At 71.8% G+C, this 55889-nt stretch carries 52 protein-coding genes and 3 pseudogenes (1 of these 55 running past the window's edge); 32 read left to right on the top strand and 23 right to left on the bottom strand.

Annotation, left to right across the window (positions count from 1 at the left end; all coding sequences use genetic code 11):
* Positions 1-109: 109 nt before the first annotated feature.
* Positions 110-607 carry a nucleoside deaminase gene (locus ACWD4B_RS12680; protein ID WP_451420761.1) on the top strand — a complete coding sequence of 166 codons (498 nt, stop codon included), beginning with the start codon at positions 110-112 and terminating at the stop codon, positions 605-607.
* Positions 608-710: 103 nt separating this feature from the next.
* Positions 711-1202 (top strand): annotated as a pseudogene (locus ACWD4B_RS12685) (MFS transporter); the annotation flags it as partial.
* Positions 1203-1359: 157 nt separating this feature from the next.
* On the opposite strand, the gene ACWD4B_RS12690 reads toward ACWD4B_RS12685, so the two are convergent.
* From ACWD4B_RS12690 to ACWD4B_RS12700, 3 genes are read right to left on the bottom strand one after another with little or no spacing between them, the layout of a single operon-like run.
* Positions 1360-2922: a multicopper oxidase family protein gene (locus tag ACWD4B_RS12690; RefSeq protein ID WP_451420762.1), complete on the bottom strand. Its 1563-nt coding sequence runs from the start codon at positions 2920-2922 to the stop codon at positions 1360-1362.
* The gene (locus ACWD4B_RS12695; RefSeq protein ID WP_451420763.1) at positions 2919-3329 is read right to left on the bottom strand and encodes a hypothetical protein; all 411 of its coding nucleotides are present in this window, start codon (positions 3327-3329) and stop codon (positions 2919-2921) included. Before ACWD4B_RS12695 ends, ACWD4B_RS12690 begins: the two co-directional genes overlap by 4 nt.
* On the bottom strand, positions 3326-3661 hold the full coding sequence (locus ACWD4B_RS12700) for a darcynin family protein (protein ID WP_451420764.1): 336 nt from the start codon (positions 3659-3661) through the stop codon (positions 3326-3328). Before ACWD4B_RS12700 ends, ACWD4B_RS12695 begins: the two co-directional genes overlap by 4 nt.
* Before the next feature lie 105 nt (positions 3662-3766).
* On the opposite strand from ACWD4B_RS12700, the gene ACWD4B_RS12705 reads away from it, so the two are divergent.
* Complete coding sequence (locus tag ACWD4B_RS12705; RefSeq protein ID WP_451420765.1) at positions 3767-4492, top strand: TetR/AcrR family transcriptional regulator; 726 nt, start codon at positions 3767-3769, stop codon at positions 4490-4492.
* Between the two features lie 132 nt (positions 4493-4624).
* The gene (locus ACWD4B_RS12710; RefSeq protein WP_451420824.1) at positions 4625-4951 is read left to right on the top strand and encodes a hypothetical protein; all 327 of its coding nucleotides are present in this window, start codon (positions 4625-4627) and stop codon (positions 4949-4951) included.
* Between the two features lie 16 nt (positions 4952-4967).
* Here the strand turns inward: ACWD4B_RS12710 and ACWD4B_RS12715 are convergent, their stop codons facing one another.
* Positions 4968-5933, bottom strand: coding sequence for a helix-turn-helix transcriptional regulator (locus tag ACWD4B_RS12715; RefSeq protein ID WP_451420766.1), 966 nt, complete (start codon positions 5931-5933; stop codon positions 4968-4970).
* 94 nt (positions 5934-6027) lie between these two features.
* Between ACWD4B_RS12715 and ACWD4B_RS12720 the strand changes: the two genes are divergently transcribed.
* From ACWD4B_RS12720 to ACWD4B_RS12760, 9 genes are all read left to right on the top strand, one after another.
* Complete coding sequence (locus ACWD4B_RS12720) at positions 6028-6747, top strand: NADPH-dependent F420 reductase (protein ID WP_451420767.1); 720 nt, start codon at positions 6028-6030, stop codon at positions 6745-6747.
* A 2-nt stretch (positions 6748-6749) separates the two neighbouring features.
* Positions 6750-7145: a VOC family protein gene (locus ACWD4B_RS12725; protein WP_451420768.1), complete on the top strand. Its 396-nt coding sequence runs from the start codon at positions 6750-6752 to the stop codon at positions 7143-7145.
* A gap of 36 nt (positions 7146-7181) precedes the next feature.
* Positions 7182-8090, top strand: a complete 909-nt coding sequence (locus ACWD4B_RS12730; RefSeq protein WP_451420769.1) for a LysR family transcriptional regulator — start codon at positions 7182-7184, stop codon at positions 8088-8090.
* Between the two features lie 163 nt (positions 8091-8253).
* The gene (locus ACWD4B_RS12735; RefSeq protein ID WP_451420770.1) at positions 8254-9447 is read left to right on the top strand and encodes a CaiB/BaiF CoA transferase family protein; all 1194 of its coding nucleotides are present in this window, start codon (positions 8254-8256) and stop codon (positions 9445-9447) included.
* Complete coding sequence (locus ACWD4B_RS12740) at positions 9444-10208, top strand: crotonase/enoyl-CoA hydratase family protein (protein WP_451420771.1); 765 nt, start codon at positions 9444-9446, stop codon at positions 10206-10208. The genes ACWD4B_RS12735 and ACWD4B_RS12740 overlap by 4 nt, the downstream gene beginning before the upstream one ends.
* A complete protein-coding gene (locus tag ACWD4B_RS12745) occupies positions 10205-10972 on the top strand; it encodes an acetoacetate decarboxylase (protein ID WP_451420772.1) in 768 nt (255 codons plus the stop codon). The genes ACWD4B_RS12740 and ACWD4B_RS12745 overlap by 4 nt, the downstream gene beginning before the upstream one ends.
* The gene (locus ACWD4B_RS12750) at positions 10969-11919 is read left to right on the top strand and encodes a 3-hydroxyacyl-CoA dehydrogenase NAD-binding domain-containing protein (RefSeq protein ID WP_451420773.1); all 951 of its coding nucleotides are present in this window, start codon (positions 10969-10971) and stop codon (positions 11917-11919) included. Before ACWD4B_RS12745 ends, ACWD4B_RS12750 begins: the two co-directional genes overlap by 4 nt.
* Positions 11920-11940: 21 nt before the next feature.
* The gene (locus ACWD4B_RS12755; RefSeq protein WP_451420774.1) at positions 11941-13125 is read left to right on the top strand and encodes an acyl-CoA dehydrogenase family protein; all 1185 of its coding nucleotides are present in this window, start codon (positions 11941-11943) and stop codon (positions 13123-13125) included.
* Positions 13126-13166: 41 nt separating this feature from the next.
* Positions 13167-14279: an FAD-dependent oxidoreductase gene (locus tag ACWD4B_RS12760; RefSeq protein WP_451420775.1), complete on the top strand. Its 1113-nt coding sequence runs from the start codon at positions 13167-13169 to the stop codon at positions 14277-14279.
* Between the two features lie 170 nt (positions 14280-14449).
* Here the strand turns inward: ACWD4B_RS12760 and ACWD4B_RS12765 are convergent, their stop codons facing one another.
* The 4 genes from ACWD4B_RS12765 to ACWD4B_RS12780 all read right to left on the bottom strand — a co-directional run bounded on the left by ACWD4B_RS12765 (position 14450) and on the right by ACWD4B_RS12780 (position 20080).
* Positions 14450-15553, bottom strand: coding sequence for an alpha-hydroxy acid oxidase (locus tag ACWD4B_RS12765; protein WP_451420776.1), 1104 nt, complete (start codon positions 15551-15553; stop codon positions 14450-14452).
* 73 nt (positions 15554-15626) lie between these two features.
* Positions 15627-17390 (bottom strand): hydroxysqualene dehydroxylase, encoded by a 1764-nt coding sequence (locus ACWD4B_RS12770; protein ID WP_451420777.1) that lies wholly within the window; start codon positions 17388-17390, stop codon positions 15627-15629.
* 104 nt (positions 17391-17494) lie between these two features.
* A complete protein-coding gene (locus tag ACWD4B_RS12775; protein WP_451420778.1) occupies positions 17495-18877 on the bottom strand; it encodes a S10 family serine carboxypeptidase-like protein in 1383 nt (460 codons plus the stop codon).
* Positions 18878-18880: 3 nt separating this feature from the next.
* Entirely contained in the window at positions 18881-20080 is a 1200-nt protein-coding gene (locus ACWD4B_RS12780) for a phosphatidylserine decarboxylase (protein WP_451420779.1), read from the bottom strand.
* 332 nt (positions 20081-20412) lie between these two features.
* Between ACWD4B_RS12780 and ACWD4B_RS12785 the strand changes: the two genes are divergently transcribed.
* Positions 20413-21384 carry a glycerophosphodiester phosphodiesterase family protein gene (locus ACWD4B_RS12785; RefSeq protein ID WP_451420780.1) on the top strand — a complete coding sequence of 324 codons (972 nt, stop codon included), beginning with the start codon at positions 20413-20415 and terminating at the stop codon, positions 21382-21384.
* Positions 21385-21433: 49 nt separating this feature from the next.
* Positions 21434-22159: an MgtC/SapB family protein gene (locus tag ACWD4B_RS12790; protein WP_451420781.1), complete on the top strand. Its 726-nt coding sequence runs from the start codon at positions 21434-21436 to the stop codon at positions 22157-22159.
* Positions 22160-22172: 13 nt separating this feature from the next.
* On the opposite strand, the gene ACWD4B_RS12795 is transcribed toward ACWD4B_RS12790, so the two are convergent.
* The 3 genes from ACWD4B_RS12795 to ACWD4B_RS12805 are packed head-to-tail and all read right to left on the bottom strand — an operon-like array spanning position 22173 to position 24992.
* Positions 22173-23399, bottom strand: coding sequence for a cytochrome P450 (locus ACWD4B_RS12795; RefSeq protein ID WP_451420782.1), 1227 nt, complete (start codon positions 23397-23399; stop codon positions 22173-22175).
* 20 nt (positions 23400-23419) lie between these two features.
* Positions 23420-24787, bottom strand: coding sequence for an NAD(P)/FAD-dependent oxidoreductase (locus ACWD4B_RS12800; RefSeq protein ID WP_451420783.1), 1368 nt, complete (start codon positions 24785-24787; stop codon positions 23420-23422).
* On the bottom strand, positions 24777-24992 hold the full coding sequence (locus tag ACWD4B_RS12805) for a ferredoxin (RefSeq protein ID WP_451420784.1): 216 nt from the start codon (positions 24990-24992) through the stop codon (positions 24777-24779). Before ACWD4B_RS12805 ends, ACWD4B_RS12800 begins: the two co-directional genes overlap by 11 nt.
* Before the next feature lie 183 nt (positions 24993-25175).
* On the opposite strand from ACWD4B_RS12805, the gene ACWD4B_RS12810 reads away from it, so the two are divergent.
* Positions 25176-25745 (top strand): 2'-5' RNA ligase family protein, encoded by a 570-nt coding sequence (locus ACWD4B_RS12810; protein WP_451420785.1) that lies wholly within the window; start codon positions 25176-25178, stop codon positions 25743-25745.
* A 2-nt stretch (positions 25746-25747) separates the two neighbouring features.
* On the opposite strand, the pseudogene ACWD4B_RS12815 reads toward ACWD4B_RS12810, so the two are convergent.
* Positions 25748-25903, bottom strand: a pseudogene (locus ACWD4B_RS12815) (AraC family transcriptional regulator); the annotation flags it as partial.
* On the opposite strand from ACWD4B_RS12815, the pseudogene ACWD4B_RS12820 reads away from it, so the two are divergent.
* Positions 25902-26105, top strand: a pseudogene (locus ACWD4B_RS12820) (zinc-binding dehydrogenase); the annotation flags it as partial. The pseudogenes ACWD4B_RS12815 and ACWD4B_RS12820 sit on opposite strands and share 2 nt — an antisense overlap.
* 239 nt (positions 26106-26344) lie before the next feature.
* Here ACWD4B_RS12820 and ACWD4B_RS12825 read toward each other — a convergent pair.
* Both ACWD4B_RS12825 and ACWD4B_RS12830 read right to left on the bottom strand, forming a co-directional pair.
* A complete protein-coding gene (locus tag ACWD4B_RS12825) occupies positions 26345-27328 on the bottom strand; it encodes a hypothetical protein (protein WP_451420786.1) in 984 nt (327 codons plus the stop codon).
* A 198-nt stretch (positions 27329-27526) separates the two neighbouring features.
* Entirely contained in the window at positions 27527-28576 is a 1050-nt protein-coding gene (locus ACWD4B_RS12830; RefSeq protein WP_451420787.1) for an Lrp/AsnC family transcriptional regulator, read from the bottom strand.
* Between the two features lie 133 nt (positions 28577-28709).
* Between ACWD4B_RS12830 and ACWD4B_RS12835 the strand changes: the two genes are divergently transcribed.
* The gene (locus tag ACWD4B_RS12835) at positions 28710-30251 is read left to right on the top strand and encodes an MFS transporter (protein ID WP_451420788.1); all 1542 of its coding nucleotides are present in this window, start codon (positions 28710-28712) and stop codon (positions 30249-30251) included.
* A 749-nt stretch (positions 30252-31000) separates the two neighbouring features.
* Here the strand turns inward: ACWD4B_RS12835 and ACWD4B_RS12840 are convergent.
* From ACWD4B_RS12840 to ACWD4B_RS12870, 7 genes are all read right to left on the bottom strand, one after another.
* Positions 31001-31627: a LysE family translocator gene (locus ACWD4B_RS12840; protein WP_451420789.1), complete on the bottom strand. Its 627-nt coding sequence runs from the start codon at positions 31625-31627 to the stop codon at positions 31001-31003.
* Positions 31624-32112 (bottom strand): Lrp/AsnC family transcriptional regulator, encoded by a 489-nt coding sequence (locus ACWD4B_RS12845; RefSeq protein ID WP_451420790.1) that lies wholly within the window; start codon positions 32110-32112, stop codon positions 31624-31626. The genes ACWD4B_RS12840 and ACWD4B_RS12845 overlap by 4 nt, the downstream gene beginning before the upstream one ends.
* 188 nt (positions 32113-32300) lie before the next feature.
* Positions 32301-33593, bottom strand: a complete 1293-nt coding sequence (locus ACWD4B_RS12850; RefSeq protein WP_451420791.1) for an MFS transporter — start codon at positions 33591-33593, stop codon at positions 32301-32303.
* Positions 33590-34873 (bottom strand): ATP-grasp domain-containing protein, encoded by a 1284-nt coding sequence (locus ACWD4B_RS12855; RefSeq protein WP_451420792.1) that lies wholly within the window; start codon positions 34871-34873, stop codon positions 33590-33592. Before ACWD4B_RS12855 ends, ACWD4B_RS12850 begins: the two co-directional genes overlap by 4 nt.
* Before the next feature lie 95 nt (positions 34874-34968).
* Positions 34969-35799, bottom strand: a complete 831-nt coding sequence (gene ddaH, locus ACWD4B_RS12860) for a dimethylargininase (RefSeq protein WP_451420793.1) — start codon at positions 35797-35799, stop codon at positions 34969-34971.
* 65 nt (positions 35800-35864) lie between these two features.
* Positions 35865-37193, bottom strand: a complete 1329-nt coding sequence (locus ACWD4B_RS12865; RefSeq protein WP_451420794.1) for a hypothetical protein — start codon at positions 37191-37193, stop codon at positions 35865-35867.
* Between the two features lie 322 nt (positions 37194-37515).
* Entirely contained in the window at positions 37516-38517 is a 1002-nt protein-coding gene (locus ACWD4B_RS12870) for a LuxR C-terminal-related transcriptional regulator (RefSeq protein ID WP_451420795.1), read from the bottom strand.
* A gap of 511 nt (positions 38518-39028) precedes the next feature.
* On the opposite strand from ACWD4B_RS12870, the gene ACWD4B_RS12875 reads away from it, so the two are divergent.
* The 14 genes from ACWD4B_RS12875 to ACWD4B_RS12940 all read left to right on the top strand — a co-directional run bounded on the left by ACWD4B_RS12875 (position 39029) and on the right by ACWD4B_RS12940 (position 54032).
* Positions 39029-40330: an ATP-grasp domain-containing protein gene (locus ACWD4B_RS12875; RefSeq protein WP_451420796.1), complete on the top strand. Its 1302-nt coding sequence runs from the start codon at positions 39029-39031 to the stop codon at positions 40328-40330.
* The gene (locus ACWD4B_RS12880) at positions 40320-41588 is read left to right on the top strand and encodes a glutamate-5-semialdehyde dehydrogenase (RefSeq protein WP_451420797.1); all 1269 of its coding nucleotides are present in this window, start codon (positions 40320-40322) and stop codon (positions 41586-41588) included. The genes ACWD4B_RS12875 and ACWD4B_RS12880 overlap by 11 nt, the downstream gene beginning before the upstream one ends.
* Positions 41589-41660: 72 nt before the next feature.
* Positions 41661-41951 (top strand): acyl carrier protein, encoded by a 291-nt coding sequence (locus ACWD4B_RS12885; protein ID WP_451420798.1) that lies wholly within the window; start codon positions 41661-41663, stop codon positions 41949-41951.
* Positions 41948-43138 carry a hypothetical protein gene (locus ACWD4B_RS12890; RefSeq protein WP_451420799.1) on the top strand — a complete coding sequence of 397 codons (1191 nt, stop codon included), beginning with the start codon at positions 41948-41950 and terminating at the stop codon, positions 43136-43138. Before ACWD4B_RS12885 ends, ACWD4B_RS12890 begins: the two co-directional genes overlap by 4 nt.
* Complete coding sequence (locus ACWD4B_RS12895) at positions 43135-44673, top strand: class I adenylate-forming enzyme family protein (protein ID WP_451420800.1); 1539 nt, start codon at positions 43135-43137, stop codon at positions 44671-44673. Before ACWD4B_RS12890 ends, ACWD4B_RS12895 begins: the two co-directional genes overlap by 4 nt.
* Complete coding sequence (locus ACWD4B_RS12900) at positions 44670-45965, top strand: type III PLP-dependent enzyme (RefSeq protein WP_451420801.1); 1296 nt, start codon at positions 44670-44672, stop codon at positions 45963-45965. The genes ACWD4B_RS12895 and ACWD4B_RS12900 overlap by 4 nt, the downstream gene beginning before the upstream one ends.
* Before the next feature lie 12 nt (positions 45966-45977).
* The gene (locus ACWD4B_RS12905) at positions 45978-46238 is read left to right on the top strand and encodes an acyl carrier protein (RefSeq protein ID WP_451420802.1); all 261 of its coding nucleotides are present in this window, start codon (positions 45978-45980) and stop codon (positions 46236-46238) included.
* Positions 46235-47401, top strand: coding sequence for an acyl-CoA dehydrogenase family protein (locus ACWD4B_RS12910; RefSeq protein ID WP_451420803.1), 1167 nt, complete (start codon positions 46235-46237; stop codon positions 47399-47401). Before ACWD4B_RS12905 ends, ACWD4B_RS12910 begins: the two co-directional genes overlap by 4 nt.
* Positions 47394-48554 carry an acyl-CoA dehydrogenase family protein gene (locus tag ACWD4B_RS12915; RefSeq protein WP_451420804.1) on the top strand — a complete coding sequence of 387 codons (1161 nt, stop codon included), beginning with the start codon at positions 47394-47396 and terminating at the stop codon, positions 48552-48554. Before ACWD4B_RS12910 ends, ACWD4B_RS12915 begins: the two co-directional genes overlap by 8 nt.
* The gene (locus tag ACWD4B_RS12920) at positions 48548-49237 is read left to right on the top strand and encodes a 4'-phosphopantetheinyl transferase family protein (RefSeq protein ID WP_451420805.1); all 690 of its coding nucleotides are present in this window, start codon (positions 48548-48550) and stop codon (positions 49235-49237) included. Before ACWD4B_RS12915 ends, ACWD4B_RS12920 begins: the two co-directional genes overlap by 7 nt.
* A complete protein-coding gene (locus tag ACWD4B_RS12925) occupies positions 49234-50166 on the top strand; it encodes a hypothetical protein (RefSeq protein WP_451420806.1) in 933 nt (310 codons plus the stop codon). Before ACWD4B_RS12920 ends, ACWD4B_RS12925 begins: the two co-directional genes overlap by 4 nt.
* Positions 50163-51758, top strand: a complete 1596-nt coding sequence (locus tag ACWD4B_RS12930; RefSeq protein ID WP_451420807.1) for an AMP-binding protein — start codon at positions 50163-50165, stop codon at positions 51756-51758. The genes ACWD4B_RS12925 and ACWD4B_RS12930 overlap by 4 nt, the downstream gene beginning before the upstream one ends.
* Positions 51755-53110 carry a lysine N(6)-hydroxylase/L-ornithine N(5)-oxygenase family protein gene (locus tag ACWD4B_RS12935; protein ID WP_451420808.1) on the top strand — a complete coding sequence of 452 codons (1356 nt, stop codon included), beginning with the start codon at positions 51755-51757 and terminating at the stop codon, positions 53108-53110. The genes ACWD4B_RS12930 and ACWD4B_RS12935 overlap by 4 nt, the downstream gene beginning before the upstream one ends.
* Position 53111: 1 nt before the next feature.
* Positions 53112-54032, top strand: coding sequence for an EamA/RhaT family transporter (locus tag ACWD4B_RS12940; RefSeq protein WP_451420809.1), 921 nt, complete (start codon positions 53112-53114; stop codon positions 54030-54032).
* Between the two features lie 545 nt (positions 54033-54577).
* On the opposite strand, the gene ACWD4B_RS12945 is transcribed toward ACWD4B_RS12940, so the two are convergent.
* The gene (locus ACWD4B_RS12945) at positions 54578-54916 is read right to left on the bottom strand and encodes a hypothetical protein (RefSeq protein WP_451420810.1); all 339 of its coding nucleotides are present in this window, start codon (positions 54914-54916) and stop codon (positions 54578-54580) included.
* A gap of 145 nt (positions 54917-55061) precedes the next feature.
* A protein-coding gene (locus ACWD4B_RS12950) for a restriction endonuclease (RefSeq protein WP_451420811.1) crosses the window boundary here: on the bottom strand, positions 55062-55889 show its 3' portion. It continues 759 nt past the right edge of the window; only the last 828 of its 1587 coding nucleotides appear in the window; the start codon falls outside the window, past its right edge — the gene reads right to left on this strand; it ends in the stop codon at positions 55062-55064.

Below are 55889 nucleotides of genomic sequence, written 5' to 3' on the forward strand. Positions count from 1 at the left end.
CGCGCCCACGCGGCGGAGCCGCATATGTCAACAGCCCCGCGCCCCTTACGGGGCGCGGGGCCCCGCCCTCCCTTTCATCCCCTTCCCGCTTCGCCAGAAAGGCCCCTTCATGGATTTCGTCCAGCGCACCATCGACCTCGCCCGGCAGAACGTCGCCGAGGGCGGCCGCCCGTTCGCGACCGTCATCGTCAAGGACGGCGAGATCCTCGCCGAGAGCCCCAACAAGGTCGCCCAGACCGGCGACCCCACCGCCCACGCGGAGATCCTCGCCATCCGCGAGGCCTGCACCAAGCTCGGCACCGAGCACCTGACCGGCACCACCGTCTACGTGCTCGCCCACCCCTGCCCGATGTGCCTGGGCTCGCTCTACTACTGCTCCCCGGACGAGGTCGTCTTCCTCACCACCCGCGACGCCTACGAGCCGCACTACATCGACGACCGCAAGTACTTCGAACTGGGCACCTTCTACGAAGAGTTCGCCAAGCCGTGGCAGGACCGCCGGCTGCCCATGCACTACGAGCCGTGTGACGAGGCCGTCGAGGTCTACCGGTTCTGGCAGGAGCGCAACGGCGGCGAACGCCGCGTCGCCGGCACCCCCACTGCCTGAGTCCGCTGTGCCGGGGCGGTGCACCGCCCCGGGCCGGTGCACCGCCGCTTTCCCTGTTGTCTCCCGTACCCCGTCCCCGGCCGATCTTCCCCAAGGTGATTCCGTGTCCGAGCTGTCCCCGAGGCAGCAGCTGCTGGTCCTTGCCGTCTGCTGCTCGGCCCTGTTCCTCGTCAGCCTCGACAACACCGCCTTGAACACCGCGCTGCCGGCCGTCCAGCACGACTTCGGTGCCTCGACCGCCGGGCTGCAGTGGACCGTTGACACCTACCTCGTCATGCTCTTCTCGCTGCTGCTGCTCGCCGGTTCGGCCGGTGACCGCATAGGCCGCCGCCGCGTTTTCCGCGCAGGGCTCGCCCTGTTCACGGCCGCCTCCCTGCTGTGCTCCCTCGCCCCCACCCTCGGCCGGCTGATCGCCTTCCGCGCTCTGCAGGCCGTCGGCGGCTGCATGCTCACCCCGGTCGCCATGGCGATCATCACCAACGTCTTCACCGACCGCCGCGAACGCGCCCGCGCCATCGGCGTCTGGAGCGCGGTCCAGGGCATCACCATGGCCGTCGGTCCGCTGCTCGGCGGCCTGCTGGTCGGCACCGTCGGATAGCGCTACCCGGCACGGCGGCAATGGCGGACCCGTGCAGACCACCGCACCAGGGAACGCACCGGAACCGGCCGGGTATTGACCGAACATCGTTCGTGATCAGCAACGTCCGCACTGGCAAAAGCCATGGACGTCACGGGCGGTTCAGCGATCTCCTCTAGACGACCCGGAAGTTGGCCATCATCGCCATGTCCTCGTGTTCGAGGTTGTGGCAGTGCAGCATGTAGCGCCCCTTGTACCCGGCGAACCGCGCGAGGACCTCCACCACCTCATAGGGGCGGACGTCCACAGTGTCCTTCCAGCCGGCGTCCCCGGCGGCCGGTGGCCTGCCGCCCCGGGCGACGACCTGGAACTGGGCCAGGTGCACGTGGACGGGGTGGTGGAAGTCGCTGCTGAATCGCCACCTTTCCACGCTCCCCAGCCGTGGGGACGCCAGCACGGTGTCGGTGCTGAACGGTCGGCCGTTGATGGTCCACATCTGCCGGTTGCCACCGGTGTTCGTCCGGCGGAAGTCGAAGGCGCGCACCGGCATCTTCCCGCTCGGCGTGAGCTTCTCGAAGGAGGCGGCCAGGCGGGCGGGTATGCGGCTGTCGTCCTTCTCCTTGCGGACGATGCGGAAGCGCATGACGTCGCGCATGCCGCCCTCGGCTGCCGTGTTGCGCAGGGTGATCCGGCTGCCGACGGGGTGGTCCGCGAAGTCGATGACGACGTCGCACCGTTCGCCGGGAGCCATGTCGATCGTGTGGAGCGGCTGGGGTGCGGCCAGCAGGCCGCCGTCGCTGCCGATCCGGACGAACTGCCCGTACCCGCCACCGTCTCCTGCTGCTGCGGCCAGCTGGAGCCGGTATCGGCGGGCGTTGGAGGCGTTGAGGAGGCGGAAGCGGTAACGGGTGGCGGACACCTCCAGGACGGGCCAGGGGGCGCCGTTGACGAGTTGGACGTCGCCGAGCACGCCGTCGGGGAAGGTGTCGTGGCCGTGACCCTGGGCGGGGTAGCGGAAGGAACCGTCTTCCTCGAAGGAGCGGTCGCACAGCATCAGCGGGATGTCGCGCCGGCCGCCGGGCAGCGGGAGCCGGTCCTCTTCCGCGTCTCCGACCAGGAAGAACCCGGCCAGGCCGCGCCAGACCTGCGGGGCGCTGAAGTCCATGCGGTGGTCGTGGTACCACAGCGTCGCGGCCCGCTGCGGCAACGGGTACGCGTAGGTGCGGTAGCCGACGGTCGTCCGCCCGGAGTGAGCGGTCTTCATGCCCTCGTGCGCTTGCCCGGGTGAGCAACGGGCGGGCAGGAGCAGGTCGGTGGGGTAGCCGTCGGAATCCGGCGGCGTGATGCCACCGTGCAGATGCGTGACGGTGGGGACGGTCAGGCTGTTGCGCACCCGGAGCACGGTCCTGCGCCCGGAGCGAGCGGTGAAGGTCGGGCCGGGGAAGATCCCGTCGTACCCCCACACCGTGGTCTTCCGGCCGGGCAGGATGCCTACGCGCCCCTCGCGCTGCTCGACCTCGTAGACGTCCGTGCCGTGCTCGCTGCGCACCGGCCGGGCCACCGGCGGCACCGGCAGCGGAACACCGAACGGTTCGGGCAGCGGCCCCGCGCTGGCCAGGACGCGTCCGGTCGACGCCCCCGTCAGCCGGGACCAGCCGGCCGCGCCCACCGTCATGGCCGCCCCGGCACCGGCGGCCAGCCCGAGGAATCCGCGCCGGCTCGCATGACGGACGCTCACGCGGGCACCTCCGCAGGGAGCCCGGTCCGGCAGGTGAACGCCCAGTACGTCAGGGCCGTTGCGCAGCCGAAGACCGCCATCCCCAGCGGCATGTGCCCGGCCAGCACCCGCGCCTCGCCCAACGCCCGTTGCACACCGACCAGTCCGACCAGCAGTGCACTCGCGGCGACGAGCCGGCCGGGCCCGCGCAGCCGGCGCCACACCACCGCCGCGAGCACGGTCTGCAGGATCGTGAGCCCGCTCAGGACACCGGCGTTGGCCGCGTGCCAGGCCAGCAGGTCGAGATCCCCGGTGACGAACAGGCCGGCCAGGGCCGCCTGCGCGAGCGTGTCCAGGAGCACCAGCACGGCCGTGGCCCGCAGCATCGTCATCGGCCACCGCCGCTCGTATCCGGCGTGTGCGGTCACCGGGACGGCCCGGCCTGCTCGTACGCCCGGAACCCGTCCTCGACGCCCAGGAGGACGTCGTCGAAGGCGAGATGGCCCTCGCTGATGACGGGTGTGTCGCGCAGGGCCTCGACGAGGAAGTAGTACGCGCCCAGGTCCTCGGTCTCCAGCACGACGAAGTCCGAGAACCGCCCGTTGAACGCCTCGGCGTCGAAGAACCGGGCCGTCACCCGGTCCGCGTAGGCGGCGAAGACCGGTTCCAGATGTGCCGCTCGCATCGCGTTGCGCTCTTGCCGCGACAGCGCGAGCCACCGCGGAGTGACCGTGTAGGTGAGGACGATGCCGTACTTCATGGAGCTCCCCCGAAGAGATTGCCAACATTGCTAACACTGTTAACTTTCGGGAGCAGCTAAAGTTACAGGCGTTAACTTTGTCAAGGGGAAGGCAGGCGGGCGACCGTGCCGAGTACTCCGGGAACCTCCACGGGCGGGCGCCGTCACCGCGTCCGCGAAGAGGCGCTGGCCGAGATCCTGCGCACCGGCCGGCGGCTGCTGGTCGAGGAAGGGCCGGCCGCCGTCACCCTGCGGGCCATCGCCCGCGAGATGGGCATGACGGCCCCCGGCCTCTACCGCTACTACGCCGCCCACCGGGACCTGGTCCAGGCGCTGGCCTCGTCCCTCTACGACGAACTGGCCACTGCCCTGGCGACGGCCCGCGACCGCCACCCGGCCTCCGAACCGGGACGGCAACTGGCGGAAACCTGCCAGGAACTGCGCCGCTGGGCACTCGCCCATCCCCAGGAGTTCGGGCTGCTCTTCGCCAAGCCGCTCACGGACGCCGACACCACGCCCGGGACCGTCGCGCACGATTCCGGCTGGCGCTTCGGCGGCGTCCTCCTCGGCCTGATGGTCCAGCTGTGGCGGCGCGGCGGCGTCCGGCCGCCCACCGGCCTGGACCCGGCCTGGACCGCCCAGTTGGAGGAGGTCCGCGAGCACCTCGACGGCGAACCCGTGCCGCTGGAGGTCGTCTACGTCTTCGTCTCCTGCTGGGCCCGCCTGTACGGAGCCGTGGCGGTCGAGGTCTTCGGCCATCTCGACTTCGCCCTGACCGACCCCCGGCCGCTCTTCGACCACACCGTCCGCGAGGTCCTGGCGGCACTGGGCGAGCCGTCGGCCGGACGGTAGTTCACGCGGGTCCGTCACCCTGCTTGGGCCCATGCGGCCTGCGCGGAAACCTCGTTGTCGATCCAGGGGCGCCGCCCTACGATCGCTGGCATGTCGTTGCGTATGCGTATGCGTCAAGCGCTGCCGGAAGCGATGCGCGCCCGGGACAAGGTCACGGTGAGGGTCCTGCGTGCGACCCTCGCCGCGCTGGACAACGCCGAGGCGGTGCCCGTGGACGCATCGGAGCTGCGCGGCTCGGCCCTTGAGCACTCACCGGTCGGTGCCGGCGCCACCGAGGCGGTGCGGCGTGAGCTGAGCGAGCGCAGCGTTGCGGACATCGTGCGGGCCGAGGCGAAGGAACGGCTCGACGTTGCAGCCGAGTTGACGGCTCCCGTGCACGCCGACCGTGCCACGGAGCTTCGTGCAGAGGCCGCCGTGCTGTTCCGGTTCCTCGCCGGCGCCGGTGCCGGCGCCGCATAGGGCGCGGCAGGCTGGTTCATCGCGTCGCGTTGAAGGCCCGCCGGGCGGCGGCTCGGAGGTGCTCGACGACGTCGGGGTCGGCGTCGAGGGCGTAGTCGGCGTCGAGGCCGGCGAGGGTCTGGGCGATGCGGGGGAGGTAATCGTCGGAGGCGTCGACGCGGCAGGTGCGCTCGTCGACGGGCTTCAGGCGGGTGGCCAGGCCCGGCGCGCGGGCGCGGATGCGGTCGGCGGGGGCGTGGACGGTGGCGATGGCCCGGTAGCGGGTGGGGGCGGCCGAGAGGCGGGCCGCGACGTAGGCGGCGGGGTCGTCGCCGGGGACCGCGCGGGGCGGGACGCGGCGGCCGGTGGGTGTGACGTCGGTGATGCGGTCGAGGCGGAACAGGCGCCAGTCGTCCTTGTCGGAGTCGTGGGCGAGGAGGTACCAGAGGTTGCCGGAGGCGACCAGGTGGCAGGGTTCGGCCCGGCGGCGGGTGGCGGTGCCGTGGCGGGCGGTGTAGTCGAAGGCGATGATCTCGTGGTCGCGGCAGGCGACGGCGAGGCCGGCCAGGAGCGCGGGGTCGGCGCGCGGTCCCCGTGTCTCCCAGGCGATACCGGCGAGGGAGCTCTGCAGGGCGGCGACCTGGCCGCGCAGGCGGCGGGGGAGGACCTGTTCGAGCTTGGCCAGGGCTTGTAGGGCGCTCTCCTCGATGCCGGACAGCCCGCTGCCTGCGGCGGCGGTGCGCAGGACGACGGCGATGGCGACGGCCTCGTCGTCGTCGAGGAGCAGGGGCGGCAGGTCGGCGCCGGGAGCGAGGCGGTAGCCGCCGGCGTGGCCGCGGGCGCTGTCGACGGGGTAGCCGAGCTCGCGCAGCCGGTCGATGTCGCGGCGGACGGTGCGCACGGTCACGGAGAGGCGTTCGGCGAGGTCGGCGCCGGACCACTCCCGCCGGGTCTGCAGCAGGGACAGCAACCGCAGCATGCGGGCGGTCATGTCGCTCGTCATGAATTCCATGATGCCCGTGTCAAAGGACACAGGTTGTCCTCAAATCCTCTTAGCGTGGGTTCTGTCCGCACGGAACAAACCAGGAGGAATCCCCATGAAGATTGCCGTTCTCGGCACCGGTGGCGGTGCCCGCGCCCACATCGCCAAGCTGCTCGAACTCGGCCACGAGGTGGTCGTCGGCACCCGTGACCCGCAGGCCACGCTGGCCCGCACCGAGCCCGACATGATGGGCAACGCGCCGTTCGGCCGGTTCCTGGCCGAGCACCCCGGCATCACGCTGCTGACCTTCGGCGAGGCCGCGGCCGCCGCCGACGGCCTGGTCATCAGCGGCATCGACGGCCACAACGCGGTGGCGGCCCTGTCCGCCATCGCCGACGAGCTGGCGGGCAAGGCGCTGATCGACTACGCCGTGCCGTTCGTCTACCAGCACGAGCCGGAGCACCCCTGGCCCACCCCGTGGGGGATCATGCCGAAGCTGGAGCCGGTGGACACCGACAGCCTCGGCGAGCAGATCCAGCGCGCCCTGCCCCGCACCAAGGTCGTGAAGTCCTTCGTCACCCAGGAGCAGACCACCGTCGTCGACCCGGCCGGTGTCGGCGGCGGCGACCACACCATGTTCGTCGCGGGCGAGGACGCCGGCGCCAAGCAGCAGGCCACCGACCTGCTGAAGTCCTACGGCTGGACCGACGTCCTCGACCTCGGCCCGCTCGTGTGCGCCCGCGGCATGGAGATGTACGCGCACATGCACTCCGCCATCGGCTTCGGCCTGGGCCAGCAGTTCGGCGGCCACTTCGGCATCAAGGTCGTCCGCTGACCATGACGACGAGGACCGACGGGCCCCTGAACGGGACGGTCATGTGCCACGCGATGTGGGCCCGTGACGGCCGCGCACTGGCCGACTTCTACGCCACCGCCCTGGGCGCCGCCGTCACCGAGACCTACCCCGACGAGCACGGCAACGAGGCCGCCTGCGGCTTCTACGCGGGCGGGGCGATGTACCTCTTCTACGCCTCCCCCTCCCACCGGGCCCCCAACTGGCCCGAGGACGACCTGCCGTTCCACATGGACTTCTCCTTCCCCGACGTCGCCGAGGCGGAGAAGCGGCTGCTGGAGATGGGCGCCACCAGGCCCGCCCACCAGCCCGGCGGCAAGCACTGGACCGTCCTCCTCGACCCCTCCGGCCAGCCCTTCTGCATCCACGGCACCCACTGATCCCCACCCCCCGACCGCCCCCGATAGGGTCCGGCAGTGGAGATCTTTCACCTGCGCTACTTCGTGGCGGTCGCCGAGAACCTCAGCTTCTCCCGCGCCGCGCGTCAACTGCACATGGCCACCTCGCCGTTGAGTCAGCGGATACGGGACCTGGAACGCGAACTCGACCAGCGGCTGTTCGACCGGGATTCGCACCATGTGGCGCTGACCCGCGCCGGCGCGGCGCTGCTGCCGGTCGCGAAGGACGTCCTCGGCCGGTTCGACGACCTTCCCTGGCAGCTGCGCCGGGCCCTGGGGCCCGAGCGGCGGGCGGCGTACGTGGGGGTGGTGCCGGCCCTGCATCCGCAGCTGCGGGAGCGGCTCGGGCGGCTCGAAGCGCGCTGCGCCGAGGAATTCGACGTCAAGCGCTGGCCCGGGAACAGCGGGAACCTCCTGAACGCCGTGCAGCGCGGCGACCTCGCCATGGCACTGGTGCATCTGCCCGTGCACGCCGAGGGGATCGAGGTGCTGGAGCTGCTGCACGAGCCGCTGGGCGCGCTGCTGCCGGCCGCCGCGTTCGGCGGCCGGAGCTCGGTGTCGTTGAGCGAGCTCACCGACTACACGTATGTGACGTCCGCGCCCGGCACGCTTCCCACATATTTCGACCAGCTCAAGGTGCGCCTGAAAGCCGCGGGAATTCACAAGGAGATCAACCTCAATATCGGGGATTATGCGAGCGTGCGCGAAATAGTGGCGAACGGTTCGGTCTTCGGAATGACGCTGCTGAGTGCGGAGGGCCGGGAGGGCGAGAACGCTGCGAGCGTCGTCCTGCCGTTCCGGGACTTCTCGCCCTCGCTGGCGACCGGGCTGGTCTGGCGCCGGGACCGGGCCGAGCCGGACGGTGACCTGCACGGTCTGGTGCGGGAGGCGGGGACCGTGTTCTCCGCTCCCGCCGATCCCTGTTGAGCGATCCGAGCGATCCCTGGCCCCGATAACGGCGTGACCACTGCGGTCACGCCGTTTTTCGTGCATCGGTGTCACTGATCGCTTGGGTTTCCCCACTGCCCCGGACTAGCGTTTTCCATGCGACCCGGGGAACCCCGGGAATTCTCCTGGAAAAGGAGTGGTGATGGAATCCGCAGCAGAAACAGGCACATCCGGCGGCCCGTTGGCCGGAGTGCGCGTCATCGACATGGCCACGGTGGTGATGGGCCCGTACGCCGCGCAGATCCTCGGCGACCTCGGCGCCGACGTCATCAAGATCGAGTCCCCGAACGACACCGTGCGCGTCGGCGCGTTGCACCGCACGCCCGGCATGACGCCCCTGAACCTCAACGTCAACCGCAACAAGCGCAGCGTGACGCTCGACCTCAAGGACGAGGGCGAGCACGCCCAGGCCCTTGAGCTGATCGGCACCGCCGACATTCTGATCACCAACATGCGCATCGACGCCCTGCGCCGCCTGGGCATGGACCACGACAGCCTCGCCGCGGGCAACCCCCGCCTCGTCTACGCCCATGCGCAGGGCTTCCGTTCGGACTCCGACCGGGCCCGGCTGGCCGCGTACGACGAGACGGTGCAGGCGGCCTCCGGGCTGCTCGATCTGGCGGAGCGCGCCGGCGACGTGGGGGCGCCGGTCGTGCTGCCGAGCATCTTCGGCGACAAGGTCGCCGCGCTGACGATCGTGTACGCGGCGCTCGCCGCCCTCGTCCACCAGCGTGCGACCGGCCGCGGACAGCACATCGAAGTGCCCATGGTGGACACGCTGTTGGCGTTCAACCTGGTCGAGCACCTCCAGGGCCGCACCTTCGAGCCGCCGATGGGCCCGACCGGCTTCCCGCTGTCGATGAACAAGGGGCACCGGGCCCGTCCGACCAAGGACGGCCTGGCGATGGTCATCCCGTACAGCCCGCAGAACTTCCGCGACCTGTTCGCCGCGGCGGGACGCCCCGACCTCGCCGAGGACCCGCGCGTCAACGGCGAATTCATCGACTCCGCGCGCGACGGGGAGGCACTGGCCGCACTGCTGGAGACCGTGACGCCGCAGTTGACCACGGCGCAGTGGGCGGAGGTGTGCACCAAGCACAGCATTCCCTTCGGCCCCGTGCTGCGGCTCGACGAGGCCGCCGAGGACCCGTACGTCCAGGGAGGCCACCTGCTGGACGTCGCCGAACACCCCAGTGAGGGCGCCTACCGGGTGGTCGGCATCCCGCTCGCGTTCTCCGCCACCCCGGCCTCGGTGCGCCGCCACGCACCCCTGCCCGGCCAGCACACCGCCGAGGTGCTCGGCGAACTCGCCCGCGGTGTCGAGGCGCGGCGATGAACAGCACCGTCCGCACGGACACCGTCGGCAACGTCCTCGTCGTCACGATCGACCGCCCGCAGGCCCGCAACGCCGTGAACGCCGAGGTCGCCCAAGGCATCGCCGCCGCCGTCGACCGCCTGGAGAACGACCCCGCTCTGCGGGTGGGTGTCCTCACCGGCGCGGGTGGCACCTTCTGCGCGGGCATGGACCTCAAGGCCGCCGCCCGCGGCGAACAGGTGACCGTCCCCGGCAAGGGCTTCGCCGGGCTCACCGAGGCCCGTACCGCCAAGCCGATCGTCGCGGCCGTCGAGGGCCACGCCCTGGGCGGCGGCTTCGAACTCGCCCTGGCCTGCGACCTGGTGGTCGCCGCCGAGGGCGCCCGCTTCGCCCTCCCCGAGGTCAAGCGCGGACTGATCGCCGGCGGCGGGGGAGTCGTACGGCTCCCCAAGCGCATCCCGCACCACTTGGCCATGGAACTCCTCCTCACCGGCCGCACGGTCACCGCCGAACGCGTCCGCGACCTCGGCGTCGTGAACCGCATCGCCCCCGACGGCCAAGCCCTTCCGGCAGCCCTGGAGCTCGCCGAGGAGATCGCGGCCAACGCGCCGCTGGCCCTGGCCGCGGTCAAGAGGACCGTCCAACAGGCCGACGGCGCACCGGAGTCGGAGGCGTTCGCCGCGCAGGCCGCCGAGATCGGCGCACTGCTGCGCTCGGCCGACTTCGCCGAAGGGGTCCGCGCCTTCGCCGAGAAGCGCGCGCCGGAGTGGAGCGGACGATGAACCGCGCACAGATCCTGCGGACCCTCGACACACCCGTCACAGCGCCCGCGTACGCCCCCGCCGCCGTCCGCTTCACCGACCGCGAATACCTCAGCATCGTCTACCGCACCGACCCCGAGGCGCTGCGGGCCGTGGTGCCCGAGCCGCTGACCGTCGACGCCGGCGAACCGCTGGTGCGGTTCGAGGTCATGAAGATGGGCGACGTCACGAGCTACGGCCCGTACGTCGAGGCCGGACAGGCGATCCCCGTGCGGTACGGGGACGAGCGCGGCGAGTACCTGCACGCCATGTACCTGGACAGCTTCGCGGCCACCGCCGCGGGCCGCGAAGTGAGCGCCTACCCGAAGGCGATGGGCACACCGGCCCTGTACACCGACCACGCCGCACTCGTCGGGACGCTGGACTACGGGAGCGTGCGGGTGGCCACCGCCACGATGGGCTACAAGCACCACCCGCTCGACCCGGAGCTCGCCCGCGAGCAGATCGCCGTGCCCACGTACATGCTCAAGACCGTTCCGGACTACGACGGTTCGCCGCGCGTCTGCGAGCTCGTCCGCACGCAGATCACCGACCTCGTGGTCAAGGAGGCCCACACCGGGCCCGCGCGGCTCCAGCTCTTCGCGCACGTGCTGGCGCCGCTGGCGGACCTGCCGGTGCGCGAGGTCGTCTCGGCGAGCCACATCGTCACGGATCTCACGCTGGACCGGGCCGTACCCGTCCACGACTACCTGCACGACCACCCGACCGAGGGGGACCCGTCATGACCGACACCGCTCCCTGCAGGACCGCTGCTGTCGTCGGCGCCGGCACCATCGGCCTCGCGTGGGCCGCACTGTTCGCCTCGTACGGAATCGAGGTGACCGTCACCGACCCGCGCGACGACCTGGACGCGGCCGTGGACGAGGCACTGCCGATGCTCGCCGCCGGCCTGCCCGGCAACGACGCGGCGGAGCTGCGCGACCGTATCCGCACCACCCACGACCTGGCCGAGGCCGTGGCAGGAGCGCAGCTCGTCCAGGAGAACGGCCCGGAGCAACTGGACTTCAAGCAGCGGCTGTTCGCCGACATCGCCCGGCACGCCCCGGCCGACGCGCTGCTGGCCACCTCCAGCTCCGGCATCGTCGCCACCCGGATCGCGGAGCGGCTGCCGGACGACGCCGCCGCACGGCTGCTGGTCGCGCACCCCTTCAACCCGCCGCACCTCGTCCCGCTCGTGGAGATCGTGCCGGGCGAGCGCACCGCGGAGAAGACAGTGGAGGAGGCCATCGCCTTCTACCAGGCACTGGGCAAGGCGCCGGTGCGGCTGCACAAGGAACTCCCCGGGTTCGCGGCCAACCGGTTGCAGAGCGCGGTCCTCCAGGAGGCGATCCACCTCGTCCTGAGCGGCGTGGTCGACGCCGGGGAACTCGACACGGTGATGAAGGCGTCCCTGGGCGGCCGTTACGCCGCCGTCGGCCCCTTCGAGAGCTTCCACCTCGGCGGCGGCCCCGGCGGCATCCGGCACATGATGCAGCATCTCGGACCCGGCCTCGCCGAGGGCTGGCAGCGCCTCGGCCGCCCGGAGCTGGACGCCGACGCCGTCGCCACGCTCGTCGGCCAGACGGAGGCCGCGTACGGGAGCGGCCCCGAGGCGTACCGGCAGAGGGCCGTGCTCCGCGACCGCAAACAGCTCGCACTGAACGCGGCGCTGCGCCAGGCCGACCACAGCTGATTTTCACGTAAGGAGTCACCGATGCCCAAGCCCGCCAACCCCACCCCTGATTTCTTCGGATACGCCGACCTGCTCAGCGATGCCGAAAGGGCCGAACTGGCCGCCATCCGCGATTACCTGGAAAGCGAGATCAAGCCGCTGGCCGACTCCGCCTGGGAGCGGGCGGAATTCCCCTTCGAGGTCATCGAGAAGATGGCCAAGCTCCGCCTGGCCGGATACGCCTACCCCGAGTACGGTGACGGCCGCAGCCGCAGCGAACTGTTCTCCGGCTTCCTCAACCTGGAACTCAACCGCGTCGACCCGTCGTTGGCGGTCTTCTCCGGAGTCCACACCGGACTGGCCATGGGCAGCATCTACGGCGGCGGCAGCCAGGAACAGCGCGACCGCTGGCTGCCGGACATGGCCGCGATGAAGAAGATCGGCGCCTTCGCCCTGACCGAGCCCGACGGCGGCTCCGACGTCGCGGGCGGTATGCGCACCACCGCCCGGCGCGAGGGCGACACGTGGGTCCTCAACGGCGCCAAGCGGTGGATCGGCAACGGCACCTTCGCCGATCTCGTCGTGGTCTGGGCCCGTGACACGGCCGACGGCAACGTCAAGGGGTTCGTGGTGGAGAAGGGTGCGCCCGGTTTCACCGCCACCAAGATCGAAGGCAAGATCGCGCTGCGGACCGTGCAGAACGCCGACATCACCCTCGACGAGGTACGGGTCCCCGAGGCCGACCGCCTGCAGCGGGTCGACAGCTTCCGTGACACCGCCGCCGTCCTGGCACGCACGCGCGGCGGAGTGGCCTGGCAGGCGCTGGCGGTCGCGGTACGCGCCTACGAACTCGCCCGCGAATACGCGGCGACCCGCGTGCAGTTCGGCAAGCCCATCGCATCCTTCCAGCTGATCCAGGACCTGCTGGTGAAGATGCTCGGCAATATCACCGCGATGTTCGGCATGGTCGTCCGCCTCAACCAGCTCGCCGCGGCCGGCCGTGACAGCGCCGAACAGGCGGCTCTTGCCAAGGCGTTCACCACCACGCGCATGCGGGAATGCGTCGCCTGGGCCCGTGAACTCTTCGGCGGCAACGGCATCGTTCTCGAGTACGAGATCGCCAAGTTCTTCGCCGACGCCGAGGCGGTCTACTCGTTCGAGGGCACCCGGGAGATGAACACCCTCATCGTCGGCAAGTCGATCACCGGGCACAGCGCTTTTGCGTGACAGATGGTATCAACTCTCTACTGTCTCCAAGGGGGTTGACCATGCGTGTTCTGATCATCGGAGCCGGACTGGCAGGACCGTGCCTCGCGCACGGCCTGCGCCGGCACGGCCATGACGTACAGCTCTTCGAGCGGGACCCCGCCGTCGACGCCCGTGCGCAGGGGTACCGGATCCACATCAACGACGACGGGGACGCGGCGCTGCGCAGGTGGCTTCCCGCCGAGGCGTACGAGCAGGCCGTCGCCACGTCCTGCATACCCGGCGGCGGGGTCAGCATGGCCGGGCCCGACCTGCGGGACGTCACCGGGATCGAACTCCCCCCGGGTGCCGCGGGTATCACCGTCGACCGGCTCACGCTGCGTCGGATCATGCTGCGGGACTTGACGGACTCGACCCGGTTCGGCGCCGGATTCTCCCGCTACGAACTGCCGGCCGACGGAACCGTGCGGGTCTTCCTCACCGACGGATCCACCGCCGAGGGCGACCTGCTGGTCGCCACCGACGGGGCCAACTCCGGCGTCCGGCGCCAACTGCTGCCCGACTTCCGGGTGACCGCGCAGGACAGTCGACTGATCTACGGCCGCACGCCGTTGACTGCCCGGGCGCGGGAGCTGACACCGCGGCCGGCGCTCGAAGGCTTCCTGGGCGTCAACGGTCCGGACGGCCGCCGCCTCGCGCTGGCCGCACAGCGGTTCCGCCGCAGCCCGGCCGACTTCGGGCTGCCGGCGGCCGACGACTACGTCATGTGGGGCCTGGAGGCCCCGTCCCGTGTCTGCGGCCCCGGATTCTTCGGGCTCGGTGCCGCGGACCTGCTGGAGCTGGCGGCAACGGCCGTCGCGGACTGGGACCCCTCGCTGAGCGCGCTGATCCGGCTGGGGGACCTCGGGTACGTCGTACCCGCGGGCATCCAGACCTCCGAACGCCCGAAATCGTGGCCGCCAGTGCCGGTGACCCTGGTCGGTGACGCGGCGCACCCGATGCCCCCGGCCGGAACCAGTGCCGGCGTCGCGATCCACGATGCGGGCCTGCTCGCTTCCCACTTGGTTTCGGGCGCACCCCTGCTCGATGCCGTCCGTTCGTACGAGACGGACATGCTCGACCACGGCTTCGCCGCGGTTGCCGCTGCCACGCGGAACCGTGCGGGTGACTTCTAATCGCTGCGTGGGAAGTGCAGTGCGTCGACTGCGGGCTCGCCTGGGGGCACCTCCTGGGGGCACCCCCAGCGGTAGCTGGGGGAGGTAGCTGGGGGATGGTCGCGCCCACGCGGCGGAGCCGCATGTGTGACTGCCCCGCGCCCCTTTGGGGCGCGACTGCGCACCGCACTTCACCAAGCCCGCTCGGGCCGCAGCAGGCTCGCGTCCACGGATGCGAGGTCGGGGCGGCCGCAGAGGGCCATGGCGGTCTCCAACTCGGTGGCGAGGATCGACAGCACGTCCCGTGCGCCCTCGGCTCCCGAGACGGCCATGCCCCACAGCACGGGCCGCCCCACGAGGACCGCCCGGGCGCCCAGGGCCAGGGCGACCAGTACGTCGGAGCCGCGGCGGATGCCCCCGTCGACCAGGACCTCGCAGCGTCCCGCGACGGCGGAGACCACCTCGGGGAGTGCGTCGAGGCCGGTGACGGAGCCGTCCAGCTGGCGGCCGCCGTGGTTGGACACCACGATCCCGGCGATCCCCGACTCGGCTGCGCGCGCCGCGTCCTCGGCGGTCAGCACGCCCTTCAGGACGATCGGGAGCCGGGTCAGCGAGCGCAGCCAGGCCAGATCGTCCCAGGTGAGGGCGGGGTCGATGAGCCGTCCCACCCGCGCGGCCAGCTCGGCCGCGGAGCCGTCGGCGGGGCCCTGGGGGAAGTTCGCCGGTGCCAGACCCGGCGGCAGGGCGAAGGCGTTGCGCAGGTCCCGTGTCCGGCGCGCCTGGACGGGGACGTCCACGGTGACGACGATCGCCCGGTACCCGGCCGCCTCGGCCCTCTTGACCAGGTCCTCGCTGATCGCACGGTCCCGGAAGACGTACAGCTGCATCCACAACGGCCCCGTCGCCGCCCGCGCGACGTCCTCCAGCCGCGTGGTGGCGAACGTGCTGACCACCATCAGCGCGCCCGCCGCTCCCGCGCCGCGGGCGCAGGCCGGCTCGGCCTCGGGCGAGACCAGCCCGTGGAAGGCCGTGGGGGCGACCCCGACGGGCAGGGCGACCGGGGAGCCGAGCAGCGTGGTGCGCATGTCGCAGCGCGAGACGTCGACGAGGACGCGCGGGCGCAGCCGGTGGCGCCGGTAGCCGGCCAGGTTCTCGCGCAGGGTCGTCTCGTCGCCGCTGCCGCCGTCGACGTAGTCCCACGCCGAGGGCTCGACCAACGGCCGCGCCGCGGCACGGTAGTCGTCCAGCGTGATCAAGTTCCGGTCCCCGGAGCCGGGGGAGGCGTTCACCGACACGGCGATCACCTCACCAGGCCCCGCCGACCGCGGACAAGCCCGCATCCGGCCAGCCTCCCGGGGGGGGGGCGGGTCACCCCACGTCGAAGGCGTTCCGCAGTCCCAGCCGCCACCGCAGGCGGTCCCGCTGCTTGAACCCCTCCAGCTCCTGCGGCCGGTACAGCGGCGTCACCGTGCACCGTTCCGCTCCCGAACCGGCCTTGTCCAGCAGGGCGTTGACGGCCTGGCGGGCGGAGGCGTTGGCGCCCTCCATCGTCGCCAGGTCGATGTCGACGCGGACGTAGTCGCCGGAGAGGAAGAAGTTGGGGATGGCGGTACGGGAGGTCGGGCGGTTGGGCCAGGTGCCGACGGGGTGGATGAGCAGCTGTTCGTCGTTGGTGGCCCGGCCGCCGCCGAGCCGGACGGCCGGGTCCAGGAACCACGACTGCAGGACGGAGTCCTTGAGGACCTCGCGGCCCGTGTCGTCGAGGCCCGCCTTCAGCTGGGCCCACACCTCCTTGGCCACCTCCTCGCGGGTGCACTGCTTGGCCGTCTTGCCATAGAGGATGCCCGGCTTGTCCCACTCGGAGATGTCACAGGAGAGGCAGTCGGCCGTCGTGCCGTCACCGAAGTCGCGCCGGAAGTCGTGGCCGGACCAGAACTGGGCCTGGGAGATGGAAGTGATCGACCACGGCGAATCGATGTGGTTGATGTGGCCGTGGACGATCGGGGTGGGCTCGGAGAGATAGAACTGGATGCCCGTCATCCAGTCCGTGCGCAGGCTGTCGCAGCGGGCCAGCTGCGGATCCGCCGCCCGCACGCCGGCGTTCCAGGTCGTCCTGGCGTGCTCGACGGGCATCGCGGAGACGAACCAGTCGGCCTCGGCCGTGTGCCGGGTGCCGTCCGTGTCCTCCAGGACGGCGCCGGTGATCCGCCCGCCCTCCAGCTGCAGGTCCTTCACCGCCCATCCGGTGTGGAACTCCACGCCCAGGGAACGGAGATACGTCACCCACGGGCCGATCCACGCCTCGTTGGTGGGTGCGTTCAGGAGCCGGTCGATGGGGCCGTCCGCACCCAGGCCCAGGCCGTTGAGGACGAACGCCTCGCCGAGGGTCGCCACCGTCCTGGTGCTCGCCACCTCGGCCTTGGTCGCCACGATGTTGCGGGTCAGGCCGATGCACAGCAGCCGCTGATAGTCGGCGGACATGCGCGCCGCCCGGGTGAACTCCCACCACGGCACGTTCTCCCAGTCCTGCGTCCGGCGCTCCTCGCAGCTGGTGAGCCAGACCAGGAACCGTTCCGCGAAGTACACGACCTCGTGGGCGGGCACGCGGAAGGAGGTCTCGAAGAAGCCCACGAGCGTCCGCCGCAGATCGTCCAGGGTGAGCGGGGACGGCCTGCGGCTGCCGCCGGGGATGGGGAGGCGGATGTCCTCGCGCCCGGTGCGGGCGACCAGCGTCTCGCTCGGCGCGATCAGGTTGTCCCAGCAGCCGTTCGGGTTGCCGGGGAAGGGTATGCGGCGCAGGGTGTCCGGCAGGTTGTGGTAGATGCCCGGTATGAAGCGGAAGCCGTGTTCCCCGGGCAGGGGTCTGCGGCCGCCGGCGGCGGTGCCGGGTACGTCCATGCTGCGCGCCTTGCCGCCCAAGGCGTCCTTGCGCTCGTACACCGTCACCGTGAAGCCCCGCTCGGCGAGTTCGTGCGCTGCCGTCAGCCCGGCGACGCCGCCCCCGAGCACGGCGACGGACCGGCCGCCGGCGGCGCGGCCCGCGGCCCGCGCCGTCCCGCCCAGCGCCGCCGTGGCGGCCACGGCCGTCGCACCGCCGATGAAACCTCTGCGGGTACTGCCCGTACGTTCCACAGCTCCAGCAACTCCCTGCCGCAAGTGAAGGGTTGGATGGTGCGCTGGAGCATAGGGGTGACTCACGTGCCTCGGTAGAGCGCCTGCGGAACGTGCGGTCCGAACTACTTGATCGGGTGCAGCGGGTCGTAGCCGGGGAAGGGGCGCTCGAAGAGCCAGTTGTAGAGCATCTCCCGGCAGATCTGCGGCTGGAACGCCGGCACCTGGTGTCCGGAGCCGGGCACGGCGACCTGCGTCAGGTTCCCGTGGCGGCGGACGAATCCCTTCGGGTTTCCCTGCGCCTGCGTCCAGATGAGGCGGGGAGCGTTGCGCCACTCCGCGTGCTCGTGGCTGCCCTTCTGCTTCATGAGGCCGTCCAGGATCTCCTCGGTGCTCCGGTATCCGCAGGCGGTGTCGAAGTTCCCGGTGTAGAGGACGGCCTTGTAGCCCTTTTCGAGGATCTCGGCGTACAGCCCGGACGCGTCCGCCATGTTGTCGTTCACCAGCGCGTCGGCCACCGCGCCGTCGTTGTCGGCGCATTGCCATGTGACGTCCGTGGGAACGTGCAGGGACTTCTTCACGTTCTCGCTGTCCAGGTAGGCGCGCAGCGCCCCCATGGGTATGTCGTCCCAGCGCCGTACGTCGTAGAGGTCGAAGTTCCCTCCGTACGCCAGGGTCCTGGTCACCAGGGCGTTGCCGAGCCGGGTGGCCTTCGGCATGTCGCCTGCGGCGAGGGCGGCCCGGACATCGGCGAAAGACGCGTCCAGGGCTTCCTTCTCGCTGATGCCCAGGAACCCGGCCGTATAGGCGTAGTCGATCAGAACGCGGAGCGACAGCTCGGGCTTGATCCAGCCGTTGCCGACCGATATCCCTTTCAGGTTGATGTGCTGTCCGCCCTTGTGCCGGCGGTTCTGTTTGTCGATCTCCAGGGCGATGGCCGGTACGTACTTGCCGGCGTAGCTCTCTCCGCAGACGTACAGCGGGCATTGCGCGTACTGCGGGTGCAGGACGAAGAACTCCTGCAGGCCCTTGCAGAACATCCGGGCGAGGGCGCCCTCGTCGTGGACCAACTCGCCCCGGGCGTCGGAGTAGCTGTATCCGGTGCCGATGGGCTGGTCCCAGTAGACGACGTGCGCCTCCTGGTTCCAGGTGGTGTCGGTCACCGATACCGTCCCGGCGGCGTCGTCACCGATGGACAGCGGCCCGTTCTCCAGGAACAGGCCCAGCAGGGAGGAGGCGCCGGGGCCGCCGTTGAGCCAGATCAGCAGCGGCGTGCGGCTGATCAGCTCCTGCTGGTCGTGCACCGATACATGGGGGCTGCAGGTCTGGCTCTCGAAGAACCAGTAGAAGAGGTGGTTCTTCTTTCCCGGATGTTCCGTGCTGTCGATGTGCACGTGTCCGGCGTAGGAGCGGACCTTCTGCGTGAAGTCGATGCTCAGGGTGCCGGGGATGTTCGCGGGGATCGAGGCGACGAGGTCCGAGGGTCCGGAGGATTCTGTTGAGGACATGGCCTACCTTTCGCGTCGCTGGGGCCGCGTGCGGTAGGTGTGGTCGAAGAGCTTGGCCCCCCGCTGCGGGTCCTCCAGGAGCCCGATGCGCTGCCCCTGGAGCAATTGCAGAGCCGGGAACGTGTCCTTCTGGAACAGCAGGATGTTCAGCGACCCGCCGTACTTGAAGTTCCCGATCCTCTCGCCCTTTTCCACCGGGACCGGATCGGTGACGTTCTGGAACTTCTTCCGGAAGTTCACGGAGGCGATCGAGTTGAGGCCGACGGGCACCTGCGCGACGTACGTCTCGTGCGGATGGCCGTGGGCATCCGGGTACACCGTCCTGAAGATGAGGTATCCCCGGCGGAACCGGTCGAATTCGCTGTAGTCGTAGCCGTATCCGACATCCCCGTTGTTGAGCAGGTCGGGGAAGTCCCGGAACCCGTAGTAGAGACCGCCGATCCCCGGGTTGGCCTCCACCACCTCACCTGCCACCGGGGAGTGGTACCAGTGGTAGCTGTCGGGCATCAGGATGCACGACACCGCCGTGCCGCCGATGAAGTGACCGGCGTACTTGGAGTCGTGGAGCAACTGCGCGACGTTCATGGACACCGTCTTGACCGGTATCCGTGTGAGCTCGGTCAGCCGGTCGACGATCATGTTGATGACGCAGTCGGCCGGGGCGGCCACGACGCTGTTGTCTTCCTGGTCGGCGACCGGCCGCCTGCCCTCCTTGAGTTCCCGGACGAAGAACTCGTTGAAGGTCGACCAGTCCTTGACCTTGTAGTCGTCCATGCGCTTCGACCCGAGCTGGTCGATCCACCGGTCGATGAGCGCCTTCGCCGACGGACCCGAATCGTCCATCTGCAAGCCCTGCAGGTGCGTGAAGTCGGCGGTCATGTCGTACCCCGTACGGACGGACATGAAGTACTTGCCGGCCGGGTTGTCGTAGCTGAGCCAGCTGAACTTCTCGATGTACTTCAGCCCGTCGTCGACGCCGGGGCGCCAGTTGTACCAGTCCGTGAAGAAGTCGCACAGGTCCTGGATGGTTTTGTTCCGCCAGTCGTACTGCACCGGCGGCGGTGTGTTCTTCGGGTTCCGCTTCGCTCCCTTGACCGCCTTGTCGTACATGGTCCGGAAGTCTTGGTAGTCGCCGTCGTACCACCCCCTGATTTTGTCGAGGAACTCATCGAGGGTCTTGGAGAAATGGATGTCGTCCTGCATTGCTTGCCCGCCCCCTCCGCTTCGGTGGATGTCGAACCCGGGCAAGACTGGTCCGGACCCCGACTTCCGCGAAAGGGAGACGCTGGGCACGAATGCGTTCCCTGCCATGATGCTGCTGCGTCGACTTCCTCATCACCAGACGGCATACGTCACACACGCACCACGAGAGCTCCGCATCGCCGTCCCACGGGTCCCACAGGCAACTTCGCCCCATCGCGTGGCGGCGGGTGCCCGAAGCTGATGCGGTCCACAATGACTTGGACCGCTCGCGAGACCCGGCCGGCACTTGCGAAGGCCTCGGCGAGTGTGAAGTCCCCGACCAGGAGCTGACCATGAAGCTGATGATGAAGTCCCGCCGGCTTTCGCTCTGCGCCACAGCCGTGGCCCTGACCTGTGCCGTGCCCGCGCTGACGGGCATCACCTCGCCCTCGACCCGCCCGGCCGGCAACGGCGCGGTACACGCGCGCTCCGGACCGGCGATCATCGCGCACCGTGCGGGGACGGGCGATGCGCCCGAGAACACCTTGGAAGCCGTCGAACGGTCCCTGGCGGCAGGTGTGGACGGTGAGTGGCTGAGCGTCCAGGCGACCGAGGACGGGGTGCCGGTGCTCTACCGCCCCACCGATCTGTCCGCGCTGACCGACGGATCCGGGGCAGTGGCCGACAAGACCCTCGACGAGCTGGCCGGGCTGAACGCCGGCTACAACTTCAAGGGCCCGGACGGTTCGTACCCCTACCGCTCGCACCCCGTCCCGATCCCCACGCTCCAGGCCGCGCTGGACGCGATCCCGCAGGACAAGCAGGTCTATCTCGACCTGAAGCAGACCCCGGCACGGCACGTCGTCGACGCCGTCACGCGCGTGCTGAACGAGCAGAGGGCATGGGGGAGAGTGAAGTTCTATTCCACGGATGCGGAAGTGACCCGGCTGCTGGCCGCCGTGCCGGGGGCGCAGGTCGCCGAGTCCAGGGACGCGACCCGCCAGCGCCTGGCCGAAGTCGCCCTTGAGCACGCCTGCAAGAGCACACCGAACCCTGCCGCCTCATGGGCCGGATTCGAGTTCAAGCGGCAGATGACACTCCAGGAGAAGTTCACGCTCGGCACCGGCGACTCCCCGGTCACCGCGCAGCTGTGGACCCGCGAGTCCGTCGCCTGCTTCCGCTCCGCGCCCGGCAGCGGGCGCCGACTGCCGATCGTGATGTTCGCGGTCAACACCCCCGCCGACCTGGCCGGTGCCACAAAGCTCGGCGCCAGCGCCGTTCTGGTCGACTCCCCGCGCACCATGACGGCGGCCGCCCCTCGCTGAAGCCGCCGGGCGGCCGTAGCGCGTGGAGGTTTCAGTCGTTTGAGCCGGTATGGCAGTTTTGGCAGAGGTGGTCGAGCCGGTCGGTGAAGGCTGGGTGCAGGTCGTCGAGTTCCTGGAGGCGCTGCTGCTCTCGGGAGTCATCGGGATCGAACGGCAGCTGCGGCACAAGGCGGCCGGGCTGCGGACCTACACCACGGTCGGCAGTGCGGCAGCCGTGTTCATGCTGGTGGGCAAGTACGGGTTCACCGACGTGCTGCACCTCGGCACGGTGGTGCTCGACCCGTCCCGGGTCGCGGCCCAGATCGTGTCCGGGCTGGGTTTCATCGGAGCGGGCGTCATCTTCGTGCACCGCGGCTCGGTGCAGGGGCTGACGACGGCGGCGACGATCTGGCTGACCGCGGCGGTGGGGGCGGCCGCCGCTGCCGGTCTGCCCCTGCTGGCCACGCTGGCCGTCGCGGCGTACCTCGCCATCTCCTACGTCCTGCGGCCTGCGCTGGCCCTCCTCCCGTCCCCGGGAGGAGGGACGGCCGGGTACCGCATCGCCTACCTCCAGGGGCGGGGCCTGCTGCGGGAGCTGCTGGACCGGTGCACGCAGGCCGGCTTCTCCGTGCACGAAGTGCGCACCCTCTCCGGCCCCGTCGGGCGCGATTCCGAGCAGGTGGTGGAGATCGCGCTGGTGGTGCAGGGGCGCGGCGACGCCGGTGCGCTCACGGCCCGGCTGGCGGCGGTCGCCGGAGTGCTGGTGTGCCGTCGCACGGAGCCGGACGGGGAGTGAGAGCGGCCGTGGCTCAGCGCCCCTCCTGCCCGATGGGCAGGTGGCGCGGGCCGCGCAGTACGGGACTGTGGCGGTACTCCGGCGGATCCTCCAACAGCCGCAGACCGCCGGGGCCGTCGAGGCGGTCGAGGAGCGTCGTCAGGGCGATCTGCGTCTCCAGGCGGGCCAGCGGCGCACCGAAGCAGTTGTGGATGCCGCTGCCGAAGCCGAAGTGCACGTTGTCCCGGCGGGCGGGGTCGAAGCGGTCGGGTTCGGCGAAGCGCAGAGGGTCGCGGTTGCCGGAGGCCAGGACGAGGACCAGTGGGGAGCCCTTGGGGAGGGTGACCCCGCCGACCTCGATGTCGGCGAGCGGGGTGCGCTGCGGCAGGAACTGCACGGGGGGTTCGTAGCGCAGCAGTTCCTCCACGGCACTCGGCATCAAGTCCGGTTGCGTACGCAGCCGTTCGAGCGCTTCGGGGTTGCGGAGCAGGGTGAGTATGCCGTTGGTGATGAGATTGACGGTGGTCTCGTGTCCGGCGATCAGGAGCAGGACGCCGGTGACCATCAGCTCCTCCTGGGTGAGCCGTCCGTCGGGGCCGTCGTCGTTGGCGAGGGCGGAGAGCATGTCGTCGGCGGGATGGGCACGCCGCTTCTCGGCGAGCTCGCCGAGGTACAGGCCCATCGCCATCCGGGCCTCCTGGGCCGCGCGCCGGCGCGGTCCCGGGTCCTCTCCGGGGGTGAAGTCGAGTCCGCTGACGACCGTGTCGGCCCAGATGTGGACCTTGGGGATGTCCTCGGCCGGTACGCCGAGCAGGTCGCAGATGACGGTGACGGGGAGCGGGAAGGCGAAGTCGTCGACGAGGTCGAAGCGTTCCTTGTCCCGGAGGCCGTCCGCCAGTTGCCCGGCGATGCGGGTGATGTCGCCGTGCAGGGAGTCGATCCTGCCGGGGGAGTGGGGCGGGCCGAAGGGCCGCATGGCCAGACGGCGGAGGCGGTCGTGCTCGGGGTCGTCGCGCCTGATGAAGGCGGGCGGCAGTCCTTCCTCGGGCAGGAGGTCGGGGTCGGGCTCGGTGCGGTTGCGCTCGTCGGAGCTGACGCGCGGGTCGTGGAGCAGCGCCGTGATCTCGTTGTACGTGCCCACCAGGTACTTGCCGTCCTCCTGCCGTGCCACGCCGTGCTCGCGGAGTTCGGCGTAGAGGGGGTAGGGGTCGGCGCGGTTCGCGTAGTCGGTGATCCGGCGGAAGAGGGTCTCGGAGGACATCGGGCGGGCTCCTGGTGTCGTCAGCCTGCGGGCCGGATGAGGGTCAGGCGGCGGTCCGGCAGATGGCCGGTGAGGGCCACGGTCGGGCCGTGGGTGAGGACCCTGGGGTCCGGGACGTCGGAGGGGACGGGCGTGCGATCCGTGAGGTGGTCGGCGGCGCCGGGGCCGGGCGGGAACGGGGCCGCGGTCTCGATGAGACGCTCGTAGTGCTCCAGCCACTTGGCCCGGTTGACGGTCACCGCGGCGGTGATACGGCCCCGGTAGCCGTAGACCGCGACCAGGCGGCGCTCGTCCGGCGAGCCCTGGGCGAGGACCACCTGGTCGGAGAAGGTCGGCACGCCGACGGACTTGATGTTGAGGCCGAACTGGCTGGACCAGAAGGTCGGTACCGCCAGGTGGGGCCGCCGGCGCGGGCCGGGGCTGATCATGTTGTGGGCCGCCACCTCGGCCTGGGCGACGGCGTTGCCCCAGTGCTCCAGGGCGATCAGCTGGTACTCGAAGAGCGGGTGGGGGAAACGGGCCACGTCACCGGCGACGAAGACGTCGTCGGTGACGATGCCGTACATGTTGAAGACGCGGCAGCCCGCGTCGCAGGCCACGCCCCGGGGACCGGCCGCGAGGCCGGAGTCGGCCAGCCACTCGGTGTTGCGGACCGCGCCCAGGCAGACCACGGCGACGTCGGCCTCGATCCGGCTCCCGTCGGAGAGTTCGGCACCGGTGAGGCGGCCGTTGCCGCCCTTCAGCGCGGTCACGGTGACTCCGCAGCGCAGGTCGACGCCGTGCGCGCGCTGCAGCTTCGTGGCCCAGTCGCCGACCGTCCCGCCCAGTGCACCGATCAGGGGCGCCCGGCCACGCTCGGCGACGGTCACCTCCAGGCCGCGTTCCCGGCACGCCGAGGCGACTTCCGAACCGGTGAACCCGGCCCCGATGACCAGGACACGGCCGGGCCCGGCGTCCAGGGCCGCGGCGAGGCGGGCGGAGTCGTCGCTCGTGCGGACCGTGAACACCCCCTCCAGTGCGCCCTCTTCGGGGTTCGGCCAGGGCCGGGCCCGGGTGCCGGTGGTGATCAGCAGCCGGTCGAAGGGCAGATGCTCGCCGTCGGCCAGCAGCACGTTCTTTCCGATGGGATCGAGCCCGGTGGCGGCCACGCCGAGCTTCCACGTCGCGTCCAGTGTGCGGCGGCCGGGCAGCCCGCACTGCTCGGCACCCGCCCTGCCGAGCAGCACCTGCTTGGACAGCGGCGGCCGGTCGTAGGGGGGATGCGGCTCGTCCCCGACCAGGGTCAGCTCGCCCTCGAACCCCTCTTCGCGGAGCGTCTCGGCCGCGCGCAGCCCGGCCAGGGACGCTCCGACGATCACGATCCGCCCGTCACGCATCTCACCGGACACCGGCGCCGTCTCCCGCCTGTTCGCCGACCATGATGGCCTGCACCGGGCAGGCCGCCGCGGCCCGCAGCACCCGCTCGTCCTGGCCCTCCGGCACCGTGGGCACGTACAACAGGGATTCCTCGCCGTGCAGTTCGAACACCTGCGGGGCGAGGAACACGCACTGGGCGTACCCCTGGCACCGATTGAGATCGACCACGATCTGCATCCCGGACCGCTCCTCCTGGCGCGACGCCGTTCCCCACCCTCCCTTCCTACGCCCGCCCGGGCGACGGCGCCGGTGGTGCTGCTCCGTTCGGGGGGGGCATGCCCACGCGGCGGAGCCGCATAGATAACCGCCCCGCGCCCCTTCGGGGGCGCGAAGCCCGGGCGCGGCCCGGATCATGGCGGTGTGGACGGGTACCCGATGGACGTGCTCGAAGCGGCGCCGACGCCCCGGACCGCGGTGGCGTGGCTGCCGCCGGAGGGGCTCTGGCCGGTGATCCAGGACATCCGGTGGGAGCACGACCCGCAGGTGCGGCGCTGGCCGCCGCACGTGAACCTGCTGTTCGGCTTCGTACCCGAGGAGGAGTTCGCGCAGGCCGTGCCGCTGCTCTCCGCCGCCGCGGCGGAGAGCGCGGCGTTCACGGCACGGCTGGCCGGCGTGCGGTACTTCCGGCACCGGCACTTCGCGACGGTCTGGCTCGACCCGGCCGCGGCCGGGCCGGCGCCGTGGGTCCGGCTCCACCGGGAGCTGGGACGACGGTTCCCGCTCTGCCATGGCCGGTTCACCCCGCACCTGTCCCTCGGCCGCACGCAGGACCCCGAAAACCTGGCCGCCGAGTGCGCCGCCCGGCTCGGCACGCTGTCGGCCGCGGTCGAGGACGTCGTCCTGCTCTCCCGGCGCGGCGAGGAACCCATGCGGCCCCGGGCCGTGATCGCGCTGGGCACGGGCAACGTCCACCGGCTGCCGACGGATTGACGTCAGCCGACGGCGGGGCGGAAGGTGCGGCGGTACGCCTGGGGGCTCACGCCGATGGCCGCGTGGAGGTGCCGGCGCAGCGAGGCGCCGGTGCCGAGGCCGGAGCGGTGGGCGACCAGGTCGACGGGCCAGTCGGTGGTCTCCAGGCAGTGGCGGGCCGAAGCGGCCGGAATCCGGGCGGTGTTCATGCTCGTCGAGCCCGACCGGCAGGGCCTGCACGAGATCACCGAGCTGGTCGGGAGCGGCCGCCTGCGCGTGATCGTCGACGCCGTGTTCCCCCTGGAGGACGCCGCCGAGGCCCACCGGCTGGGCGAGACGGGCCGCACCACCGGAAAGATCGTCCTGTCCGTGGCGCCCTGACCCTGGCCCAGGGGGTGTCCGGCGGATCTTCGCGCCCCGTCAGGGGCGCGGGGACGCGCCCGCAGTCGACGCGGTGCGCCCCGGGGCTTCGCCCCGGCCCCTGGGGCAGTGCGTCGGCTGCGGGTCGGCTGTGGCTGGTCGCGCCCACGCGGCGGAGCCGCATGTGTCAACGGCCCCGCGCCCCTGACGGGGCGCCTTGGTGCCGCGTGACCAAGATCCGCCGGACAGGCCCTACTGGCCTACTGGCCTGTGTCGCCCCGGAGTTCGTCGCGCCGGGCACGCAGCGCGCTCAGCGACTCCTCCGCGATCTCCGTCAGGGCGACGGGGCACAGCAGGTGCTCCAGCGGGGCGTCCCGGCCCTCCCTGAGGCCCTGTTCGTAGAGGGCGCGCCCGCCGGGGCTGGTCAGCATGATGCCGACCTCCACCGCGGCCGGGCCGCTGCCGGGCGGCTGCACATGCGCGCCGTGCGTGCACGACGCGTCGGCGAAGTGCGGCAGCGTCTCCTCCAGTGCCGAGACGAGCTCGTCGAGCAGGGATGCGTCGTCCACGAAGTCGGAGACGGCGTACCAGGTGACCGCCATGACGATCAGCAGACATCCGGGCCGGTCCGCCGGGCCGGCGGTCCGCAGGTCGAACGCCACGGAGGAGATCTCCTCGCCGACGTCCGTCCCCGGCTCCGGGTAGCCGTGCAGAATCGCCGACAACGTGTCGATGCTGCCCCGGTCTATCAGGGGCAGGCGGGGCGGGATGCCGGTGACCGATCCGGGATCGACGACGTCCAGCGCGATCCGGGCGAATCCGGCCACGTTGCGCGGGCAGAGCCACTGCTCCCGGGAGTGGTCCTCGTCCCAGTCGGCACTCTCGTCGGCGAGTTGGTACGGGAACTCGGCGAGGTCCAGGTCGTAGTCGGCGTCGTGCTCCTGGTACGGGTGCCCGTCGTGGTCGCAGGGCCGGTCGCGCAGCGCGCGGTCGGCGGCCTCCAGCGCCGCCTTGACGTGCGGCGCGACGTCGTCGTCCTCTCCCCAGGCGACGTAAGGCGCCATCAGCACCAGCCCGATCGTCCACGCGAGGGCCGACTCCCCGCCGGGGTCGGCGGACAGCCGCGCGGCGCAGTCGAGGACCGCCCGGTCGTACGCGTCGTTGTGCAGGTCGTCGTAGTCCTCGTGGATCTCGCTCCAGGAGTCGGCGAGTTCGTCGAGGGGAGGTGTGGTGCCGGTGATCATCGGGAGAGCCTACGCGCCCTGAAGGGGCGCGGGGAACTGCGCGACCAGCCGAAGACGGCCTGCAGTCGACGCACCGCCCTTGGGGGTTGCCTCCCAGTGGTAGCTGGGGGGAAGCGCCGTACGTCAGCTGCAGGCGCGTTGCGGCTGGTCGCGCAGTTCCCCGCGCCCCTGACGGGACGCCGTGGTGGCGCGGTGGCGTCACCGGGCCGGCGGCTCCCAGAGCCGGGCGCCGTCGGTGAGCAGGCCGGCCCGCTTGACGTGCCGGAGGACCGGGACGATCTCCAGCTGCTGGACGGTCCTCAGCGCGCCGATGCGTTCGGTCACATAGGTGTAGAGCGCACGGCGGTCGCGGCAGACGATCGTGCCCACCAGGTTGGTGGTGCCGGTGGCCGCGGCCACCCAGGGGATCTCGGGGTGCCGGGCGAGGGCACGGCCCGCCTCGTCCAGATTGTGCGGGGCCACCGTGGCGAACAGGGCGGCCTGGACGGCCAGTCCGAAGTGCACGGGGAGGATCTCGACGTCGAAGTAGAGGACGCCGGCCTCCCGCAGGTGTTCCAGCCGGCGGCGGACGGTGGACTCCGACCGGCCGGTCGCCCGGGCGAGTTCGGGGTAGCCGGTGCGGCCGTCCCGGGCGAGGAGGTCCAGCAGGACGCGGTCGGCGGCATCGAGCCGGATCTCCTCGTCCCCGGCGGGCTGCGGGCGTTCCAGCTCCCGGACCTCCTCCTCGGTCAGGCCGCCGACGCCCAGCCACCGGCTGGGGGTCGCGGTGGTGTAGATGTGCAACAGGCTCTGCGCGGTGACACCGGTGACGTGCTGGGTGCGGGGCAGCTTCTGGAACAGGAGGGCGTCGCGTTCGTCCGCACTGAAGGAGCGGACCACGCAGGCCACTTCGGACCCGCCGGAGTGGATCTTCACCCAGCCGGTGTCCGGGCGGCGGGCCAGCGCGTCGGCGATCGGCACGGCGGCGCCCGGGGCGCACTGGATGCGCAGCCAGTTCTCCGACATGCCCAGCCGGTCGGTGACCGGGAGCCCGATGACACGGAGCAGCCGTTCACCGTGCAGCCGCCGGTAGCGGCGGACGACCGTCTGGTCGGTGACGCCCAGGACGGCCGCAAGGCGGCTGAACGAGGCCCGGCCGTCGAGGGACAGGGCGTGGATCAGCCGGCGGTCCAGCGCGTCCAGCTGCTCCCCGGGGGCGGGAGCGGGGGCGGAGGCGGAGCCGGTGTCGGCCGTGGCCATGGTCTTCATATTTCCATCATGACAGAGGTGTCCATCATGGAAATCCGTCAGGACCTGCCTGCTGGGTTCGGGATCCAGTCGCGGCGTGTGAGGTTGGCCGGACTTTCCTTCGGTTCGGTCAAGAGATTTCAGGAGTGCTCTGATGCGCAAGTGGCTGCCGCTCGCTGCGGTGTGCCTGGGGACCTTCATGCTGCTGGTGGACGTCACCATCGTCGTGGTGGCACTCCCCGACATGGCCGGAAGTCTGCACACGTCGTTCTCCGACCTCCAGTGGGTCATGGACATCTACGCCCTGGCCCTGGCCGCGCTGCTGCTGGGGCTGGGGTCGCTCGCCGACCGGATCGGCCACCGCCGGGTGTACGTGGCCGGGGTGGCGGTCTTCGCCCTGGCCTCGCTGGCCTGCGGCCTGGCCACCGACCCGGCGGTGCTGATCGCCTTCCGCGGCGTCCAGGGCGTGGGCGGCGCGGCCATGCTGGCCACCACGACCGCCCTGGTGTCCCGCCTCTACCACGGCCGGGACCGCGGGGTGGCGTTCGGCGTCTGGGGCGCGGTCAGCGGTGCCGCGTCGGCGGCCGGACCGATCCTGGGCGGACTGCTGACCGAGTACCTGGACTGGCGCTGGATCTTCTTCGTCAACCTGCCCATCAGCGTGCTCGCCATCGTCATGACCCTGCGCTACGTGCAGGCGCCGGCCGACGGCGCCGCCCGGGGCCCGGGCCGGGGCATGGACCTGCCGGGCATGGCCGCCTTCACCGTGGCGGCCGGTGCCGTCACCTACGCACTGATCAAGGGCACCGACTACGGGTGGACCTCCGGCGCCACCCTGGGCCTGTTCGGCCTGGGCGCCCTGGCCCTGCTGGTCTTCCTGCTGATCGAGCCGCGCCGGGCGCAGCCCATGCTGGACCTCGCCCTGTTCCGGCGGGGTTCGTTCACCGGCCTCATGATCACCGCGGTGCTGCTGTCGGTCGCGGCGTTCTCCTACCTCGCCTACACCTCGCTCTGGCTGCAGTCCGTGCGGGGCATGGGCCCGGTGACGGCCGGCCTGGCGTGCCTGCCGATGAGCGTCGCGTCCTTCGTCGTCGCCTCGCTCGGCGGGCGCTTCCTGCACGGCGTCTCGCCGCGGTTCGTCCTGGGCGTGGGCATGCTGCTGATCGGCGGCGGTGCGCTGCTGATGACCGTCATCGACGCCGGCTCCACCTGGACGGTGCTGGTGGCCGGTTTCGCGGTGACCGGTGCCGGGGTCGGTCTCAGCACCCCGGCGCTCGCGTCCACGGCCATGGCGGCGGTGCCGCCGCAGCGCGCCGGCATGGCCAGCGGCGCGGTCAACACCGCACGCCAGCTCGGCAACGCCCTGGGCATCGCGGTGCTGGGCGTGGTCTTCCACGCCGGCCTCTCCAGGGCCGTGCGGGACCACGGGGGCGGCGTCTCCGCGGACGCGCTCGCCGGCGGCCAGGCCGGCCCGTTGATCGCGCACACCGCGCCCGGACAGCGGGGCGCGGTGCAGGAGCTGGTCCACGCCGCGTTCGCCGACGGCCTGCGGGACGTCTTCTGGGTCTCCGGGGTGCTGGGCGTGCTCGGCGGGCTCGTGGCCCTGGCGCTGGTCCGCCGGCCGGCGGCTCCTGCGCGGCCGCCGCGGGCGGCGGCGCAGCGGGGTGACGCTCCATCAGCTGTGGGTGCTGCCTGAGTGGTTGACGCTTCGGCTTCGGCGGGTGCGGTGGGGAGTGGTGCCGCACTCGCGATGCCGGTGGTCGGACGGGCCGGTGGGCGGGCAGAGTGGTGACGATGCCCGTGGGGAAGGAACTGTGAAGCCGTGCGAAGACATCGACCGCCCGCCGGGCCGTACTCGCGGCCGGCACCGCGTTCCTGACCGCCACCGGCCGACAGTCGTTGCGGCCCCGTATGCCGCAACTCCACCGGTACAGACCCCTGTTACGTAACGCTACAGTCAACTCGGCACACTGGCACGGTTGTCGGCCGGCCGCCTCGTGACCGTGGCCCTGGTGGTCACGGCCGACTGCGGCACGGGGAGCCCCGGCGACGCCCCCGCGCGTGAGTAGCAGGTCGGTCTTGGACTCCGTGGCCGGGCAGGCCCGGCAGGAGGGTGTCGGCCCGGCTCGGGCCGTACGCGTCTTCCGGGGGCCGGATCGAGGCGAACGAGATCGTCCAGCGAGGGCTGTTCCGCCAGTGGGAGGCGGCCCCGGCCACGGTGCCAGCGCGCCGTCCCGATCTGAACGAGGTCCGCAAAGAGATCAACCGCATCAACGATGCGCTGGTGCGGGCCGTCGCCGAGTCGGGGCCGGAGCGTTCGAGGCCGCTGTGCGCGGCCGGGCTCGCGACCTCCTCCGTTCACGTGCGGCACGAGTGGCGGCTGGGCCACCTGCACGCCGTGACCCTGGCCCGTTCCGCTGCGGTCCGTCTACGGGTGACGCGCGGTCAGGCGACTCCTGCGACGTCCCGAGCGACGAAGGTGGCGGCGAGGGCGACGAACAGTACCGCAGACAGGGCGGTGACCAGGCTCTGGCCACGGGCGCCGAGGCGGCGGCCGGAGCGTGCGACAGCCAGGGCGAAGACGGCCTCCAGGCCGGAAGCGACGAGGAACCAGGTGGCGGTGAACAGGGCGAGGCCGTGCCAGCCCCCCAGGTGCTGGGCCTGGAGCATCGTGGGTGTGCCGGTGGCGAGCCAGAAGGTCCAGGTGAGTGGGTTGGCGAGGTTGGCGGTGACGCCCTTCCAGAACGCCCACGACTCGCTCACGGCGGGAACAGTCTCGCCCCGCCACAGGCAACGGGCGTCGCGGGCGGCGGCTATCGCGAGGTAGAGGAAGCAGGCGGCTCCGGCCAGGCCCACCCAGAAGGAGGCTTGGGCGATGGCCGTGATGATCCAGGCGAACGCCAGGGCGGGCAGCAGCAGGATGAGGTCGGCGGTGGCGGAGCCGAGGATGACACGCAGCGCAGCCGGAAAGCCGCGGGTGGCGGCGACCTGGAGGATGGTGACGAAGATCGGGCCGACCGACAGCGCAGCGCCCGCCCCGAGCAGGACGCCGAGCCAGAGCACCTGGATCATGCGGGGTTCTCCTTGTTTCCGGGCTGCTGCGGGGCGGTGAGGTGGGCGCTGGCGGTGGGTTCCTTGATGGTCTCCAGGGCGATGGAGGTCACCGTCCGGGTGACGCCGGGGATGGCCCGGATGCGGGCCAGCAGCCGGCGCAGGGACTGGGGGGTAGCGGTGCGGATCTTCAGCACGTAGCTGTCCTCGCCGTCCACGTCGTGGCATTCGAGGATCTGCGGCTCGTCGTGGACGAACCTCTCGAAGGGTTGCTGTTCGTTCTCGTCGGCGTGGGTGCCCACGCGCATGTGCGCGACGAGGTCCTGTTCGAGGGCGCGGGGGTCGATGAGCGTGGTGTAGCCGCGGATCACGCCGTCGCGCTCCATACGCCTGATCCGGGAGTAGACGGAGGGGCCGGTGAGCCCCACGGCCTTGCCGATGGCCGCGTGGGTCGCCCGCCCGTCCGCCTGGAGGATTCTGAGGATCTGTACATCGATGTCATCCAACTCTGAAGCCATCGTATCGTTCAACTCACCCTGCCAAGTCCTAAAGTTTGTTAGCTCAGAGGTTATGTAGAGATCGATTCGTTGGCAAGGTTGTTTTCGAGGGGGAGGGGGCCGGGGGTGCACAACGCGAACACCCCTTCGGCGCGCTTGTGCGCCGAAGGGGTGTCGGGGGGAGAGAAGGGATCGGGTCAGGCTTTACGCCGGCTGGAGGTGCCGGCGTTGAGATGGCGCCGGACCGGATCGACGAAGGCCAGGACGCCGACTGCGGCGACCAGGACTGACGAACCGATCATCACGGCCTGCACGCCCACAGCGTCGGCGAAGAAGCCCGCCACGATCGGCGGCGCGAGGCTGCCGGTGGCCTGCGTCGCCCGCCAGCGCGCCATCGCCGTGCCGTGCTGCTCCGGCGGAGTGCCGCGGAGCAGGGCCACCCGGCAGGCAGGGCCGAACAGCGACGCACCGCATCCCCACAGGAACGAGCCGATGATGCACACGGTCAGGCTCGCCGTGGCGACGTACAGCACCTCGCTGACGGCCACGGCCAGCACTGTCACCGCCAGCACGTTGCGCAGGCTGAGCAGGGACTCGGCCCGGGTGAGGACGAGGCTCGTGGTGATCAGACCGACGCCGTAGAGGCCCTGGGTGAGAGCGAAGGTGGAGACCGACGCCTTGAGGACCTCCTTGATGTACAGCAGCTCCAGAACGCTGTAACAGCCGTAGGAGATCCACACGATGAGCGTCAGCCCCAGCACGGCGGTCGTCGCGTCGAGCTGCCCGAAGCGGTGCAGTCCCCGCCGGTTGTTCGCCGCTCCGGCCGCTGCCGCTTCCCCGGCCGTCTCCTCGGGCGCCCTCGTGCGCAGGGTGAGCAGGACCACCGAAGCCGCAACGCAGGCCACGGCGTTGACGAGGAACGCCAGCCCCGGGCCGCCGCCCGCCGTGGCGGCGGCGGCCACGGCGGGACCGGCCACCACGGGGACGTTCGCTGCGAAGCCTAGCCATACGCTGGCCCGCGCGTCGGAGACGCGGTGCAGCAGGTGAGCGGGCATCGCGTCGATGGCGGGCTGCGCGAAGGCCCGGCCCAGGCCGCACACCAGGGTCAGCCCGAGCAGCCAGCCCTCCGTGTTCCTCACGCACAGGGCGAGCGAGGCAGCGGCGCTCACCAGACAACTGATGACGCCGACGATCCGAGGGCCTCGGCTGCCGATCGCGTTGCCGACGAACCGGCTGGTCAGTGCCGACGGCAGGCCCCACGCCAGGCCGAGCAGGCCCAGGAACAGCGCCTGGGAGCCCAGCCCGTAGGTGGCCCGGGCCTGGGCGGCCACCAGGGCCGCCCAGTACCCGACGCCGATGAGCAGCTGTCCGGCCGTCAGCAGCGCGAGCTGCCGGGTGCCGGTCTCCGCCCCGGACGTGCCCTCCGCGGCCTCCGGGCCCGGGGCCGCGGAAACCTCGGTCGGCTCCGCCGTGGTGCTCTCGCCGGTCACGGCGCGGCGGCAGGGGTCGGCGCGGGGCGGTACAGGCCGGACTCCTCCAGCTTGCGCAGGCGAAGGTAGTCCTGCTCCAACTGATCGATGTCGTCGCTGATCAGGTAGACGGAGGCGGGGGAGGTGAACAGGTCCACGGTGCGCTGTACCGCCTGGCCGCCTTCGATCCGGCCTTGGATGCCGTGCAGGGTGGGCAGGGCGAAGATCTCCTGGGCAAGCTCCCCGTCGATGGTGCCGTCGAAGGGCACGATCAGGGACACGACCCGCACCTCGCGCGCCAGCTCGTAGGGCCGGTCGGGCAGCTCCTCGAAGAGCTCGGTCGCGGCGTAGCAGTCGACGCTGCGGGTGACGACGTTGTGGCCGGTCCCGGCCTTTGGCCCGGACGGCAGGATGGTGCCCTGCATCCGCGCGCCGGTCTCGATGAGCACCGGGCCGCGCTCGGTGAGCATGACTTCGCTGTGGCCGGCGCCGTAGCGGATGCCGAGGGCGTCGAGCACCTTCAGGACGTACGCGGTCAGCACGTCCTGGACCGGGCCCCGGGCGGGCATGAGGCGTTCCAGGTCGTAGGCGAGGCTGTGGCCGCTGATGGGGCGGCGCACGTCGTGCCAGATCTCGCAGACGTGGTGCCGGCCGTCGTGGCTGACGGTGTTGATGAAGTACTGGTCGCCCGTGAGGAGTTCCTGGCCCAGCACCTCCGCGTTGTGCCCGCCGATCTGGTCGGGGCGGCCGTGGATGCGCCCGAAGGCCTCGCGGACCTCGGTCTCGGTGGTACAGAACGTGACGCTGTCGGACCCGGCGCTGGCTACGGGCTTGACGACGACAGGGCTGCCGCCGCGGGCCCGGAACCACTCGGCCAGCTCCTCCACGTCGCCGGTCAGGATGCCGTCCGCCGCGTCCAGGCCCTGCGAGCGCAGGCGCTCGGCCATCGCGAACTTGTCCCGTCGGCAGCGGCTGAGTTCGGTGCCGTTGCCCTCCAGGCCCAGGCGCTCCGCGAGTTCGTCGGCCGTCTCGACGCCGATCTCGGTGCCGGCCACCACCGCTGCGACGTTCTCGGCGCGCAGCTCGGCCACCGTGGCGTCGAGGTCCTCGGCGAAGGGGATACGACGGTCGAAGTGTTCCCAGCGGGCGGTGGACAGCAGGCCCTCGGGGAGGTCGGGCCGGCTGATGACGGCAACGGAGCGCCAGCCGCGGGCGGCGAACTCCTCGGCGAGTGCCGCGCCAGTGGAGAAGGGGTCGACGATGGCGACGGTCGGGGAGGATCCGTCAGTGGAGTGCTTCATGGTGCTCGGCACGCTTTCACTCGGGTGAGGGCGACGCTGCCGGATGGCCGGTTCCGTCCGGCAGCGCCCGATGGACAGATGAACTCTTCTGCGGGTCAGGCCACTTCGGGGCCCCGCAGCTCGAGCGTGCAGCACTTCACGCTGCCGCCGGCCTTGAGCAGTTCGGTGACGTCCACACCGATCGGCTCGTAGCCGCGCTCGCGCAGCGCACCGGATAGATGGGTCGCGGCCTCCGGCAGGATGACGTGGCGGCCGTCGGACGCAGCGTTCAGGCCGAAGACGGCGGCGTCCTCGTCGGTGGCCAGGACCGCGTCCGGGTAGAGCTCGCGCAGCGTGCGCAGGCTCGTTGCGGAGAACGCGGCCGGGTAATACATCACGTCGGTGTCACTGAGCACCGCGAGCGCTGTATCGAGGTGGTAGAAACGCGGATCGACCAGTTCCAGCGTGACCACGGGTCGACCGAGGACCGTCGCGGCCTCGGCGTGGCTGCGACGGTCGGTGCGGAAGCCCGTGCCAGCCAGGATCCGCTCACCGGCCACCAGGTAGTCGCCCTCCCCCTCGTTGGTGAACCCGGCCTGGCGGACGACCTCGTAGCCGCGCTCGCGGAACCACGCCAGGTAGGCGGGCGCCTCGTCGGCGCGCTCCTGGTGGCGGAAGCGGGCCACGAGGGCCTTGCCGTCGACCACGGTCGCGCCGTTGGCGGCGAAGACCATGTCGGGCAGGCCGGGGAGCGGCTCCAGCAGCTCGACGGTGTGGCCGAGCGACAGGTAGAGCTCCCGAAGTCGTTCCCACTGGGCGACGGCCAGACCGGTGTCGACCGGCTTCGCCGGGTCCATCCACGGGTTGATGGAGTAGTCCACGGCGAAGTGGGTCGGTCGGCACATCAGGTAGTGACGCGGGCGGGCGGGGCCGGGGGTCCGGGGCATGTCCGTGCGGTCCTAACGGTCGTGACGGGGGAGGGGACGGGGCCGGACGGAGCGTCCGGAGGTACTCAGCCTTGGACGAAGACCAGGTCGGTCGGCAGCGCGTCGAAGTGGCCTTCGAGCGCGGCGGTCACCGCCCGCCCACCCTCGGCCGCCCGGCTCAGGGCGGAGACGTCCTTGGCACCCTGCTCCCACAGCGTCCGGTGCAGCAGGCGCGCCAGCTCGGCGAGGGTGTCGCTGCTCTTGTCGAGCCAGTTGGGCAGTGCGTCCGGCAGCTCCAGGCCCGCCTCGGCCAGCCAGCCGATCTCGACCTCGGCGGCCACGGTGTCGGCGAACTTCCGGTGGTCGCGGGTGAGGTAGCGCACCAGCTCGGCGTTGTAGGCGACGCTCAGTTCGGCAGTGTCGACGATGTGGCGGGCGCACAGCAGGCCGAGGGTGTCGGCGTAGGTCTCCTCGAGTGACATCAGCTCGAAGAAGGTGAGCCCGGAGCCCTCGGCCCAGGTCTTGCCGGCGTCGGCATCCATCCGCCAGAAGTGGCCGAAGTCGTGGCAGCGGAACCAGCCCAGGTGGGCGGCGAGTACGCGGTCCAGCGGCAGGTCTGCGTCCTCTCGCGCGTCACCCAGCGCCGCGCGCAGCAGCGGCAGCGAGACCTGCTCCAGGCGGGCGTGGTGGACGTTGGCGAAGACCACGGTGAAGTCGTCGCCCGTGACGGAGCCGCCCGGGCTCTCCAGCGGGAAGAAGTGGGCGAAGTTCTTGTGGCCGAAGCTCATCTCGCCGCCGCCCAGCAGCAGGTCCATGGTGCGCATGGTGGGCTTACGGGTCTCGACGAAGTGCGGGGTCGTGCCGAGGGCCTCGGTGACCGTGGCCACGATCGTCTCGAACGCGGCGTCCACCCGGTCCACGTGGACCTGGTTGGCCGGGTCCTCGACGGACACGAGCAGGCTCACCGGCATGCGGGTGGTGCGCGAGCCCCAGCTGTTCAGCGGGCCGCAGTACAGCCACGGCTCGCCCGGCACGGGGTGGTGGACCACGAAGGAGGGCCACTCGCCGGTCTCCGCGTACGCGGTGAACATCCGGGCGCTCTCGCGGGCCGCGGTCACCGTGCCGGGGCGGTCCTCGGCCTCGGCCATCGCCGCGAACTCGGCGCCGATCGCCGCCGCCGCACCGCGGGCGTGGACGGCGTGCTCCTCGGCGGTGAAGGCCTCGTTGGTGTCCGCGAGGGTGATGCCGTCGAGCAGGGCCTTCACCTTCACCAGGTGTTTCCACGCGGCAGGGAAGGCGGCTTTGAGGCGCTCGTACGAGGGGTCGAGGTGGAGGGCCGTCAGCTGCGGCTCGCGGCGGTGCCAGAAGGGGAGCGTGGTGTCGCCGACGGTCCTGGGGTAGGGGAGCAGAGCCATGGCGGTGATCCTTTCCGCACCGGTGACCGGCCCATGTTGCGGGCATGCCAAGGCGTCCGGGCGAACGGGCGCACGCTGGAGGCCGCAAGGCCGTGATCGCGGTGTCGAGACGGTGGGAGACGGGGCGGCGCGCCGATGCGCAGCACCCGAGGGGATGGTCCGGGACGGTCCTGTGCCCCGGGCCGGTCCGGGGCACGGAAGATCGGCCCCGACCGCCGTGCAGATTTTGCCGTGGCCCCCGGCCGGACCGCCAGGAAAACCGGATGTCCGGTATAGGAAATGGCCCGCTCAGGAACGCGGGACTCCGGCGGTGTCGCCCGGGTCAGTCGGCGAGCCAGCCGCGCCGGATGGCGTTGACGCCCGCCTGGAAACGGCTCTCCGCCCCCAGCTGCTCCAGCAGTTCGGCCACCAGGCGGCGGATGGTGCGCTGGGAAACGCCCAGTTTGCGACTGATCGTGTCGTCGGTGAGACCGGCCGCGAGCATGCGCAGGAGTTCCTTGTGCCGGGGGGTGGGCCGCCACGCGGCCGTGGCCTCGTCCTCGGTGATGCCGTCACGCAGCTGAACGCTCAGGCCCCAGATGTGCTCGTAGAGCAGCTCCATCACGTGCACGATCTCGGGGCTGCGGACGAGCAGTACCGAGGGGGCATCCGCGTTTCCCGTGGCCGGGGCGGGCAGGAACGCCTGCTGGTGATCGATGAGGATCATCCGCAGGGGAAGCGTCTGAAGGGTGCGCACCTGGGCGCCGGCGTACGCGAGCCGGTTCAGGTAGACGGACATGTGCGGCACGACTGTGGTCGATGCCAGGTGCATGGTGCGCACCTCGACGTCCCGGGCGAGGACCTGTGTGTCGCGTGCCAGCCCGGCGACGAGGGACTCCTCGGGCAGGGCGCGGCCCGGGTGCATGGACCAGACGCGCTGCCGGGCGTGGTGGGCGGCCTCGTCCAGCGCCGCCGCGACGTTCTCGGTGCCGGAGACCACCCGCAGCTGGGCGCCGGAGGACTGCTGCCGGTGGATGCGCCGGGCGTCGGAGTGCAGCACCTCCAGGGCCTCCCGGACCCGGGCCGCCTCCTCGAGGATCGCCATGGACCGGCGGGCGCTCTTGCTGAGCAGTCCGTACTCGGCCGCCTCCGGGGACAGAACGGTCCAGCCGCTGGGAGTGCCGTCGGACGGTGCGAACAGGTTGAGGTCGGCCAGGTTCCGCTCCGCCGCGTTCAGTTCGGCGCGCGTCCAGCCGAACTCCTGGAGGATCCGATCCGGGTCCCAGTCCGCTTCCTGGAGTGCGGTGGCATAGAGCGTCTGCGCTCTCTCGTGAAGGTGTTGCACCTGAGACTCTTCCTCTTCCTGCTTCCCACCCTAAATTCCCTGGTCAGAGAGGCTATCAACCTTAAATCTTCCCGTCCTCTACCGGCCATTGCCTGTATGGGACACGGTTCTGCTCTGGCCTTGACCGTGTACAGCGGGTGACGATGCACGACGTCGCCGACGCTCATGCCGGCGGTCCGCGGTCAACTCCGCCGCGGTGCACTGGCCGTGCCCCGCAGCCCCGGACTGTCCGGAACTCGACGTGTCCTCGCGTTCGTACGTGCTCAGCCAGCTCGGAAGGTTCCATGTCTTCGCTCGTCGCCCGTCGCCTGTCCGCCGCCCCTCGCACTCTGGTCGCCCGCCGGAACGCCCTCGCGGCCCTGGGTGCCGCCGCCCCCCGTCGTGACCGTGGAGCCGCCGCATCGGGAGGGAATCGACAAACCGGCCGATCGGCTTCTTTCCGGGTGACTGCCCCCGTCGCATCCGGCGGGTGCACCGGGGCACAGGCTGCCGCGGCATCGCTGATCTGGTCGTGAGCCGGAACGTGACGCACCTTCAGCACACCGGGCGCCCGGTCGTGATCGTCGATCCCTTCTCCTCCGGCGACGAGTGGGCCCCGGCCTTCGCCGCCCGGGGGAGCGGGGCCGTCGCGATCCTCTCCTCGCCCGGCATCCAGGACGCCTACCGCACCCACCCGCTGCGCCCGGAGGACTTCTCGGCCGTCCACCTCTGGTCCGACTCGCTCGTGGACCGCCTGCGCACCCTGGACCCGTTGTGTGTCCTGCCCGGTGCCGAGTCCGGCGTGGAGATCGCCGACCACCTCTCCGCACTGCTCACCCCCCAGTACGCCAACACCCCCGCCCTGGCCGGTGCACGGCGCGACAAGGGGCTGATGCAGGCAGCGGTGGCCGCGGCCGGGCTGCCGGTCATCCGATCCCTGGCAACCGACGACGAGCAGCAGGCGCAGGAGTGGCTGCACGACAGCGGGCTCGCCGGCCGGCCGCTCGTCCTGAAGCCCCCGAAGTCCGGGGGCACCGACGGCGTGGTCCTCGTCGAGGCCGGCACCGACTGGCGGCCCGCCTTCCGGCGGCTGCTGGGCGGCATTAACGCGCTGGGCGCGGTCAACGAGGCCGTGCTCATACAGGAATACGTGACGGGCACAGAGTTCGCCGTGGACACCGTCTCCTACGACGGGGCCCACACGCTGTGCGGCATCGCCCGCTACTCCAAGGCCCGCCACGGCCACCGCATCGCCCTGTACGACCGGGTCGAGTTCGTGCCGCACGACGCCCGCGCCCATGACCGGCTCGTCGGCTACGTCCACGAGGTGCTGAACGCCCTCGGTATCCGCTGGGGAGCCGCCCACACCGAGGTCATCATGACGGCCGACGGACCCCGGTTCGTCGAGTGCGGCGCCCGGCTGCACGGAGGCGGCCAGCCCGAGCTCGCCCGGCTCGGCTCCGGCAGCAGCCAGGTCGACCGGCTCGCCGACGCGTTCACCTCCGGCGGGACGATGGAGGGCGACTACCGCCAGACCAGGACCGTGATGTCGGTGTTCCTGTCCAGCCACGTGGAGGGAACGCTGGAGAACACCGCGGCGATGAAAGCCTGTTCCGGACTGCCGAGCCACTTCCGCACTGCCATGGCCCGGAGCGATGGCGATGCGGTCCCCCTCACCACCGACCTCTTCTCGATCCTCGGCATGGTCGTCCTGGCCCATGAGCAACGGGAACAGGTGATGGCCGACTACCGGGCGGTCCAGCGATTCGCGGAACAGCTGTGCATCCGGCCGACCGAGACCGCCAACACTGTGGGAGCCTCCCGTGACCGATGACCTTCTGAAGGCCGCCCGCGAGGGCTTCGCGCAGGCGCCTCCCCTCGGGGACGCCCGCTACGCCCGCTACACCCGCGAACTCGCCGCCCGGCTGCACGAGGCCCGGCCCCGGCTGGCCGACGCGGCCGACGCGGACGCAATCGACGCCGAACGCCGCAGCCTGCCCGCTTCCACACTCGGCCTGCTGCGCATGACCGAGCAGGAGTACGACCGGCTGGCCGCACTCGCCGAAGAGGTCCACGACCTGCTCCCGCACGTCTGCCGCTCCGGCGACCCGGTGCCCATGGCAGGCTGGGGGCAACTGCGCTCCGTGCCCAGGCCGCTCGGCGTTGTCCTCATGGTCCACGAGGCCCGGCCCTGGCTCACGTTCGAGGCGGCGCTGCTGCCGGCCGCCCTCGGCAACGCCGTCGTCGTGCACGGTGGCACGGAGGCCCGGTGCACCAACGCCGTGCTGGCGGACGTGGTCAAGGCGGCCCTGGGCGCCGCGGGGCTGCCCGCCGACCTGGTGACCTTCGCCGACGCCGACCGCCGCACGCTCCGATCCCTGCTGGCCCGCCGTGACGCCATCACCGCCGTGCTCCCGCGCGAGAGCCGAGCGTTGATCGACTACTGCCGCAACTCCAGTGCCGTACCCGTGATCGCCAGCGGTCGCGGCTTCAACCACCTGTACGTGCACCGCTCGGCGGACCCGGCGACAGCCGCCGCCGTCGCACTGGACAGCAAGGTCCCCAACCCGGTCATGTGCAACAGCCTCCAGCTCGCCCTGGTGGACGCCGAGGTGGCCGACGCCTTCGTCGACGCCCTGACCGGGGCGGCCGCCCGGGGTGGCGGGCCGGTGACCCTCCGGCTCGACCCGACCCTAGGCCGCGAGCCCGGCGAGCTGCCAGGCTGCCGCATCGAGCAGCTGGCCGACCACGACCTGGGGCGCGAGTTCCTGGACGCCACCGTGGGCGTGCTCGTCGTCGACGGTGCCGAGTCGGCCATCGAGCACATCCACCGCCACGGTTCGGCACACACCGAAGGCGTCGTCACCACCGACCCGGCGGTCGCCGAAGACTTCACCCGCCGCGTGGATGCGGCGGCCGTCATCGTCAACGGCTCCCTGCGGCTGCACGATGCACCCACCCTCGGCATGGGCCCCGAACTCACGCTGAGCAGCGGGCGGATGCACGCCCGCGGCCCGGTAACCCTCCGGTCCCTGCTTACCCACAGCTGGGTCGTCGAGGGCAACGGCACACTCCGCAGTGACATCGACTGAGCGGGCCCGACGCCGTCGCGGCGCGTCGCACCCGACCGAGCCATCCCCGTGCACGTACAAGGAAGTTGCCCCATGTCTGCCGTACTCCCGGACCGCGCCGCCGTCGGCGCTGCCGTCAAACGCTTGGTGATCGCCGAGTCCCGGCTGTCGGTGCCCGTGGACCGCGTCGCCGATGGTGAGCCGCTCAACGGGCCGCTGCTCAAGGTCACTTCGTTCGGCCTCCTCGGCATGCTGATGAGCCTGGAGGACGAACTGGGCACCGAGCTGCCCGACGACGTCTTCCTGGGACGCACCCTCACCACCGTCGCGGACCTCGTAGACGCCGTCATGCAGTCCCCGGCCGCGGATCCGGTGCACGGGTGACCGGCACCGGGCCGATCGGCCTCGACACCGTCCGGGGCATCCGGGCCGATGCCCTGGACTGCATGCAGGCCAACCTGGCGGTGCTCGCCGACCACCACCACGGGCCGGCCGCACACCTGGAGCTGGGCGCGGAACTCGTCTTCCGGCCGGACCCGGCCGGCGACGACGACGCCCTGCCCACGGTCGAACCCTCCCTGGACGACCACCTGGACCGCGCCCGCCGGCTCCTCGGACTCGTACCGCAGGAGCGGGCCGAGGGCATCGCCGGGGCCGAGCTCGCCGAACGGGCCCACCGGCATGGCACGGCCGTCTATGCCGTCGCCGACGCCTACCACCTGCCCTGGGTGCCCTACTTCGGCCGACGCCACATGGAACACAGCATGCTGGTGGCGCCCGACCCGGCCGGAGACGGAGTCGTGGTCAGCGACGCCTACCGCAACGTGACGCAGTGGGGTGCTGCCGAGAGCGGCCAGTGGACGCTGGGCCGGGCCGAGTTCGCTGCGGCCCTGCCTGACGGCGCCCGGACGGCCGTCCTCACCGCCGAGGGCGCCCTCCCCTCCGCCCGGCCGGCCGTCACCCACGCCGACGCCACCGTCCGCGACCGGTACTTGGCCCGCTATGCCGGACACCGCGACCGGGCGACCGCCCTGAGTCGGCTCTGCCTGGAGACCTGGCTGCTCACCCGCGCCCGGGCGCTGCACCTGCACTACCGCAGAGCCGCCGGCCTCGCCACGCACCCCGGCGCCGAGCAACACGTGCGTGACTGGCAGCTTCTCGCCGAGCAGGTCTTCGTCGCCCACCGGCGAGTCGAACGCGGCCGGGCCGAGCCCCGCGCCGTTCTCGACCGTCTCGAAGCGCTGCTGGTCGCGGACCTGGACGTCTTCCCGGCCACCACCCCCGTGCCCCCGGCGACCACGGCCGGCGGGGGCGGCGCCGCCCTGCGCGAGCGCGTTGCGGCCGCCGCCGCCGGCGTCCTGGGCACCACGCCCGCCCTCTTGATGGGCGGCGCCCCGCTGAGCGAGACGCCCGGCTTCACGTCTTTCCGCGTGGTCGAGATCGTCGAACTCCTCGAACATGACCTGCACTTCGAATTCGACCCCGCCGACCTCATGCCGGAGACCCTGCACAACCTGGACGCCCTGACGGCCGCCGTGCACCGAGGAATCACGAAGGAGGCCGCGGCATGACGGACTGGCGACCGGACACCCGGACCGTCCACCCCGCGGTCCTGCACGACCTGCTGGACAGGGCGGCCGGACAGTGGCCGGACCTGCCCGCCGTCTCCTGCGGCGAGGACTCGCTCACGCACTCCCAACTGGCCGCCGCCTCCCGCGGCCTGGCGGCGTACCTGCACGGCCTGGGCGTGCGCCCCGGCGACCGGGTGGTCGTCGTGGCCCCCTCCAGCGTGTTGATGCCCGCCCTCTGCCACGCGGTCTCACGGACCGGCGCGGCCTTCGCGGTCCTGCATGAGCAGACCGCAGGCCGCCCGCTCGAACATGTGCTGTCCGACTGCGAGCCCGCACTCGTCGTCGCCGGCACCCCCGGCGCCCGGGCTGTGGCCGAGGCGCGCGGGACCGCGGTCGTCTCCACCGAGGACGTGGCACGGGCGGCCCGGGAACCCGCCCCCGCACCGGCCCCGGCCGAGGTCGCAGCCACCGGCACGGCCTGCCTCGTCTACACCTCGGGCAGCACCTCGCTGCCCAAGGCCGTGGTGAGCACCCACGCCCAGATGCTCTTCGCGGCCCGGGCGATCCAGCACGAACTCGCCTACCGGACCGACGACGTCGTCCACTGCCCGCTGCCGCTGTCCTTCGACTACGGCCTTTACCAGCTGTTCCTGGGCTCGCTGAGCGGTGCCCGGATCCACCTGGGTCGCCCCGCCGAGACCGGCCCCGTCCTGCTGCGCAGCCTGGCGGACACCGGCGCCACCGTGCTGGCCGCCGTTCCGTCCGTCGCCGAGACGCTGCTGCGCCTGGTGCGCCGCAGCCCGGAACGGACGCCGGGGCTGCGGCTGCTGACCAACACGGGGGCTGCGATGCCCGCGGATGTCCTCGCGGGATTGCGCGCCGCCCTGCCGGGACTGCAGGTCCAGCTGATGTACGGGCTCACCGAGTGCAAGCGGGTCACGATCATGCCGCCGGACGGCGACCTCGAACGTCCCGGCGCCAGCGGCCGGGCACTGCCCGGAACGGAGGTCTTCGCGATAGACGGCGACGGCCGTCGGCTGCCCCCCGGCGGGACCGGCGAACTCGTCGTTCGCGGCCCGCACGTGATGACGGGCTACTGGCGGCAGCCGGAGCTCACCGCACAGCGCTTCACCCACGCCCCCGGCCGCCCTTCCGAGCTCCGCACCGGCGACCACGGTCGGCTGGACGAGGACGGCTACCTCTACTTCACCGGCCGCACCGACGACCTCTACAAGGAGCGTGGATTTCGCGTCAGCGGCATAGAGGTGGAGGCCGCGGCCCGGCGGGTGCCGGGCGTGGACGGAGCCGTGCTGCTGCCGCCGAAGGACGGACGCCCGGCGACCCTGGTGGCGGTCACCACGCTCACGGTCGCCGAGTTGCTGGCCGGGCTGCGCACGGAGATCGAGGAATTCAAGATCCCCCAACACTGCCTACTCGCCGCGGAGTTCCCGCTCACGGCCAACGGCAAGACCGACCGCAACGCGCTGCGCGAACAGGTGCTCAGCGGCGCCCTCCTGCCGGGAGGAGCCCGATGAGCACGCCGCACACGACGACCGCCCCGGCCCCGGCTGCCCCCCGGCTGCCCCCTGGCGTGCCGACCCCGGCCTACGTGTACGACCTCGCCGAAGTACGGGACAACGTCGCCCGGCTGACGGCAGCCCTGCCCGCACCCTGCGACCTGTACTACTCGCTGAAGGCCAACCCCCACCCCGCACTTCTGGCGTGCCTGGAGCGCGAAGGGGCCAGGGCCGAGGTGTGCTCCCCCGGTGAGCTGGACGCCGCACTCGCCGCCGGGTGGCCCGCTGGGACGATCCTCTACACCGGCCCCGGAAAGCGGGACGAGGACGTGACGTACGCGCTGCACCGCGGGGTCCGCGACTTCTCCGTCGACTCCCCGGTGGGCCTGGACCAGCTCGACCGGCTCACTGCCACCCAGGGCGTCACCGCCCGGTGTCTGCTGCGCGTCAACGACGACCAGCCGGTACCCGGCCAGGCTCTGGTGATGACCGGCGTCCCTTCGCCGTTCGGCGCCGACGCCGGCTGGGTGCGGGAGCGGCCCGGCCTGTTCGGCCACCGGCCGCACGCCCGGGTGACCGGCCTGCACCTGTACATGGGCACCAACCTCCAGTCCGTGACGGACCTGCTGGCCCAGTTCACCCGCTCGGTCCGCACCTTCCGGGACCTGGCCGCGACGCTGCGCGGCGAAGGCGTCGAACTCACGGTCCTCGACCTCGGCGGCGGGTTCGGCGCGCCGTTCGCCGCGGCCGGCGGGGCGCTCGGCCTGGACGGGCTGCTGGAATCGCTCACCGCCATGCTGGACGCGGAGTTGCCCGGTTGGCGGGACGGCCTGCCGCGGCTGGCCTTCGAGTCCGGACGCTACCTGACCGGCACGGCGGGAACGCTGTTCACCTCCGTGCTGGACGCCAAGCGCTCCCATGGCAAGGAGGTCGTGGTCCTCGACGCCGGCATCAACCATCTCGGTGGCATGTCGGGACTGCGCAGGCTGCCGCCGCTCACCCCGTACCTGGTGCCCGGCGCCGCACCGGCCGACGACGCCGCCGAGCGCATGGAGACCATGGTGTGCGGCCCCCTGTGCACCCCGCTGGACACCTGGGACCGGCGGGCCCGGCTGCCCCGGCTGAGCCCGGGCGACCTGCTGATGGTGCCCAACGTCGGCGCCTACGGGCTGTGCGCGAGCCTGATCGGCTTCCTGGGACACCCGCTGCCCGCCGAAGTCGTGGTCGACCGTGCGCGACCCGATGAACCGCCGGTCCACCAGTCCCGACTCGCACTCGTGCGCCCGGCTCCGCACGAGCTGGGACGTTGAAAGGAACCCCCCATGCCCATCGACAACCGCCTCCTGGAACTCCTGCCGCCCTTCCTGAAGTTCCTCGGCGACCAGCCGCTTGCACCCGGCTCCGACCTGCACAGCCTCGGACTGGACTCCATGCAAGCCATCGAGCTCCTTTTCGCCATCGAGGACACCTTCGGGGTGGCCCTTGACGACGACGACCTGACCGAGGCGACCTTCGCCACCGTCGACGGGCTGTGGCAGGCCGTGGTGCGGGCGGGCGGCGGCCAGGTGGCGGGCGCCGCATGACCGCCACCGCCGGGAGCGTCCTCGCCGAGCGCGTCGACCACGTCGTCCGCGTCACCGAATCCCACGCCGAACGCACCGATACCAACGCCGAGTTCCCCGTCGAGGCGCTGACCGCGCTGCGCGAGAGCGGCCTGCTCGGGCTCCAGGTCCCCGCCGCACACGGCGGCCTCGGCGGCGGCCTGGGGGACGTCCTCGACGTCGCCCAGCGCCTCGGGCGCGCGGACATGTCCGTGGCCATGATCTTCGCCATGCACTGCCAGCAGGCGGAGGCCGTCGTCCGCTTCGCCGGTCCGCAGCTGCGGCAGGAGCTGCTGCCCGCGATCGCGGCCGGGCGGGTCTACCTCGCCTCGGTCACCACCGAGTTCGGCAAGGGCGGCCACCTGCTCAGCTCCGACTCCGTACTGGGCGGCGACACCGACGCGCTGCTCGTGGACCGCGCCGCCCCCATCGTCACCGGCGGGGAGCACGCCGACGGCTTCCTGATCACCATGCGCAGCCCCGGCTCCTCCTCACCGAACGACGTCTCGCTGGTCTACGCGTGGTGCGACCAGCTGGAGATCGACCGTTCCGGGGAGTGGCAGCCGCTCGGCATGCGGGCCAGTCACAGCGTGGCGCTGCACCTCAGGGGCCGGGTGCCCGGCCACCAAGTGGTGGGGGAGCACGGCAGGTTCCGCGACGTCGCGTCGGCGGTGTTCGCCCCCATGGCCCACCTGGGCTGGTCCGCCTGCTGGCTCGGCACGGCGGCCGGCGCCCTGTCCCGGGTGGTCTCGCTGATCCGTTCCCCCGAGGGGCGCGCCCAGTTCGACAGGTCCTCGGAACTGCTGCTGACCCGGCTGGCGACCGCCCGGCAGCGACTCGAAACCGTGCGGGCACTCCTGAAGCACACCGAGGCTCTGGTGTCCTCCGGGGCCGATCTGTCCGTGCCCTCACGGCAGTTGACGCTCAACACCCTCAAGGTCACTGCGGCGGAGGAGTGCTACCGCGCGGTCGACGAGCTGGTCGACGCCGTCGGCCTGCGCCACGGCTACCTGCGCGGCTCCGCCACCCGGCTCGAACGCGCCCTGCGCGACCTGCGCTCGGCCGCCCTCAACTACAGCAACGACCGGCTGCGGCTGGCCAACGGCCGTCTCGCGCTGCTGGACCCGGAGGTCGGCCTTGGCTGAACGGGACGCATCCGTATCCGTGGGCACCGACCCGGCGGACCCGGAATGGCGCACTGCAGTGGACCGGGCGACAGCTGCCCTGCCCCCCGGCGTCTCCGGCGCCGGCGCGTGGGCGGCCCTCGGCGGCGAGGGCCTGCTCGCACCGCTCTACCGGGACCGGGACGGGAGTCGCGAATTGGTGCCCGGGCGCTTGGCGCACCTCCTGGCCGCGCTGGACGCGTCGGCCGGCCCGGCGCCCACCCTGAGCACCTGCGTCCAGGCGGCCGCGGCCTGGCCCCTGCTCGCCGCCGGCGCAGCGGCAGCCCCAGCGGGCGGGGTCCTGGCCACGGCCCGGGACGCCGTGCTCGCGGGCCGGGCAGGCCTTGCGCTGGCCGCGACCGAGGCCGGGTCCGGGAGCGACCTCGCGGGGCTGGAGACCACGCTGGACCTCGGCGCGGACGGCCCCGTCCTCACGGGTGTCAAGAGGTGGATCACCAACGGCACCGCCGCCGAACACCTGCTGGTGCTCGCCCGGCACCGCCCCGGCCGCCACTTCACCTGCTTCACCTGGGTGCTCGTACCGGCCGCTGCACCCGGCGTCGAGCTGCGCCCCGAGGACACCAACCTCTTCCCCGGTGCCGGCATCGCCCGCGCCGCGTTCACGTCCGTACGGCTCACCGAGGAGCACCTCGTGGGGCGGCCCGGCCGCGGCCTAGCCCTGTTCGCCCGCCACATGGCGGGCGAGCGGCTGGCCGGCGCCCTGTGGGCCGTCGCACTGTGCCGACGCGTGCTCGCCGGGACGCAGGAACTGCTGGCCACGCGGGAGGCGGACGGCCGCCCTCTGTGGCACCGTGATGGGATCAGACAGCGGGTCGCGGGCTGCCTCGTGCGCGTCCGCCAGCTCCACGCCCTGTGCCGCGAACTGGCGCCCGCGGTGGCCGAACGGCACGACGCTACCGCGGCCGCCCTGCTCAAGGCCTCCGCTGCGGAGACCGTCGACCACGTGCTGACCGAGTGCTCCCGGCTGCACGGCGCAGAGGGCTTCACCCACGGGGGAGTCCAGCAACTGCGTGCCCAGGCGGCCGTCTTCGGCGTCGGCGGTGGTACGACGGACGTCGTCCTCGGCACCGTGGCCGACAACAGCGCCGTGGTGCTGGCGGACCTCGCATGGTGACGGCCCCGACGGTGGTGGGCGCCGGGCCGGTGGAGGTCGCGCCGGGTGTCTTCGTCGCCGTCGGCCGGGCCGGCCGGACCAGTGCCCGGCCCCACCCTGTGGACGCGGCCGATGCCGAGGCCTTCGGCGCCCGCCGTGCCCGCGAGTTCCTCACCGGCCGCGCCCTGCTGCGCTCCGTCCTGTGCGCAGTGGTGCCCCGGGCCCAAGAAGACGCGGTCGTCAAGGCCCCCGGCGGCCGCCCCCTGCTGGCCGGGCACCGCGACATCGGGGTGAGCGTGTCGCACGACGCGGACCTCGTGGCCGCCGCGGTCGCCCCCGGCCGCGCGGTGGGCGTCGACGTCCAGCACCCGCAGGGCGCCCCGAGCCCCCGGATGCTGCGCCGCTGCCTGCACGAACACGCCGCCTCCGTCGCCCGGCTGTCCGGCGACCGCCAAGCCGAGGAACTGGCATGGGCATGGGCCGTCCAGGAGGCCTGCGTCAAGGCGGAGGGCAGCGGCCTCGCCGGCCTTCCCTGGCGGATCGACGTGCCGCCCGCCCGGTCGGCCGGGCGCTGGCGGCAGTTCACCTGGCTGCGCCTGGACACCCTCTCCACCACCCCCCTGGCCTGCGCGTTCAGCGACCGTGGGCCGCTCACCCCACCGCACGGACCGGTCGGGGCGCCGACCGCACGAGGAGTGTCATGACAGGTTCCGCCCGCCGGGTACCGGAACTCAGCTGCTACACGGCGGGTCTGCTCGGCCTGCTCGCCGGCCTTCGCCCCGACGCCCCGGAGCTGCTGGCCCAGCACATCCGCCTCGCGATCCGCACCGACGGCCCCGACGGTGTCATCGCCTTCTCCCACCACCGGCGTATCGACCGCCACGGCGGACAGGAACTCGCCTACCGCGGCGCCGCCGACTGGCCGCTCACGCGCACCGGGCTGGCCGCCGAACTCGCCCGGAGCGGGCGGGTGCTGGCCGTCGCCGACGGCGCTCGGCTGCCGTGGGCACCCGCGGCCGAACCGCCGGGCGCCCCCCACTGGCTCGTCCTGACGGACCGTCAGGACGACCGCTGGCTGGTCGAGGACCCCTTCAGTGCACTGCTGCCGCACGGTGAACACCGGCCATTCCGGGGCTGGATCGCCGACGACACGCTGCGTCCGATGCTGACCCCGCACCCTGCCGCGGCCCCCGAGGTGCGGCTGCGCGACCGGCTCGCGCTGGGCACCCCGGTGGCGGTGCCGGCCGATGGACACCACCGCTGGCTGGTGTACGAAGCAGTCGGGAGCGGCACCCCGGACACCGACGGCCCGTGGGTGGACGACCCGGGCGAGGTCGTCGAGCAGCTCGGGGAACGGCTGTCCTCCGACCCGGAGGCACTCGCCCGCCACCTGGACGATCTGTGGGCGGCGGCCCGCCACCAGTGCTTCCGCCTGTCCTTCCCCGCCGTCCGCGAGTCGGTCGGCCCCGAGGCGGCCGGGCGGGCCGCCGCTGCCTGGGAGGAGACGCCCATGACCCTGCGCTTCGCCGCCCAGTCCGCCGCCCGGGGCCGCCCGCGCGTCCCCCTGGTCCGCAGAGCCTTCGGCCAGCTGGCCGACGTGACCGCTGCGCTCGCCGGAACGGAGGCCGCGTGACGACCACCGGACCCGGCGGCCCCGACGTGACCTCCCTCTATCACTGGTTCGCCCGCTCCGCATCGTCCGGCAGCCGGCGCACCGCGTTGGAGACGCCCGACGGCACCCTCTCTTACGCAGAACTCGAAGCCGCGGCCGAGGCGACCGCCTCCCTGGTCGTGCAGCGGCTCGGCCGCATCCCCACCCGGGTCGGCCTGCTGGCCAACCGCAGTACGGCCGCCTGCACGGGCTACCTGGCGATCCTGCGGTTGTCCGCCGTCGTCGTGCCGCTCCACCCGGAGGCACCGCCAGCGCGCAACGCCGCCATCGTCCGGCAGGCGGGCCTCGACTTGGTGCTCCACGATCCGGGGGCGGCTGCGCCGGAGCTCGGCGTGCCCGCCCTGGCCCCGGTCCGGGACGTACCCGTCGGCGCCGAGCCGCTCGGCCCGTACCGGCGGCCGGCCCCGGACGACCTCGCGTACATCCTCTTCACGTCAGGCTCGACCGGCACCCCGAAGGGCGTGCCGATCCGGCACGGCAACGTCCGCCCCTTCCTCGCCCACGTGATCGACCGGTACGGCATCGGCCCCGGCAGCAGGGTCGCCCAGACCTTCGACCTCACCTTCGATCCCTCCGTGTTCGGACTGTTCGCCACGTGGGGCGGCGGCGGAACCGCGGTCGTCCCCGGCCGGGACGACCTCATGGCACCGGTCCGGTTCGTCAACCGGTCCGCCGTCACGCACTGGATCTCCGTACCGTCCGTCGCGGCCCTGGCCCGCCGGTTGCGCCAGCTCGCCCCGGGCGCCATGCCCGGCCTGCGGTGGAGCCTGTTCTGCGGCGAGCCGCTGCCGCTGCGGCTGGCCCGTGCCTGGGCAGCCGCGGCTCCCTCCGGGCAGGTCGAGAACCTCTACGGGCCGACCGAGGCCACAGTGACCTGCCTGGAGTACCGCCTGCCGCCCGGCACCGACGACATCGTCGGCCCGCTCGCCACCAACGGCACCGTGCCCCTCGGACTCCCGTACCCGCACCTGGAGCACCTCGTCCTGGATGAGCAGGGCCTGCCCGCCGACGAAGGCGAGCTGTGCCTGCGCGGACCTCAGCGGTTCGGCGGCTACCTCGAACCAGCCGACGACGCAGGCCGGTTCGTCTCCTTCGACGGCGTCCGCGCCACCGCCCTCGGCGCCGCGCAGTCCCCGGCGCCCGAGCACTGGTACCGCACCGGTGACCGGGTCGTGTCGTGGGACGGCGTGCTGGTCCACCTCGGCCGCCTCGACCAGCAGGTGAAGGTACGCGGCTACCGGGTGGAACTCGGCGAACTGGAGGCCGCGCTGCTCCGCTGCCCCGGCGTGCTCGAAGCGGTCGCCGTGCTGGGACCGGACGGGCCGGGTGGACCCGGGCTGCGACTGTTCCACGTGGGCGGCGACGGCCACGAGACGCTGACGGCCCGGCTGCGGGAGACGCTCCCGCCCTACATGCTTCCCGACGAGCTCGTCCGGCTCGACGAGCTCCCGCTCAACGGCAACGGCAAGGTCGACCGGGCCGCACTGGCCCTGACCACCGCCCCCGCCCAGGCTCCGGCCACCATCTCGACGAACGGTGAACGCACATCATGACCGCAGCAGAGGCAAGCACCCCCGACTCCCCGGGCGCCCTTCTCGACATCATCGGCATCGGATTCGGCCCGTCCAACGTGGCGCTCGCCGCGGCGCTCGATGACCTCCCGGCAGGTGAAGCTCCCACGGCCCGCTTCGTCGAGAAGCAGGCTGTGTTCGGCTGGCACCGTGGCATGCTCATCGAAGGGGCGACCATGCAGGTCGCCTTCCTCAAGGACCTGGTGACGCTGCGGAACCCCACCAGCCCGCTGAGCTTCGTTTCGTATCTCACCGCCAAGGGTCGGTTGGTCGACTTCATCAACCACAAGACGTTCTACCCCAGCCGGATCGAGTTTCACGATTACCTGGAGTGGGCCGCGGCCCACTTCGCCGACCGGGTCGACTACGGCTGCGAAGTGGTCGCCGCGCGGCCGGTCCTGGACGAGGACGGCTCCATAGGCCACTTCGACGTACGGGTCCACGAGGCTGCCACCGGCCGACTGACCGCCTACCGGGCCCGCAACCTCGTGGTGGCACCGGGCCTCGCTCCCCTCATGCCGCCCGGGGTGGGGACCTCCGCCCGCGTGTGGCACAGCCGGGACCTGCTCACCGAACTCGCATCCAGGCGCCCGGAGTCGCCCCGCCGGTTCGTGGTGATAGGCGCCGGCCAGAGCGCGGCCGAGGCGACGGACCACCTGCACCGGATGTACCCGGACGCCGAGGTCTGCTCTGTCTTCACCGGCTTCGGCTACCGCCCCGCCGACGACAGCCCGTTCGCCAACCAGGTCTTCGACCCGGCGACGGTGGACCTCTTCCACGCCGCCCCGGGCGACGCCCGCACGGTCGTCTTCGACCGCCACCGCACCACCAACTACTCGGTCGTCGACCTGGACCTCATCGAGGACCTGTACCGGCGCGCCTACGCGGAGAAGGTCTCGGGCACCGAACGGCTGCGCTTCTTGCGGGCCTCCCGGCTCGCCGCCGTCACCGAGCACGAGGACCGCGTCGACGTCACCGTCGACTCCCTCCTCGACGGCACGCGGCAGACCCTGGCCGCCGACGTCGTCGTGTGCGCCACCGGGTACCTGCCTGCCGACCTCCCCTCGTTCCTCGGGGAGGTCGCCCCACTGCTGGGGCGGGACGAGCACGGGGAGCTGGTCGTCGACCGCGACTACCGGGTCCGGACGACCGTGCCGTGCGCGGGCGGCGTGTACCTCCAGGGCGGCACCGAGCACTCGCACGGCATCACCTCCTCCCTGCTGTCCAACTCGGCCGTGCGCTCCGGCGAGATTGCCCGTTCCATCGCCGGCCAGGCCGACGGCGCCGTGCGCGAGCACGCCGTGGCGGGACGCCTGCCCGAAGGGGTCCGCTGACGTGTCCGCCACCCGCCTCGGTCCGCTGCTCGTCCTTGCCTATTGCGTGGTCAACGGCGCCAAGTCCGTGTTCGAGGGCGCCCTGGTGCACCGGCTGAGCCCGGAGTTCCTCGCCTTCAACGCCTTCCTGTGCGCGCAGCTGTGGTTCCTGTGGCTGTGCCGGGACCGGCGGTCGCTGCTGGTGGCGGTCCGGCGTTCGCTCGGCGACGTGGTGGCATACAACATCGCGACCGCCGTGAGCTGGCTTGCCGTGCTGTATGCGTTCACCGAGCTGGAGCCCGCGGTCACCAACTCCCTCGTCGTCGGGCTGGTGCCCGTGGGCACGATGGCGCTGGGCACCCGGATGCGCGCCGGCACCCGGGTCCTGCCCGGTGAGAAGGCCGCGGCGGCGGGCCTGCTGGCCTCGATGGCCGTTCTCGCCGCCCTGGCCTGGCACGACCGGGGCGGCGGGGGATCGATGTCCGGATTCGCGGTGGGTCTGGCCGGTTGCGTGCTGACCGCCGTGGCCGTCGCCTGCTGCACCCACTGCACCAAGCGGCTGGCCGAGGCGGGCATGAGCGTCTCCGAGATGATGGCCACCCGGTTCGTCCTGCTGCTGCTCGCCTGCCCCGTCCTGATGTGGGCCAGGGACGGCTACGGGACCTACCGCGACGGCGGCCTGGTGCTGTGGAGCCTGGTGAACGGTGTCGCCGTCATCGTCGCTCTCTACCTCCTTCAGCAGGGAATCGTGCGCACCGAGCCGCTCACCGTCTCGTTCCTGCTCGCCGCGAACCTCGTCGTCACCTACGCGTTCCAGTTCCTCGACCCGAGCCTGGACCAGTCGTGGCCGACGTTTGCTGCCGTGCTGGCCGTCACGGCGTTCGTCGTGCTCGGTGTGCGGGCTCGCACGGGCACTTCGGCCCGCCGGTCGGGAGCGGCCTGATCGGCCCCCGGCCGGGTCGTGCCCGTGCAGCCCGGTGCGACGGCGCAGTACCGTCACCTGGCGAACCGATCGGCAGCACGGAAGGGGACGGTCCTGGGCCGGCTCATCACGTCCGCGGCGATCGACGCGCGGTACGGCAACTCCTGTGGATGCGCAGGTGGTTACCCTCCCCGAAGGGCCGGGCGCGGGCATGGTGCTGCTGCAAGAGCTGACGGAATGGGCGACGGAGCGGAAGTCCGACCACGTCCCGCCCGTGGCCCGAGCCGGACGACACCGTCTCGGGCCACCCGCTCGCCGAACTCCAGGTCGATCCACGTCTCCCGGTCCGCGCCGGGCGTGGTGTCCGGCCGGGTGCGTGTCCAGGCGGCCCTGCGCGAAGCCGTCGAAGACCTTCTGTCCGAGCCGGCGCCGGACGCCGGGTGCAGGGTGCGCAGGGATTCCAGCAACTGCAACAGGTAGCCCTGTTGGTGGACGAGCAAGCGATGTCGGGCCATCGCTGATGCGCCGTCGGTATCCGCTGCGGTCTGCGGGTCGAACTCGCCGGGTCAGTGCCCCTGTCGCCGGTCCGCCGGCTCGCCGCCGCCCGCCGCCAGCGCCCGGCGCAGCCGGTCGAGCGCGGGGAGGCCGGCGAGCCCCTGCGGCGTCCGGTACACCCGGCACGTCAGCCCAGGAGGCCGGCCGGGCTCGGCGAACGGGTCGCGCCCGTCGATCAGATAGGTCGGCGACCCGGTGAAACCGATCCGCTCGGCCTCGTCCTGGTCGGCGACCACCCGCGTCACCCAGGCGGCGTCCGTCCGCCCGAGGCCGTCCAGGGCCCGGCGCAGCAGCTCGATCGCCGGCTTCTCGTGCGGGCAGTCCCGCACGACCAGAATCTCGATCTCCATACGTCCAGGATGCCGCCTCGACGTGCGACGCAGCCGTGCACCGTCGCCCTGGGCCTCCTACCCGGTACACGCACCTGCAGGGCGGCGGCCCGCTTCGGCTGGGCCGCAGTGCTGCGGAGGGGCTCGCGCATTCTGCCCATGGAGGTCAGGGACGTCGCTTGGGCGGCACCGGCCCGGGGATCACGTCCTTGCCCAGATGTTCCTTGATGAGGTATTTGAGCTCCGGGCCTTCGATCAGCTGGAGTCGGCCGTGCTGCCGGGCGAAGTCGTGGCTTGCCCTGCCGAACCACGAGGTGGTGATGAGCACTCCCTTCGCGGCCCGCTTGTGCTCCACGACGCCGGCCAGGGCCTGGACGGATTCGACACCCACGAGTTTGCTGTACCGCTTGGCCTGAATGATGCATTCACCGTTGAACACGGGGTCCTTGCTGATTGCCACGGCGTCCACCCCTTCGTCCTTCGATGCCTGGGTGTTCCATGCCTCCATGCCGATGGCCTCGTAGAGCTGCCGGATCAGGTGCTCGAACTCGGTCGGTGTGAGTTTGATCAGCACGGGCCTGCTGTCGAGGTCCGCGACGACATCCATGCTGTCCATGAGCCTGTACTTGCTCAGGTCGAACTCGATGATGGGGCGGACCGGTTCGAGATCGTACGGGTTCGGGGATACCAGTGCGTTGAGGCGGGTGAGGCAGGCGGCCGGATCCACCTGGCTCAGCCGAAGGGTGCCGAACTGCTCCCGGTCCGTGCTCATGGTCACCAGGCAGGGTGAGACCTTGTGGCCGGTGGCCCGGTCGACAGCGGTGACGTGGCCGTTGAGGGTGATGCCGTTGACGACCTTGTCCACGTCGCTCGAGAAGACTTCGTGAACGGTTCGGAGAGTCATCTGTGCGAGCAAGGACGAATACAGCTCCTTGCGTTCCTTGTCGGGCCGGGGGAGGGGCGTGATCTCGTCGCGGGACTTGATGTACTTGTA

This window comes from Streptomyces sp. NPDC002536 (assembly GCF_053594995.1).

Excerpts from the sequence above, each read along its gene's own strand:
- ACWD4B_RS12680 (WP_451420761.1), top strand. The coding sequence starts at position 110 with ATGGATTTCGTCCAGCGCACCATCGACCTCGCCCGGCAGAACGTCGCC.
- ACWD4B_RS12700 (WP_451420764.1), bottom strand. The coding sequence starts at position 3,661 with ATGAAGTACGGCATCGTCCTCACCTACACGGTCACTCCGCGGTGGCTC.
- ACWD4B_RS12710 (WP_451420824.1), top strand. The coding sequence starts at position 4,625 with ATGCGCGCCCGGGACAAGGTCACGGTGAGGGTCCTGCGTGCGACCCTC.
- ACWD4B_RS12715 (WP_451420766.1), bottom strand. The coding sequence starts at position 5,933 with ATGACGAGCGACATGACCGCCCGCATGCTGCGGTTGCTGTCCCTGCTG.
- ACWD4B_RS12720 (WP_451420767.1), top strand. The coding sequence starts at position 6,028 with ATGAAGATTGCCGTTCTCGGCACCGGTGGCGGTGCCCGCGCCCACATC.
- ACWD4B_RS12725 (WP_451420768.1), top strand. The coding sequence starts at position 6,750 with ATGACGACGAGGACCGACGGGCCCCTGAACGGGACGGTCATGTGCCAC.
- ACWD4B_RS12735 (WP_451420770.1), top strand. The coding sequence starts at position 8,254 with ATGGAATCCGCAGCAGAAACAGGCACATCCGGCGGCCCGTTGGCCGGA.
- ACWD4B_RS12740 (WP_451420771.1), top strand. The coding sequence starts at position 9,444 with ATGAACAGCACCGTCCGCACGGACACCGTCGGCAACGTCCTCGTCGTC.
- ACWD4B_RS12745 (WP_451420772.1), top strand. The coding sequence starts at position 10,205 with ATGAACCGCGCACAGATCCTGCGGACCCTCGACACACCCGTCACAGCG.
- ACWD4B_RS12750 (WP_451420773.1), top strand. The coding sequence starts at position 10,969 with ATGACCGACACCGCTCCCTGCAGGACCGCTGCTGTCGTCGGCGCCGGC.
- ACWD4B_RS12755 (WP_451420774.1), top strand. The coding sequence starts at position 11,941 with ATGCCCAAGCCCGCCAACCCCACCCCTGATTTCTTCGGATACGCCGAC.
- ACWD4B_RS12760 (WP_451420775.1), top strand. The coding sequence starts at position 13,167 with ATGCGTGTTCTGATCATCGGAGCCGGACTGGCAGGACCGTGCCTCGCG.
- ACWD4B_RS12775 (WP_451420778.1), bottom strand. The coding sequence starts at position 18,877 with ATGTCCTCAACAGAATCCTCCGGACCCTCGGACCTCGTCGCCTCGATC.
- ACWD4B_RS12780 (WP_451420779.1), bottom strand. The coding sequence starts at position 20,080 with ATGCAGGACGACATCCATTTCTCCAAGACCCTCGATGAGTTCCTCGAC.
- ACWD4B_RS12785 (WP_451420780.1), top strand. The coding sequence starts at position 20,413 with ATGAAGCTGATGATGAAGTCCCGCCGGCTTTCGCTCTGCGCCACAGCC.
- ACWD4B_RS12790 (WP_451420781.1), top strand. The coding sequence starts at position 21,434 with ATGGCAGTTTTGGCAGAGGTGGTCGAGCCGGTCGGTGAAGGCTGGGTG.
- ACWD4B_RS12795 (WP_451420782.1), bottom strand. The coding sequence starts at position 23,399 with ATGTCCTCCGAGACCCTCTTCCGCCGGATCACCGACTACGCGAACCGC.
- ACWD4B_RS12805 (WP_451420784.1), bottom strand. The coding sequence starts at position 24,992 with ATGCAGATCGTGGTCGATCTCAATCGGTGCCAGGGGTACGCCCAGTGC.
- ACWD4B_RS12825 (WP_451420786.1), bottom strand. The coding sequence starts at position 27,328 with ATGATCACCGGCACCACACCTCCCCTCGACGAACTCGCCGACTCCTGG.
- ACWD4B_RS12830 (WP_451420787.1), bottom strand. The coding sequence starts at position 28,576 with ATGAAGACCATGGCCACGGCCGACACCGGCTCCGCCTCCGCCCCCGCT.
- ACWD4B_RS12835 (WP_451420788.1), top strand. The coding sequence starts at position 28,710 with ATGCGCAAGTGGCTGCCGCTCGCTGCGGTGTGCCTGGGGACCTTCATG.
- ACWD4B_RS12840 (WP_451420789.1), bottom strand. The coding sequence starts at position 31,627 with ATGATCCAGGTGCTCTGGCTCGGCGTCCTGCTCGGGGCGGGCGCTGCG.
- ACWD4B_RS12855 (WP_451420792.1), bottom strand. The coding sequence starts at position 34,873 with ATGAAGCACTCCACTGACGGATCCTCCCCGACCGTCGCCATCGTCGAC.
- ddaH (WP_451420793.1), bottom strand. The coding sequence starts at position 35,799 with ATGCCCCGGACCCCCGGCCCCGCCCGCCCGCGTCACTACCTGATGTGC.
- ACWD4B_RS12865 (WP_451420794.1), bottom strand. The coding sequence starts at position 37,193 with ATGGCTCTGCTCCCCTACCCCAGGACCGTCGGCGACACCACGCTCCCC.
- ACWD4B_RS12885 (WP_451420798.1), top strand. The coding sequence starts at position 41,661 with ATGTCTGCCGTACTCCCGGACCGCGCCGCCGTCGGCGCTGCCGTCAAA.
- ACWD4B_RS12895 (WP_451420800.1), top strand. The coding sequence starts at position 43,135 with ATGACGGACTGGCGACCGGACACCCGGACCGTCCACCCCGCGGTCCTG.
- ACWD4B_RS12900 (WP_451420801.1), top strand. The coding sequence starts at position 44,670 with ATGAGCACGCCGCACACGACGACCGCCCCGGCCCCGGCTGCCCCCCGG.
- ACWD4B_RS12905 (WP_451420802.1), top strand. The coding sequence starts at position 45,978 with ATGCCCATCGACAACCGCCTCCTGGAACTCCTGCCGCCCTTCCTGAAG.
- ACWD4B_RS12910 (WP_451420803.1), top strand. The coding sequence starts at position 46,235 with ATGACCGCCACCGCCGGGAGCGTCCTCGCCGAGCGCGTCGACCACGTC.
- ACWD4B_RS12920 (WP_451420805.1), top strand. The coding sequence starts at position 48,548 with ATGGTGACGGCCCCGACGGTGGTGGGCGCCGGGCCGGTGGAGGTCGCG.
- ACWD4B_RS12925 (WP_451420806.1), top strand. The coding sequence starts at position 49,234 with ATGACAGGTTCCGCCCGCCGGGTACCGGAACTCAGCTGCTACACGGCG.
- ACWD4B_RS12935 (WP_451420808.1), top strand. The coding sequence starts at position 51,755 with ATGACCGCAGCAGAGGCAAGCACCCCCGACTCCCCGGGCGCCCTTCTC.
- ACWD4B_RS12945 (WP_451420810.1), bottom strand. The coding sequence starts at position 54,916 with ATGGAGATCGAGATTCTGGTCGTGCGGGACTGCCCGCACGAGAAGCCG.